Origin of the sequence: Massilia sp. DJPM01 (assembly GCF_030348125.1) — a bacterium.
Taxonomy (GTDB): Bacteria; Pseudomonadota; Gammaproteobacteria; order Burkholderiales; family Burkholderiaceae_D; genus Telluria_A; species Telluria_A frigida.
The window spans coordinates 1-56,141 of the sequence record NZ_JAQOZV010000041.1; the positions used below are offsets into that span (position 1 = coordinate 1).

Annotated in this window: 50 protein-coding genes and 2 tRNA genes; 29 read left to right on the forward strand and 23 right to left on the reverse strand. The window is 64.1% G+C overall.

Annotated elements, in window-relative coordinates; all coding sequences use genetic code 11:
- Positions 1-95: 95 nt before the first annotated feature.
- Positions 96-428 (forward strand): putative signal transducing protein, encoded by a 333-nt coding sequence (locus tag PO883_RS23010; protein WP_289311821.1) that lies wholly within the window; start codon positions 96-98, stop codon positions 426-428.
- A 147-nt stretch (positions 429-575) separates the two neighbouring features.
- Positions 576-788 carry a hypothetical protein gene (locus PO883_RS23015; protein ID WP_289311822.1) on the forward strand — a complete coding sequence of 71 codons (213 nt, stop codon included), beginning with the start codon at positions 576-578 and terminating at the stop codon, positions 786-788.
- 80 nt (positions 789-868) lie between these two features.
- Here the strand turns inward: PO883_RS23015 and PO883_RS23020 are convergent.
- The 5 genes from PO883_RS23020 to PO883_RS23040 form a co-directional block, all read right to left on the reverse strand.
- Positions 869-945 (reverse strand) — tRNA-Met (locus PO883_RS23020).
- A gap of 51 nt (positions 946-996) precedes the next feature.
- Positions 997-1,941: a tRNA (adenosine(37)-N6)-dimethylallyltransferase MiaA gene (miaA, locus tag PO883_RS23025; RefSeq protein ID WP_289311823.1), complete on the reverse strand. Its 945-nt coding sequence runs from the start codon at positions 1,939-1,941 to the stop codon at positions 997-999.
- Entirely contained in the window at positions 1,938-3,167 is a 1,230-nt protein-coding gene (locus PO883_RS23030) for a multidrug effflux MFS transporter (protein ID WP_289311824.1), read from the reverse strand. The genes miaA and PO883_RS23030 overlap by 4 nt, the downstream gene beginning before the upstream one ends.
- Complete coding sequence (gene mutL / locus PO883_RS23035) at positions 3,164-5,041, reverse strand: DNA mismatch repair endonuclease MutL (RefSeq protein ID WP_289311825.1); 1,878 nt, start codon at positions 5,039-5,041, stop codon at positions 3,164-3,166. The genes PO883_RS23030 and mutL overlap by 4 nt, the downstream gene beginning before the upstream one ends.
- 354 nt (positions 5,042-5,395) lie before the next feature.
- Positions 5,396-6,328 carry a peptidylprolyl isomerase gene (locus tag PO883_RS23040; RefSeq protein WP_289311826.1) on the reverse strand — a complete coding sequence of 311 codons (933 nt, stop codon included), beginning with the start codon at positions 6,326-6,328 and terminating at the stop codon, positions 5,396-5,398.
- A 182-nt stretch (positions 6,329-6,510) separates the two neighbouring features.
- Between PO883_RS23040 and PO883_RS23045 the strand changes: the two genes are divergently transcribed.
- Positions 6,511-7,155 carry a VTT domain-containing protein gene (locus PO883_RS23045; protein WP_167087057.1) on the forward strand — a complete coding sequence of 215 codons (645 nt, stop codon included), beginning with the start codon at positions 6,511-6,513 and terminating at the stop codon, positions 7,153-7,155.
- Positions 7,156-7,274: 119 nt separating this feature from the next.
- Positions 7,275-8,309 (forward strand): carbonic anhydrase, encoded by a 1,035-nt coding sequence (locus tag PO883_RS23050; RefSeq protein WP_289311827.1) that lies wholly within the window; start codon positions 7,275-7,277, stop codon positions 8,307-8,309.
- Positions 8,310-8,312: 3 nt separating this feature from the next.
- Here PO883_RS23050 and PO883_RS23055 read toward each other — a convergent pair whose 3' ends face one another.
- The 3 genes from PO883_RS23055 to tsaE are packed head-to-tail and all read right to left on the reverse strand — an operon-like array spanning position 8,313 to position 11,106.
- Positions 8,313-9,119, reverse strand: a complete 807-nt coding sequence (locus PO883_RS23055; RefSeq protein ID WP_289311828.1) for a D-hexose-6-phosphate mutarotase — start codon at positions 9,117-9,119, stop codon at positions 8,313-8,315.
- An 8-nt stretch (positions 9,120-9,127) separates the two neighbouring features.
- Positions 9,128-10,657 (reverse strand): N-acetylmuramoyl-L-alanine amidase, encoded by a 1,530-nt coding sequence (locus tag PO883_RS23060; protein WP_289311829.1) that lies wholly within the window; start codon positions 10,655-10,657, stop codon positions 9,128-9,130.
- Complete coding sequence (gene tsaE / locus PO883_RS23065) at positions 10,621-11,106, reverse strand: tRNA (adenosine(37)-N6)-threonylcarbamoyltransferase complex ATPase subunit type 1 TsaE (RefSeq protein WP_289311830.1); 486 nt, start codon at positions 11,104-11,106, stop codon at positions 10,621-10,623. The genes PO883_RS23060 and tsaE overlap by 37 nt, the downstream gene beginning before the upstream one ends.
- Positions 11,107-11,162: 56 nt before the next feature.
- Here tsaE and queG point away from each other — a divergent pair, with 56 nt between their 5' ends.
- Positions 11,163-12,257 carry a tRNA epoxyqueuosine(34) reductase QueG gene (gene queG / locus PO883_RS23070; protein WP_289311831.1) on the forward strand — a complete coding sequence of 365 codons (1,095 nt, stop codon included), beginning with the start codon at positions 11,163-11,165 and terminating at the stop codon, positions 12,255-12,257.
- Between the two features lie 14 nt (positions 12,258-12,271).
- On the opposite strand, the gene PO883_RS23075 is transcribed toward queG, so the two are convergent.
- The 4 genes from PO883_RS23075 to PO883_RS23090 all read right to left on the reverse strand — a co-directional run bounded on the left by PO883_RS23075 (position 12,272) and on the right by PO883_RS23090 (position 15,854).
- Entirely contained in the window at positions 12,272-12,646 is a 375-nt protein-coding gene (locus PO883_RS23075; protein ID WP_289311832.1) for a DUF3052 family protein, read from the reverse strand.
- A gap of 33 nt (positions 12,647-12,679) precedes the next feature.
- The gene (locus tag PO883_RS23080) at positions 12,680-13,147 is read right to left on the reverse strand and encodes a DUF2061 domain-containing protein (RefSeq protein WP_289311833.1); all 468 of its coding nucleotides are present in this window, start codon (positions 13,145-13,147) and stop codon (positions 12,680-12,682) included.
- 108 nt (positions 13,148-13,255) lie between these two features.
- Entirely contained in the window at positions 13,256-13,840 is a 585-nt protein-coding gene (locus tag PO883_RS23085) for a response regulator transcription factor (protein ID WP_167087065.1), read from the reverse strand.
- A gap of 25 nt (positions 13,841-13,865) precedes the next feature.
- Positions 13,866-15,854, reverse strand: coding sequence for a PAS domain S-box protein (locus PO883_RS23090; protein WP_289311834.1), 1,989 nt, complete (start codon positions 15,852-15,854; stop codon positions 13,866-13,868).
- A 125-nt stretch (positions 15,855-15,979) separates the two neighbouring features.
- Between PO883_RS23090 and PO883_RS23095 the strand changes: the two genes are divergently transcribed.
- The 6 genes from PO883_RS23095 to PO883_RS23120 all read left to right on the forward strand — a co-directional run bounded on the left by PO883_RS23095 (position 15,980) and on the right by PO883_RS23120 (position 20,862).
- Positions 15,980-16,972 carry a TRAP transporter substrate-binding protein gene (locus PO883_RS23095; RefSeq protein WP_167087067.1) on the forward strand — a complete coding sequence of 331 codons (993 nt, stop codon included), beginning with the start codon at positions 15,980-15,982 and terminating at the stop codon, positions 16,970-16,972.
- 87 nt (positions 16,973-17,059) lie between these two features.
- Complete coding sequence (locus PO883_RS23100; protein WP_289311835.1) at positions 17,060-17,629, forward strand: TRAP transporter small permease; 570 nt, start codon at positions 17,060-17,062, stop codon at positions 17,627-17,629.
- The gene (locus PO883_RS23105) at positions 17,626-18,906 is read left to right on the forward strand and encodes a TRAP transporter large permease (protein ID WP_167087069.1); all 1,281 of its coding nucleotides are present in this window, start codon (positions 17,626-17,628) and stop codon (positions 18,904-18,906) included. Before PO883_RS23100 ends, PO883_RS23105 begins: the two co-directional genes overlap by 4 nt.
- Positions 18,907-19,221: 315 nt before the next feature.
- Positions 19,222-19,743 carry a methylated-DNA--[protein]-cysteine S-methyltransferase gene (locus tag PO883_RS23110; RefSeq protein ID WP_289311836.1) on the forward strand — a complete coding sequence of 174 codons (522 nt, stop codon included), beginning with the start codon at positions 19,222-19,224 and terminating at the stop codon, positions 19,741-19,743.
- The gene (gene xerD / locus PO883_RS23115; RefSeq protein ID WP_167087071.1) at positions 19,716-20,621 is read left to right on the forward strand and encodes a site-specific tyrosine recombinase XerD; all 906 of its coding nucleotides are present in this window, start codon (positions 19,716-19,718) and stop codon (positions 20,619-20,621) included. Before PO883_RS23110 ends, xerD begins: the two co-directional genes overlap by 28 nt.
- Before the next feature lie 76 nt (positions 20,622-20,697).
- On the forward strand, positions 20,698-20,862 hold the full coding sequence (locus PO883_RS23120) for a hypothetical protein (RefSeq protein ID WP_167087072.1): 165 nt from the start codon (positions 20,698-20,700) through the stop codon (positions 20,860-20,862).
- 339 nt (positions 20,863-21,201) lie between these two features.
- Here the strand turns inward: PO883_RS23120 and PO883_RS23125 are convergent, their stop codons facing one another.
- Both PO883_RS23125 and PO883_RS23130 read right to left on the reverse strand, forming a co-directional pair.
- Positions 21,202-24,318, reverse strand: a complete 3,117-nt coding sequence (locus PO883_RS23125; protein WP_289311837.1) for an efflux RND transporter permease subunit — start codon at positions 24,316-24,318, stop codon at positions 21,202-21,204.
- A gap of 3 nt (positions 24,319-24,321) precedes the next feature.
- Positions 24,322-25,554, reverse strand: coding sequence for an efflux RND transporter periplasmic adaptor subunit (locus PO883_RS23130; RefSeq protein ID WP_289311838.1), 1,233 nt, complete (start codon positions 25,552-25,554; stop codon positions 24,322-24,324).
- Between the two features lie 335 nt (positions 25,555-25,889).
- Between PO883_RS23130 and PO883_RS23135 the strand changes: the two genes are divergently transcribed.
- Complete coding sequence (locus PO883_RS23135) at positions 25,890-28,379, forward strand: EAL domain-containing protein (protein ID WP_289311839.1); 2,490 nt, start codon at positions 25,890-25,892, stop codon at positions 28,377-28,379.
- Here the strand turns inward: PO883_RS23135 and PO883_RS23140 are convergent.
- Positions 28,360-29,334 carry an endonuclease/exonuclease/phosphatase family protein gene (locus PO883_RS23140; RefSeq protein ID WP_289311840.1) on the reverse strand — a complete coding sequence of 325 codons (975 nt, stop codon included), beginning with the start codon at positions 29,332-29,334 and terminating at the stop codon, positions 28,360-28,362. The genes PO883_RS23135 and PO883_RS23140 overlap by 20 nt on opposite strands.
- Before the next feature lie 38 nt (positions 29,335-29,372).
- Between PO883_RS23140 and PO883_RS23145 the strand changes: the two genes are divergently transcribed.
- From PO883_RS23145 to PO883_RS23180, 8 genes are all read left to right on the forward strand, one after another.
- Positions 29,373-29,864 carry an aminoacyl-tRNA deacylase gene (locus tag PO883_RS23145; RefSeq protein WP_289311841.1) on the forward strand — a complete coding sequence of 164 codons (492 nt, stop codon included), beginning with the start codon at positions 29,373-29,375 and terminating at the stop codon, positions 29,862-29,864.
- A 236-nt stretch (positions 29,865-30,100) separates the two neighbouring features.
- Entirely contained in the window at positions 30,101-32,530 is a 2,430-nt protein-coding gene (locus PO883_RS23150; RefSeq protein ID WP_289311842.1) for a M66 family metalloprotease, read from the forward strand.
- Between the two features lie 244 nt (positions 32,531-32,774).
- On the forward strand, positions 32,775-33,392 hold the full coding sequence (plsY, locus tag PO883_RS23155; RefSeq protein WP_167087079.1) for a glycerol-3-phosphate 1-O-acyltransferase PlsY: 618 nt from the start codon (positions 32,775-32,777) through the stop codon (positions 33,390-33,392).
- A 60-nt stretch (positions 33,393-33,452) separates the two neighbouring features.
- Entirely contained in the window at positions 33,453-34,115 is a 663-nt protein-coding gene (locus tag PO883_RS23160) for a DsbA family oxidoreductase (RefSeq protein WP_289311871.1), read from the forward strand.
- A 1-nt stretch (position 34,116) separates the two neighbouring features.
- Complete coding sequence (locus tag PO883_RS23165; RefSeq protein ID WP_289311843.1) at positions 34,117-34,407, forward strand: DUF427 domain-containing protein; 291 nt, start codon at positions 34,117-34,119, stop codon at positions 34,405-34,407.
- Between the two features lie 209 nt (positions 34,408-34,616).
- The gene (locus tag PO883_RS23170; RefSeq protein ID WP_289311844.1) at positions 34,617-35,852 is read left to right on the forward strand and encodes a CmpA/NrtA family ABC transporter substrate-binding protein; all 1,236 of its coding nucleotides are present in this window, start codon (positions 34,617-34,619) and stop codon (positions 35,850-35,852) included.
- 14 nt (positions 35,853-35,866) lie between these two features.
- On the forward strand, positions 35,867-36,775 hold the full coding sequence (gene ntrB, locus PO883_RS23175) for a nitrate ABC transporter permease (RefSeq protein ID WP_289311872.1): 909 nt from the start codon (positions 35,867-35,869) through the stop codon (positions 36,773-36,775).
- A 1-nt stretch (position 36,776) separates the two neighbouring features.
- Positions 36,777-37,574: an ABC transporter ATP-binding protein gene (locus PO883_RS23180; RefSeq protein ID WP_289311845.1), complete on the forward strand. Its 798-nt coding sequence runs from the start codon at positions 36,777-36,779 to the stop codon at positions 37,572-37,574.
- 17 nt (positions 37,575-37,591) lie between these two features.
- On the opposite strand, the gene PO883_RS23185 is transcribed toward PO883_RS23180, so the two are convergent.
- From PO883_RS23185 to PO883_RS23195, 3 genes are all read right to left on the reverse strand, one after another.
- Entirely contained in the window at positions 37,592-38,437 is an 846-nt protein-coding gene (locus tag PO883_RS23185) for an endonuclease/exonuclease/phosphatase family protein (protein ID WP_289311846.1), read from the reverse strand.
- A gap of 106 nt (positions 38,438-38,543) precedes the next feature.
- Entirely contained in the window at positions 38,544-39,584 is a 1,041-nt protein-coding gene (tsaD, locus tag PO883_RS23190) for a tRNA (adenosine(37)-N6)-threonylcarbamoyltransferase complex transferase subunit TsaD (protein ID WP_289311847.1), read from the reverse strand.
- A 174-nt stretch (positions 39,585-39,758) separates the two neighbouring features.
- Positions 39,759-40,817 carry a 3-deoxy-7-phosphoheptulonate synthase gene (locus PO883_RS23195; protein ID WP_167085901.1) on the reverse strand — a complete coding sequence of 353 codons (1,059 nt, stop codon included), beginning with the start codon at positions 40,815-40,817 and terminating at the stop codon, positions 39,759-39,761.
- A 186-nt stretch (positions 40,818-41,003) separates the two neighbouring features.
- Here PO883_RS23195 and PO883_RS23200 point away from each other — a divergent pair, with 186 nt between their 5' ends.
- On the forward strand, positions 41,004-42,692 hold the full coding sequence (locus tag PO883_RS23200; protein WP_289311848.1) for an alkaline phosphatase: 1,689 nt from the start codon (positions 41,004-41,006) through the stop codon (positions 42,690-42,692).
- A gap of 61 nt (positions 42,693-42,753) precedes the next feature.
- Here the strand turns inward: PO883_RS23200 and PO883_RS23205 are convergent, their stop codons facing one another.
- The 4 genes from PO883_RS23205 to PO883_RS23220 form a co-directional block, all read right to left on the reverse strand.
- Entirely contained in the window at positions 42,754-43,881 is a 1,128-nt protein-coding gene (locus PO883_RS23205; RefSeq protein ID WP_289311849.1) for a HupE/UreJ family protein, read from the reverse strand.
- Positions 43,878-45,071 carry a tetratricopeptide repeat protein gene (locus PO883_RS23210; protein ID WP_289311850.1) on the reverse strand — a complete coding sequence of 398 codons (1,194 nt, stop codon included), beginning with the start codon at positions 45,069-45,071 and terminating at the stop codon, positions 43,878-43,880. The genes PO883_RS23205 and PO883_RS23210 overlap by 4 nt, the downstream gene beginning before the upstream one ends.
- Positions 45,072-45,146: 75 nt before the next feature.
- Entirely contained in the window at positions 45,147-45,389 is a 243-nt protein-coding gene (locus PO883_RS23215; RefSeq protein WP_289311851.1) for a hypothetical protein, read from the reverse strand.
- A gap of 33 nt (positions 45,390-45,422) precedes the next feature.
- Complete coding sequence (locus PO883_RS23220) at positions 45,423-46,928, reverse strand: DUF4331 domain-containing protein (protein ID WP_289311852.1); 1,506 nt, start codon at positions 46,926-46,928, stop codon at positions 45,423-45,425.
- A gap of 120 nt (positions 46,929-47,048) precedes the next feature.
- On the opposite strand from PO883_RS23220, the gene ybiB reads away from it, so the two are divergent.
- Both ybiB and cobA read left to right on the forward strand, forming a co-directional pair.
- Entirely contained in the window at positions 47,049-48,038 is a 990-nt protein-coding gene (gene ybiB / locus PO883_RS23225) for a DNA-binding protein YbiB (RefSeq protein ID WP_289311853.1), read from the forward strand.
- A complete protein-coding gene (cobA, locus tag PO883_RS23230; RefSeq protein ID WP_289311873.1) occupies positions 48,022-48,798 on the forward strand; it encodes a uroporphyrinogen-III C-methyltransferase in 777 nt (258 codons plus the stop codon). Before ybiB ends, cobA begins: the two co-directional genes overlap by 17 nt.
- Before the next feature lie 103 nt (positions 48,799-48,901).
- Here the strand turns inward: cobA and PO883_RS23235 are convergent, their stop codons facing one another.
- Positions 48,902-49,120 (reverse strand): hypothetical protein, encoded by a 219-nt coding sequence (locus PO883_RS23235; RefSeq protein ID WP_289311874.1) that lies wholly within the window; start codon positions 49,118-49,120, stop codon positions 48,902-48,904.
- On the opposite strand from PO883_RS23235, the gene PO883_RS23240 reads away from it, so the two are divergent.
- The 6 genes from PO883_RS23240 to PO883_RS23265 all read left to right on the forward strand — a co-directional run bounded on the left by PO883_RS23240 (position 49,016) and on the right by PO883_RS23265 (position 55,961).
- The gene (locus PO883_RS23240; RefSeq protein WP_289311854.1) at positions 49,016-50,224 is read left to right on the forward strand and encodes an NAD(P)/FAD-dependent oxidoreductase; all 1,209 of its coding nucleotides are present in this window, start codon (positions 49,016-49,018) and stop codon (positions 50,222-50,224) included. The genes PO883_RS23235 and PO883_RS23240 overlap by 105 nt on opposite strands.
- Before the next feature lie 122 nt (positions 50,225-50,346).
- Entirely contained in the window at positions 50,347-50,559 is a 213-nt protein-coding gene (gene rpsU, locus PO883_RS23245; RefSeq protein ID WP_008451879.1) for a 30S ribosomal protein S21, read from the forward strand.
- 160 nt (positions 50,560-50,719) lie between these two features.
- A complete protein-coding gene (locus PO883_RS23250; protein ID WP_289311855.1) occupies positions 50,720-51,169 on the forward strand; it encodes a GatB/YqeY domain-containing protein in 450 nt (149 codons plus the stop codon).
- Positions 51,170-51,282: 113 nt separating this feature from the next.
- Positions 51,283-53,067 (forward strand): DNA primase, encoded by a 1,785-nt coding sequence (dnaG, locus tag PO883_RS23255; protein WP_289311856.1) that lies wholly within the window; start codon positions 51,283-51,285, stop codon positions 53,065-53,067.
- Positions 53,068-53,577: 510 nt separating this feature from the next.
- Positions 53,578-55,782: an RNA polymerase sigma factor RpoD gene (gene rpoD, locus PO883_RS23260; protein WP_289311857.1), complete on the forward strand. Its 2,205-nt coding sequence runs from the start codon at positions 53,578-53,580 to the stop codon at positions 55,780-55,782.
- A gap of 100 nt (positions 55,783-55,882) precedes the next feature.
- A tRNA-Ile gene (locus PO883_RS23265) sits at positions 55,883-55,961 on the forward strand.
- Positions 55,962-56,141 lie beyond the last annotated feature (180 nt).

Here is a 56,141-nt window from a genome sequence, read left to right on the forward strand (position 1 = left end):
GTTTAACCGGATGTTGCGCGTGTGTGGCCGGATTAACCGGCATCGGCGGCGATCAGGAGTAAGATCGTCATAGTCAAACACCATGCGGAGGCACCATGCAAGATACCCTGACCGGCCCCGATTCCTTCCCTGAGGACGGCACCGCCGAAGCAGAAGCGATTCCGGGACGCGACCTGTTCATCGTCGCGACCTTCTTCACGCCGACCGATGCGCACCTGGCGCGCGGCTTCCTGGTCGCCGAGGGCATTCCCGCCGTCGTGGCCGACGCCAACCTGGCCCAGGCCAACCAGTTCCTGCTGCCGGCCATGGGCGGCGTGCGCGTGCTGGCGCCGGCCGAATACCTGCAGCAGGCGCAGGACCTGCTGGCTGCGCGCGAGCATGGCGATTACACCCTGAGCGACGACGCCGATGTCGGCCCGTCCGTCTAGGCGAAAGCGCCAGCGGTCGAGCGTCGCCATCCATCCTGGCACACGCGCTCGATTCGAGCGCGCCGATGGGCAAAAGCGAGCGCCGCACTGAACCAGATGGCGCGGGCGGCGTCCAAGGAGGTGAGATCACCTGCCGAGGAGTTGCCCATGAACGATTTTTTTGAAGCGCGCAACAAAAAGCTGATGCGCGACCTGCAAACCGCCGCGCTTAACGTGCTCGACCATAACCGGACTGAAGCGCTGTGCATGCCGATCGACGGCACCGACCCGGTGCTGTACGTGTTCGTGGGCGACGCCGCCGCCCTGGCGCGCCTGAGCGCCATCATCGACAGCGAGGGCGGTCCCATGAAGTTTTCCTAGGGAGGCGAATCAACGTAAAAAAACCCCTGAGCGGTTGAGGTCTCAGGGGTTTTAAGGCAAATCGTTATTTGCCGTGTTCGTGGTGGTGATAGGTGGACTTGAACCACCGACCCCAGCATTATGAATGCTGTGCTCTAACCAACTGAGCTATATCACCCGACAGACCAAGATTATAGAGATCTGCTTTTTGCGTGTCAAGGCCGTCTGCTTATTTTTGCTGTCGGGCCACAATCAAGTCCAGCATCTGCCCGGCAGGGTTGTCACTCAGGCAATCAATCACGACCCGTTCCGGCATCGAGCGCAGCCAGGTCAGCTGGCGCTTGGCCAGCTGGCGGGTGGCAATGATACCGGTTTCGCGCAGGGCGGCGCGGTCGATCTTGCCATCGAGATAATCCCAGGCCTGGCGGTAGCCCACGCAGCGCATCGACGGCAAGCCCGGATGCAGGTCGCCGCGCGCGCGCAGGCCGGCCACTTCGGCCACGATGCCGGCGTCGTCGCGCGCGCCCAGCATCTGGTCGAAGCGGGTGGCGATGCGCGCGTGCAGCACGCTGCGGTCCGATGGCTCCAGCCCGAACGAGAGCAGATCGAAGGGCAATTCGGTTTTTTCGCGTTTGGCCAGCAGTTCCGACATTGGTTTGCCCGACAGCGCGATGATTTCGAGCGCACGGTTGATGCGCTGGGCGTCGTTGGGCGCCAGCCGCTCGGCCGTTTGCGGATCGAGCGCGCGCAGCTTGTCGTGCATGCCGGGCCAGCCGATGACGGCCGCTTCGGCATCGAGCCGCACGCGCAGGGCCGGATCGGCCACCGGCAAGTCATCCAGGCCATCGGCCAGGCCCTTGAAATACATCATGGTCCCGCCGACCAGCAGCGCCAGGTTGCCGCGCGCGCTGATCTCGGCCACCAGGCGCAGCGTATCGTCGCGGAACTGGGCCACCGAATACGACTCGGCCGGATCGATGATGTCGATCAGGTGATGCGGCGCGCTGGCCAGTTCCTCGGGCGTGGGCTTGGCGGTGCCGATATCCATGCCGCGGTACACCAGCGCCGAATCGACCGAGATGATCTCGGCGGGGATGGCGCGCGCGATGGCCAGCGCGGCCGCAGTCTTGCCCGACGCGGTCGGGCCCATGATGGCAACGGCGAATGGTTTCATGAAGTGGCCCTCGTCACTGGCGTGGCGGTCATGCGCACCGACGCAAACACGGCCAGACCGAGCCCGCACGACATCAGCGCCAGCGGATACAGGCTGCCGTCGAAGCTCGCGCCGACGACGGTGCCGACGCCGAACGCCACGCACATATATAAAGCGCCCATCAAGCCGGCGGCGGTGCCGGCCTGCTGGGGGAAGGGCGAGACCGAACCCGATTGCGACACCGGAAAATTGATCCCGTGCGCGCCCATCGTCATGAACATGGCCAGCACCACCACGCTCCAATGCGCCAGGCCCGCGCCGACGGCGGCCAGGAACACCGCGCCGGCGGCCAGCGACAGGGTGCTGCCGATGCGCAGCGTGACGGCCGCGCCGAACAGCGGCAGCAGGCGGCGGCACACGATGGTGCCGGCCAGGTAGCCGGACACGCCGAGCGCGAAGCAGTAGCCGAACCACTCGGTCGGTACCCCGAGCACGCGGATCAGCACCAGCGAGGAACCGGAAATGAAGGCGAAGATCGATCCGAACGACAGCGCGCCGGGCAGGGCGTGCGCCCAGAATTCGCGCGCACCGAGCACCAGGCGGTAATTCGCCACGAGGCCACCGAACTCGGTCGCCCTGGGGTTTTTATGCGCATTGGTCTCGGGCAGGCGCAGCGCGACCGCCGCCAGCAGCAGCGCCGACAGGATCGACAGCGCCACGAACGCGGCGCGCCAGCCGAAGGCCACCTGGAGATAGGAGCCGAGAATGGGGCCGGTGAGGGGCGCAAGCGAAAGCCACGAGCTGGCGCGCGCGATCACGCGCACGCTGTCGGCCGGCGCATAGGCATCGCGCACGATCGCGCGCGCCACGATCACGCCCGAGCAGCAGCCCAGCGCCTGCAGGAAGCGCGCCACGATCAGCAGGCCGATATTGGGCGAGGCCGCGCACAGCAGGCTGGCCACCACGTACAGCGACAAGCCCCATAGCAGCACGGGGCGGCGTCCGAAGCGGTCCGACAGCGGGCCGATAATCAGCTGCGCGCCGCCGAAGCCGATCACGAACATCGACAAGGTCAGTTGCACGGTGGCGGCGGGCACGCCGAAGCCGGTGGCCAGACTCGGGAGCGACGCCAGGTACAAATCGGTGGACAGCGGCTGCAGCATCAGGAAACCGATGATCAGCAGGAGGATCGGGGCGTGCGCGTACTGCGCCAGCGGAGCGATGGTGTCGGTCTGGCGCATCGTCATTGACCGCGCAGGAACAGCTTGTCGAGCGAGGAGATATCGAGCTGCACCCAGGTCGGACGCCCGTGGTTGCACTGGTCGGCACGCTCGGTGCTTTCCATCTGGCGCAGCAGGGAATTCATTTCGGGCTGGTTCAGGATGCGGTTGGCGCGCACCGCCGTGTGGCAGGCCAGGGTCCCGAGCAACTCGTTGCGGCGCTCGATCAGCACGCGCGAGCCGCCGAATTCGCGCACATCGCGCAGCACGTCGCGCGCCAGCGTCTGGGCATCGGCGTTCTTGAGCAGGGCCGGCACCGAGCGCACCGCCAACGTGGTGGGCGACAGCGCCGCGATGTCGAAGCCGAGCGCCTGCAAGGTCTCGCGGTTCTCCTGGGCGGTGCCCACTTCCACCGCATCGGCGAAGAAGGTCACCGGGATCAGGAGCGCCTGGACCTGCATCTCCTGGCCGCCGACCTGCGCGTCGAGCGCGTTTTTCAGCTGTTCGTACAAGATGCGTTCGTGCGCGGCGTGCATGTCGACCAGCACCAGGCCCTTGGTGTTCTGGGCCAGGATATAGATACCGTGCAGCTGGGCCAGGGCGAAGCCGAGCGGATATTCATCGTTCGACATGCTCTGCGCCGGCGCGGTGTAGGACGTGACGGGCGCGCAGGCCGCATCGGTGCTGCCGGAAGCGCCGGAAAAAAGCGCGCCGTAGCTGTCCATCGTTTGCGCCACGCCGGGGCCGTCGTAGCGGCTGCCGGGCGGGTAGGGCGAGGGCGAATAGGTGGCCGAGAGCTGCGTGCCGAAACTGGTCTGCTCATGCTCGCGGCGCCAGGTCGACGCGCCGCCCACTTCAGCGGCCATTTGCGGCGCTGGCACGCTGCCGTGGTCCGTGGCCGAGGTCTTGGCCAGCGCGCGCTGGACCGCGTGGAACACAAACTGGTGCACCGCGCGGCTGTCGCGAAAGCGTACTTCGATTTTGGACGGGTGCACGTTGACGTCGACCAGCGAAGGGTCGAGGTCCAGCGCCAGCACGTAGGAAGGAAAACGGTCGCCGTGCAGCACATCCTGGTAGGCCGCGCGCACCGCGTGCACCAGCAGCTTGTCGCGCACGTAGCGCCCGTTCACGTAAAAGAACTGGCCATCGGCGCGCGCCTTGGACGCGGTGGGCAGCCCGGCATAGCCGTGCACGCGCAGGGGGCCGGCCGCTTCATCGATGGCCAGGCGCGCCTCGGCGAAATCGCTGCCGAGGATATGGGCGCTGCGGCGCGCCATCTCGCTCACGTTCCAGTGATCGATGGTGCGGCCGTTGTGCGACAGCGAAAAGGCCACGTCCGGGCGCGCCAGGGCGATGCGGCGCACCACTTCCGCGCAATGGCCGTATTCGGTCTGCTCCGATTTGAGGAACTTGCGCCGTGCCGGGGTGTTGAAGTACAGGTCCTGGACATCGATGGTGGTGCCGTGCGCGCCGGAGGACGGAGCGACGGTGCCGTGATGCGAGCCGACGATTTCCCAGGCGTGCGGGGCATCGGCGGTGCGCGAGGTGACCGAGACGGCGGCCACGGCTGCGATGGACGCGAGTGCCTCGCCGCGAAAGCCGAGTGTCGCCACGTTTTCGAGGTCGGTCAGGGAAGCGATCTTGGACGTGGCGTGGCGCGCCAGGGCGAGCGGCAGCTGGTCGGGCGCGATGCCGCGGCCGTTATCGGTGATCGCGATGCGTTTCACGCCGCCTTCTTCGAGGCGCACGGTGATCTGGGTGGCGCCGGCGTCGAGCGCGTTTTCCAGCAACTCCTTGACCACGGCCGACGGCCGTTCGACCACCTCGCCGGCGGCAATTTGCGAAATCAGCTGGTCGGGGAGGGCCTGGATCGGGCGGTGCGCGGAAATAGGAGCGTTCATGCGCGAATTATATCCCCTGCTCCCGCGATTGCCGCAGCGCTCTCCCGAGTTCCCATAACCTGAATCAAATTCCTACAACCGGGGTCTGACCTCTGACTTGCAATATTGTAAAACCGTGGCCGGTAAACTGTGAACAAACCGATTTTCCGCGATGTTGGCGCGATGAGCCTGCGAAGTATGGCGCAAATGCTACAGATTGTTGCCCAATCGGGGGAAGACCTCGTTTGGGCAATGAAAAAGTTTCAAGTCAGAGGTCAGACCCCGGTTGGGGAGGGGCTGTTGTGAAACGAAAAAGTTTCGAGTCAGAGCTCTGACCCCGGTTGGGAAATTAGAGCTCTGACCCCGGTTGGGGAGTTATTGCTGTTCGCGCACGGGGATGGGGGCGTTGCACAGGTCGAGGTGGCCGGCGGCGACCTTGGTCCAGGGGCCGCCACGGTTGCGCTGGGCTTCGAGCGCCGCTTTGTAGGCGGCGCTGTCGGTGCGCATCACTTCAAATTTGCTGCGCTCGGCTTGCGGCACGTCGGCCGCTACCTTGAACGAGGCGATCGGGACGTGCTGTTCGGGCTTGTCGTAAAACCCCATCGGCGCGGCGCCGCGCGGCAGGGTCGATAGCAGCGGCATGCCGGAAATGACGCGCCCCACCACCGTGATGTTGCGGTCCAGATGACGCGGGGCGTGCCCGATCACCACGTACAGCGAGGAGCCGCCGCCGCTGTCGGCGCCGTTGTCGCGCCCCACCCCGACCATGCCGTAGCAGTGGGTCAGCCAGGCCTGCCCCGATTTCGGGTCGCGCGCCGATGGAAAACCGTTCGAGTGCCCCACCCGCGGCGCATAGCCGTCGCGGTCGGGCAGGCGCGTGAAGTGGACGTCGTTTTTCATCGCTACCGTGAATTCGGCGGGCAGGGTAGCCTTGGCCGTTTTCATCGGGCGCGGATTCTTTTCGTCCGGGTCGCCCCATTGCACCACCCAGTTGTCCTGCGAGCGGATGATCGCCAGGCCGTCGAAGTAGTTTTCGCGCGCCAGCGTCTTGATGTTGGCCGCATGCCTGGGCGCGAACACCGGCGCCAGTTCGATGACCACCCGCCCGCCGGGGATATCCATATAGAGGGTGTTCTCGGGGTCGAGCGCGCGCCAGTCCGCTGGCGTCGATGCCTTGACCACGTCAGCCACCGTCGGCTTGGTCGCCAGTTCCCTGGCCGGCCGCGCAGCCTGCGCCGGCAGCACCAGGCTGCCCGCCGCCATGGCCGCCAGCAGGCTGGCCTTGTTTATTCCATGTAATACATCCATCTGTTGTCTCCAGGTCGGTTGCTGGCATGGCGTCCGCTGCGCCGCTCGCGACAATTGTAAACCGCAAGATGGCCAGTGAGGAAACTTCCGGGGCGCCTCGATTTCTTGCTGTCCCCCCGCCAGCGGATACAATTTTTGACACCGAGTGATGTTATGATGCGGCGCTACCTTTTAGGATATTTATGGATCTGATGCAATTCTTCGACATGATTCTGCATGTCGATAAGACGCTTGGGGTGTTGCTGGCCAAGTATGGTGTCTATGTTTACGCCGTCCTGTTTGCCATCGTGTTTTGCGAAACCGGCCTGGTAGTGCTGTTCTTTTTTCCCGGCGATACACTCTTGTTCATCGCGGGCGCGGCCTGCGTCAGCGGCCAGCTCGATTATTGGGTCCTGATCACCTTGCTGATCACCGCCGCCGTCACCGGCAATACCCTCAATTACTGGATCGGCGAAGCCATCGGGCAGCGGGTGTTTACCCATAATTACCGCTGGATCAACAAGGATGCCATGCGCCGCACCCACGATTTCTTCGAGAAGCACGGCGGCAAGACCATCATCCTGGCGCGCTTCGTGCCGGTGGTGCGCACCTTCGCGCCGTTCGTGGCCGGGGTATCGGACATGACGCATGCGCGTTTCCAGTTGTATAACTTCGCCGGCGCGGCCATCTGGGTGATCAGCCTGGTGACGGCGGGATTCTTCTTTGGCAATTTGCCTATCGTGCGCGACAACCTGACCCTCATCGTCCTGCTCGGCGTGAGCGCGGCCATCGTGCCGCTGGCGCTCGGCGGTTTGTGGAAAGTCAGCCGCAAGATGCTCAGCCGTTAAGCGACGGCCATCGCCATCCCCCATCGGCGAGAGATTTTCGCGCCGATGTTGCTTTATGGACTCAAGTTTCCGCGCGCACCCGCCGATAACCAGACTGTATTTCTACTTTCTGGAACATCATGCGCAACCTGATCGCCCTCTTTGCTTGCAGTTTGGCCATCTCGACGGCAAGCGCCAACGATCCTCCCGCCGCCGCCCACGCTGCCGCGTCCAAACCGGCGGCGTCCAAGCCGGCAGCCGCCGAGCCCGCCAAGGAGCCGGCCGCCGCCAAGCCCTCGGCCAAGGCGGCCGCCGCCCAGGCGCTGAGCGAGGCCGATGCCGAAGCCGAACTGTCGGCCAAGATCGCCGCCCGCCTGGCCGTCATGCGCGCCAACCAGGCGGCCCGTGTGGCCGCCGCCGCCAAGGCCAAAAAGGCGGCCGTCACGCGCCGCGAAGCCGTCGCCGCGATCACCCAGCCGCCGCCGGCGCGCCCCTTCCACAGCGACCACTGGTCGTATGAAGGCGAAACCGGGCCGGCCAACTGGGGCAAGATCAATTCGGCCTGGGCCAAGTGCGATACCGGCACCCGCCAGTCGCCGATCGACCTGCGCGATGGCATGAAGGTCGACCTGGAGCAGATCAGCTTCGATTACAAGCCGTCGGGCTTCAGCGTGGTCGATAACGGCCATACCGTGCAGGTGACGGTCGGCGGCGGTAATTTCATCACGGTGCAGAACCGCTCCTACGAGCTGCTGCAGTTCCACTTCCATCGCCCGTCCGAGGAGCGCGTCAACGGCAAGGGTTTCGAGATGGTGGTGCACATGGTGCACAAGGACCCGGAGGGCAAGCTGGCGGTGCTGGCGGTGCTGCTCGAACGCGGCAAGGGGAACAATCTGATCCAGACGGTGTGGAACAATCTGCCGCTGGAAAAGCTCGATGTCGTCAATCCGAACGTGGTGCTCGATGTGGCCGACATGCTGCCGCAGCGCCGCGATTACTTCACGTTCATGGGCTCGCTCACCACGCCGCCTTGCAATGAAGGCGTGCTGTGGCTGGTGATGAAGCAGCCGATGCAGGCGTCGCCGGCCCAGATGGCGCTGTTTTCCCGCATGTATCCGCTCAACGCCCGGCCGCTTCAATCGAGCGCCGGACGCATGATCAAGGAATCGAACTAAGGCTTATTGCGTCTCGATGCGGACCTGGTGCGCACCGCGCCAGGCCGCGCCCGGGGCCAGCGTCAAGGGCGCGATCAGGGCCGGTTCGATGCACACGAAGCGCTGGTACTCGGCATCATCCATGTCGTTCAGCGCGGCCGCGTCGAGCGCGCCCGGGTTCCACACCACCGCGTCGCCAAAGCCGCTTTGCGCAAGGTGCAGGGTGGTGCCGCCATCGGCGAGCGTCATGGCGCCGTCGATGCCCTGGAAGATATGATCGAATTTGTCATCGATGCGCAGCAAGCCTTCCTGCACCCCGCCGATGCGCACCCGCGCCAGCTGGCCGACCGAAAAATAGGTGTGCAGGGCGGCCGAAAACGCAAAGGCGTCAAGGCCCGTATTGCGCACCTCGAACGCCAGCGCCAGCACGGCGCCATGTACTTCCACCCGCAGCGTCAGCGCGAAGCCGTGCGGCCAGGCTTGCGCCAGCGCCGGCGCCAGGTCGCCATGTTCCAGCGCGAAGACGGCAAACGCGGCGCCATCGTGCGCACCGCTGTCCTGCAAGCGCCAGGTGGCCACGCGCGCGAAGCCATGCCGCATGCCGGTACCACGTTCGGCGAACTGGGGGAAGATCAGCGGCACGCCGCCGCGAATCGCCCGGCTGCCGTCGAGTGCCGACTTCGCGCTGCAAAACAGGCGCTCGGCGCCATCGGCACCCTGCCACGACACCAGGTGCGCGCCGTACAGCGTGACGATGGCCTGGGCGCCGTCGGCGCTGCGCATGCGTACGGCCGGCAGTTGGCCGTACTCGGCCATCTCGATTGTGTTCATGGATTGGTTCACGTCTGGCGGCCCTTGGCCAGCGGCGGATTGGCCGCGAAATAGCGCTTGATGCCCTTGGTGATGGCGGCTGCGATCTGGTCCTGGTAGCCGTTGTCGCGCAGCTTGGCTTCTTCTTCGGGGTTCGAAATGAAGGCCGTCTCGATCAGGATCGAGGGGATGTCGGGCGCTTTCAGCACCGCGAAGCCGGCTTGTTCGACCGAGCCTTTGTGCAGGCGCGCGATGCCGCTGATTTCGCCCAGCACCGCTTTGCCGAGTTTCATGGAGTCGTTGATCTGGGCCGTCGTCGACAGGTCCAGCAGCACGCTGGCGATCTGCTTGTCGTGGCTCTGCATGTTTACGCCGCCGATGGCGTCGGCCAGGTTTTCCTTGTTGGCGAGCCAGCGCGCGGCGGTCGAGGTGGCGCCTTTTTCGGACAGCACGAACACCGACGAGCCGCGCGCGGTCGGCAGCATGAAGGCGTCGGCGTGGAGCGACACGAACAGGTCGGCCTGCACCTTGCGCGCTTTTTCGACGCGCACGCCGAGCGGCACGAAGTAGTCGCCGTCGCGCGTGAGCATGACGCGCATGTTGGGCTGCTCTTCGAGCTTGAATTTGAGCCGTTTGGCGATCGCCAGCACGATGTCTTTTTCGCGCGTGCCGGACGCGCCGATCGCGCCCGGGTCTTCGCCGCCGTGGCCGGGGTCGAGCGCGATGGTCATCATGCGCACCACCTTGCCGCCCTTGCCGCCCTTGTCGGCCTTCGAGGCGGCCACGCGCGGCGGGTCGGGACGCACCGGGGCCGGCTCGGGCAGTTCTGTTTTCGGCACGGGGGCAGGCGGCGGCGCGGCTGGCTGGGCCAGCACCGGTCCGGCCGGCGGTACGATCACCGGAGCTGGCGGCGTTACGATGGGCGCGGGCGGCACGGTAGCCGGCGCGGTAGCCGGCGCGGTAGCCGGCGCGGTAGCCGCTGGCGTTGCCGCAAGCGGCGGCCTGGGCGCGGGCGCCGGCATTTCCGGGCTGCCCGGCGGCGCGTCGGCGCGCGACCACTCGCCTTTTTCGATCATCGCCGCGATCGGGTCGACCGCCTTGACCGGATACAGATCGAAAATCAGGCGGTGCTTGTAGCTGCCGACCGGCGCCAGCGTAAACACTTGCGGCTTGATTTCTTCTTTCAGGTCGAACACCAGGCGCACCACGTTGGGCCGGTTCTGGCCCACCCGCACCTGCTTGATGTACGGGTCGCCCGACTGGATCTTGGCCACCAGGCTTTTCAGGGTCGGATTGAGTTCCAGCCCTTCGATGTCGACCACCAGGCGCTGCGGGTCGGGCACGGTGAAGTGGGTGACTTTGAGGTCGCTGTCGTTTTCCAGCGTGACGCGGGTGTAGTCGGCGGCCGGCCAGACCCGCACCGCGAGAATTTGCGCGGCGGCGGCGGGCAGGACGGGAAACACGGAAAGCAGCAGGGTGCCGCCAGCTTTCAGGATGGTGCGCCGGGTTACTGGTCCCGGAATCAAAGGTTTGGTGCGAAAGTAAGGCGGTTGAGGCATAGCAAACCCAGGTCGGACAACGCTTGCAATTCTACATCACGGCCGAGTCCGGCAACGTGAAGGAATACACTCAGGTCGGGCGGCGGCAGTACCGGATCGGCTTTTTCCGGCCATTCGACGATGCAGATGTTGTCCCCATTGAATTCTTCGCGAAAACCGGCGTCCAGGAATTCTTCGGCACTGCCCATGCGGTACAGGTCGAAATGGATGACATTCACCGCGCGCCCGTCGAGCTTGATGCTGTAGGGCTCGGACAAGGTGTAGGTCGGGCTCTTGACGGTGCCCGCGTGGCCGGCCGCGTGCAGCAGGGCGCGGGTGAGGGCGGTCTTGCCGGCGCCAAGGTCGCCGTGCAGGTGGATGGCCAGGCCCGGCAGCAGGGCGCGCGCCAGTGCGGCGCCCAGGGCGGCGGTGCCGGCTTCGTCGTGGAGATGGGCTTTGAAGTGCTGCATGGAATAGAATGTGGTCTGTAATGTTTGTCAGTCCCCCGATTGTACTCCCGCCTACCATGCTTTCTTCTCACGCCGAACCCGATTTGTCCGCATTGGCGCACTCCATCAAGCGCTGGGGGGCGGAACTGGGCTTTGCCGACGTGCGCATCAGCGACGCCGACCTGTCGCATGCGGAAGCGGGCTTGCAAGCCTGGCTGGACGCGGGCCGCCATGGCGAGATGGAGTACATGGCCAGCCACGGCATGAAGCGGGCCCGTCCCGCCGAACTGGTGCCGGGCACGGTGCGGGTCATCAGTGCGCGCATGGATTACCTGCCCACGGCCACCCCGGACGATTGGCGCGAGCGCGAAGCGGCGCGCCTGCGCGACCCGGGCGCGGCCGTCATTTCGATCTATGCGCGTGGACGCGACTATCACAAGGTGCTGCGCAGCCGCCTGCAGCAGCTGGCCGAGCGCATCGAGCGCGAGACCGGGCAGCTGGGCTTCCGGGTGTTTACCGACTCGGCGCCGGTCATGGAATTGCCGCTGGCCGAAAAGGCCGGCATCGGCTGGCGCGGCAAGCACACCCTGATTCTCAATCGCGATGCCGGCTCGATGTTTTTCATCGGCGAGATCCTGGTCGACGTGGCGCTGCCGGTCGATGCGCCGGCCAGCGCCCACTGCGGCCAGTGCAGCGCGTGCATCACGGCCTGCCCGACCCAGGCGATCCTGGCGCCCGGACGGCTCGATGCGCGCCGCTGCATTTCCTACCTGACCATTGAATTGAAAAACAGCATTCCGGAAGAGCTGCGCCCCCTGATTGGCAACCGCGTGTACGGCTGCGATGATTGTCAGACAGCGTGCCCGTGGAATAAGTTCGCGCAGCGCGCCGTGGTGCCCGATTTCGATGAACGCAATGAACTCGGCAGTGCGGATATGGCGAGTTTGTTCGGCTGGAGCGAGGAGGAGTTCGGGCGCCGCCTGGAGGGCAGTCCGATCCGGCGCATCGGGCACGAGCGCTGGCTGCGCAATCTGGCGGTGGGGCTGGGCAATGCGGCCGCGGGCAGCCGTGGCGATGCGCGCATCGTGGCGGCCTTGCAGGCGCGCGCGGACCATGCCTCGCCGATGGTGCGCGAGCACGTGGCGTGGGCGTTGAAGCGGCATGCTCAATAGCCACCGCCGTTCCCCTACAAGCGCTTCAACCTCGCCGCCGACCAGTCGCTATCCATCGACACCATTGCCACGCCGGTCACCCCTTGCTCCTTGGCCCATGCGAAAATGCTATCGCGGGTGATGTCGGTGGCTTTCGGCGCGCTCGGCTTGAGGTAGGCAACCCACAGCGACCCCTTTTCGCCCAGCCGCTCCAGTGCGGCCGGAAACCATTTTTCAAGCTCAGCCTGGTTCAGCGCGAACACCAGCACCACATCCGCCGGTCCTTCGTCATCGTTGATCAAGCTCTTCGGCAACTGTTCCATCATGGCGGCATGCACCGCGCCATTGAAGACCGCCAGTGACTTGGCAGTCTTCAGGTACATCTTGTCGGCTATCGTCTTTTCGCTCATCGGATGGTACCCAGATTGAATTAGGAAGCGAAATTATGCTACCAGTGTTTGACCCGGGTACGCACCATTGCGTTCAATGTCATTTTGAGTAAATTGTTCAATTTCTTCCCGGCCAGCCTTGCCGAAGCGGTCCCACAGGCGGTCATGGAAGGGCAGGACGATGACGTTGAGCACCGGTTCGATCAGCGCCGCCAGCCCGCCGAAGGCCAGCGAGCCGCTGGCCCAGGCCATCACCCCGAAGGCAAGCGCGATGTGCAGGCCGGTCTGGCTGAGCTTTTCCAGGGCCAGCGCCAGCATGCGGGCGCGCGCCGTGCGTGCCAGTCCGGCCAGCGCATGCCAGGCTTTTTCGTGCAGCGGCAGCAGCGCCACGTTGAGCACCGGCTCGATGACGGCGGCCAGACCGCCCAGCGCGATCGAGCCCGTCATCAGCCAGGTCAGGGCGAAGGCGATCGCCATGTGGGTGGCGACCCTGCTCGTCGTTTTTGCCGCTGCCCTGACCATGATGCCATCCTTCCTGTTGCGTGACCGATTATTGAATGATAATCGTTCGCATTTGGAAAAGACAGTTGATTCTACATGTCGGCGCGATAGTGCGCGGCGATGAGCCGGCTATTTGAGCAGGCCGGCCAGTTCCACCGCCGTCTTGACCTGCATTTTGTCGAAGATGTGGGCGCGGTGCACTTCCACCGTGCGCATGCTGATGCCGAGCTGGTCGGCGACGACCTTGTTCATCTTGCCGGCCAGGATCAGGTCCAGCACTTCGCGTTCGCGCGCCGACAGGCTGGCCAGGCGCGCCTGCACCAGCGCGCTGGCGCCCGCCTGGCGCGACAGGGCCAGCGCTTCCTCGACCCGGTCCATCAGGCGGTTGCCGTCGAACGGCTTTTCAAAGAAGTCGAAGGCGCCGCGTTTCAGGCTGTCGACCGCCATCGGCACGTCGCCGTGGCCGGTGAGGAAGATGACGGGCAGGCGCGCGGTCAGGCCGCGCGCGACCAATTGGTCGAACACGGCCACCCCGTTCAGGTCGGGCATGCGCACGTCGAGCAGCAGGCAGTCGCCGTGCGCGTCGAAGCGGCCCGCGGCCTGCTCCAGGAAAAGGTGGGCGCTGGCGTGCCCGCAGGCGTCAATCCCGCGGGAGCGCGCCAGCCAGACGAGGGAGTCGCGCAGGACGTCCTCGTCATCGACGATATGCAACATGGGAGTCTCCGGTTTTTCGCGTAGTCTACCCCAGCGGCGCCGCTTGCGCCGGCAAGCTGAAGCTGAAGATGGTGCCGCCGTCCGGATTGGCGGCGTGTTTCAGGCTGCCGCCGTGAAATTCGACGGCGCTGCGGCAGACCGACAAACCCATCCCCATGCCGTCGGGCTTGGTCGAGAAAAAGCGCGAAAACAAGCGCTCGGCCACCTCGGGCGCGATGCCGTGGCCCTGGTCGCTCACGGCCACGCACACCTGGCCCTGCTCGTGGGTGGCGCTGATGCGCAGCAGGCGCCGCCCGGGGGGAGTGTCTTGCATCGCTTCGATGCCGTTGCGCGTCAGGTTCAGCAAGACTTGTTCGAGCATCATGCGGTCCGCGCTGACGCAGGGCAGGTCGGGCGCGATTTGGGTGTCGATGAGCACGTAAAACTGGCGCGCCTGGAGTTCGATCAGGGCGTAAATGCCGTCGACCAGGGCCTGGATGCCGATCTGCTGGCGCTGCGGTTCGCGCTTTTTGACGAATTCGTGCACGCTGCGGATGATTTGCCCGGCGCGCTGGGCTTGCAGGCTGGCTTGTTCCAGCGCCGGTTGCAGCAGGCCGGCGTCGACCGCCTGGCCGCAGGCCTGGGCACGCCCCAGCACGTTCAGGGCCCCGGTGGTGTAGCTGGCAATGGCGGCCAGCGGCTGGTTCAGCTCGTGCGCCAGCATCGATGAAATCTCGCCCATGGTGGCCAGGCGCGCGCTCGCTTGCAGCTTTTCCTGCTGTTGGCGGTTGAGTTCTTCGACGCGCTTCAAGTCCGAAATGTCGAGAATCGAACTCATCCAGCCGGTCTGGCGCCCATCGCTGTCGACCAGCGGGGCTTCGAAAATGAGCACCGGCACGCGCACGCCATCGCTGCGCTGGAAAATGGTTTCGAACTGCTGGGTCGCTTCGCCGGCCAGCACGGCGGCGAAGCGCTGCTGGTAGACCGCCATCGCTTCCGGCGCCCAGTAGGGCATGGGCGGGGTCTTGCCGAGCAACTCCTCGGGCGGCAGGCCGACCATCTGGCAAAAGGCCGGGTTGACGTAGGTGACGCGCCCTTCCAGGTCGCGCGCGCGCAAGCCGGTGACCAGGGAATTTTCCATGGCCGTGCGAAACGCCATCTGCTGGCGCAGCGCGCCTTCGGCCGCCAGCCGGCGCGCGATGTGGCGCCACAGCGCCGCCAGGCTGGCCACCAGCCCGAGCGCCAGCAGCACCACCGAACCGACCAGCAGGTTGGGCAGCAGGCGCGGTTCGCTCTTGACGCTGTCGGTGGCCAGCATGACCGAGGCGCCCGTCAGGTCGAGCGCGCGCTTGTGGGTGTACACCCCGCGCCCGGGACCGGCGGCGGCGCGCTTGGCCAGCAGCGCATCGTCGCGGTCGAGCAGGGAGATGGCGTTATCCTGGGCGAACCACCAGGGCACGGTTTCGTCGAGCAAGATCTTGAGGTCGACCGTGGCCACCAGGCTGCCCAGGTAGCGGCCGTCGCGAAACAGCGGCAGGTGGTAGTCGAGCAGGCGCTGGGCCGGCACGGCGCCGGCATACGGTTCGGCGTAGCGCCCCTGGCGGCCGGCGCGCGCCATCTCGGCGGCGTCGCGCGCGGGCGCGCGCAGCAGCTGGGCGCCGGGCGCCGCGCTCGATGCCAGCAGGCGCGCATCGGCGTCGAACCAGCGCACCTGCTCCAGTTCGTGGCCGAGCTTGAGCATGGTGGCCAGGCGCGCCTGCAAGGCCGCCGCGCCGAGCTTGCCCTCGACCAGCTCGGCGCCCAGCGCCGCCAGCGCTTCCTCGTTGCGGGTCAGCTCGAAGCGGATGGTTTGCTCGACCCACAAGGTGTCGGCGATCAATTGTTCCTGGCGCTCGGTGGATTCCATCTGGCGCGCCTGCCATGGCAGCCAGAACAGCACCGCCAGAAACAACAGTACCAGCAGCACCGGCAGCAGCCAGCGCCAGGGGCCGCCGAGCATGAAAAGCGGACGCGTGGGCTTGGAAGTGGAATTCATGGCACAAAGTGTCCGTATTTGTGTCTCTTGCCTATTGTGGTTATCCACAATTGCAGTGCAGAATGGCGGTTGGCAGACTACCTTGCAGTCAAGAAATGTTGGTTACCATTAACAGGGAGACAAGTATGCAGATTAAATCGCTCGTCGTCGCGCTCGCCGCCGCGGCCAGTTTCAATGCATGGGCGCAAGCGCCTATCGTGATCAAGTTCAGCCATGTTGTGGCAACCGACACTCCCAAAGGCCAGGCTGCCGAACGCTTCAAGGCGCTGGCTGAAAAAGCCACCAATGGCCGGGTGAAAGTCGAAGTCTACCCGAACAGCCAGCTGTACAAGGACAAGGAAGAGCTGGAAGCGTTGCAGCTGGGCGCGGTGCAGATGCTGGCCCCCTCGCTGGCCAAGTTCGGCCCGCTGGGCGTGAAGGAATTCGAAGCCTTCGACCTGCCGTACATTTTCCCGAGCAAGGCGGCGCTGTACAGCGTGACCGAAGGACCGATCGGCAAGGGCTTGCTGCAAAAACTCGAACCGAAGGGCATTACCGGCCTGGCGTATTGGGATAACGGCTTCAAGGTGATGTCGGCCAACAAGCAGCTGCGCGTGCCGGCCGACTTCCGCGGCCAGAAGCTGCGCATCCAGTCGTCCAAGGTGCTCGACGCCCAGATGCGCGCGCTCGGCGCCAATCCGCAGGTGCTGGCCTTCTCCGAGGTGTACCAGGCGCTCCAGACCGGCGTGGTCGACGGCACCGAAAACCCGCCATCGAACATGTTCACGCAAAAGATGCACGAAGTGCAGAAGCACGTGACCCTGTCCAACCACGGCTACCTGGGCTATGCCGTCATCGTCAACAAGAAGTTCTGGGATGGCTTGCCGGCCGATCTACGCGCCAGCCTGGTCAAGGCGATGGCCGAGGCCACCACGTTCGAGAAAGCCATCGCCCAGCGCGATAACGACCTGGCGCTCGAAGCGATCAAGAAAACCGGCAAGACCGCCATCTACACGCCAACTGCGGCCGAACAGGCCGAATGGCGCAAGGTACTGCTGCCGGTGCACAAGCAGATGGAAAGCCGCATCGGCGCTGAGCTGATCGGTTCGATCAACAAGACGGCCGCAGCAGCGAAGTAAACACACAGGTCCCCGGCGCCCGCTGTGTGCAGCGTGCTCCGGCGTGCGCCGCACCCATTTCCCTTTCCTTTTTTTGAAGGATTCGACATGAAATTTCTCGACCATCTGGAAGAGTGGATCATTGCGAGCCTGATGGGCGCAGCCACGCTCGTTGTGTTCGTCGCGGTGGTCCACCGCTACCTGTCCGGCCTGCCGATTCCCGGCCTGCAAGACTGGCTGATTCAAATTAACACGAGCTGGGCACAGGAGCTGTGCATCTACATGTTCGTCTGGATGGCGAAATTCGGGGCGGCATATGGCGTGCGCACCGGCATCCACGTCGGCATCGACGTGCTGATCAACCGCCTGAGCGACAAGTGGCGCGACAAGTTCATCGTGTTCGGCCTGCTGGCCGGCGCCACGTTCACCGCCATCGTCGGCACCCTGGGCGCGAATTTTGTGTGGCACATGGCGCAGACCGACCAGACCTCGTCCGACCTCGAACTGCCGATGTGGCTGGTGTACATGGCGGTACCGCTCGGCTCCTACCTGATGTGCTTCCGCTTCATCCAGGTGGCCGTGCATTTCATCCGCACCGGCGCCCTGCCCAAGCATGACCACGGCCATGTCGAAGGCCTCGAAGACGAGATCGCCGCGGCGAAAGGCGGTGCCGCATGAGCGCCGCCATCATCTTCACCCTGCTGATCTTGCTGATGCTCACGGGTATGCCGATTTCGATTTCGCTCGGCCTGACCGTACTGACCTTCCTGTTTACCATGACCGACGTGCCGATCCAGTCGGTCGCGCTGAAACTGTTTACCGGCATCGAGAAGTTCGAGATCATGGCGATCCCGTTCTTCATTTTGGCGGGCAATTTCCTGACCCACGGCGGGGTGGCGCGGCGCATGATCAACTTCGCCACTTCGATGGTGGGCCACTGGCACGGCGGCCTGGCGCTGGCCGGCGTGGTGGCGTGCGCGCTGTTCGCGGCGGTGTCCGGTTCCAGCCCGGCCACGGTGGTGGCGATCGGCTCGATCATCCTGCCGGCCATGGTGCGCCAGGGTTATCCGCGCGGCTTCGGCGCCGGCGTGATCACCACCTCGGGCGCGCTCGGGATCCTGATTCCGCCGTCGATCGTGATGGTGATGTATTCGGTCACCACCAATACCTCGGTCGGCCAGCTGTTCATGGCCGGCGTGGTGCCGGGCATCATGCTGGCCAGCCTGCTGGGCCTGACCACCTGGTTCCTGGCGCGCAAGCATAACTATCCGCGCATGCCAAAGGCGAGCTGGGGCGAGCGCTGGCTGGCGTTCCGCAAGAGCGCCTGGGGCTTGCTGCTGATCGTCATCGTGATGGGCGGGATTTATTCCGGCAAGTTCACCCCGACCGAAGCGGCCGCGATGGCGGCGGTGTACGCCTTCATCATCGCCGTGTTCGTCTACAAGGACTTGAAACTCAAGCAAGTCGCCAAGGTGCTGCTCGATTCGGCGTCGATGTCGGCCATGCTGCTGTACATCATCACCAACGCGATGCTGTTCTCTTTCCTGATGACCAGCGAAGGCATTCCGCAAGCGATGGCGGCCTGGATTACCGGCCAGGGTTTGGGCGTGGTGAGCTTCCTGCTGGTGGTAAACATCTTGCTGCTGTTGGCCGGCAACGTGATGGAGCCATCCTCGATCGTGCTGATCATGGCGCCCATCCTGTTCCCGGTGGCGATGAAACTGGGCATCGATCCTGTGCACTTCGGCATCCTGATCATCGTCAACATGGAAGTGGGCATGTGCCATCCGCCGGTCGGCCTGAACCTGTACGTGGCCTCGGGCATCACCAAGATGGGCATCTCGGAATTGACGGTGGCGGTGATGCCGTGGCTGCTGACGATGCTGGGCTTCCTGGTGATCGTGACCTACGTACCACAGATTTCCCTGTGGCTGCCAAATTTAATTTATAAGTAAAATATATTTTCCCCCACCGTGAAAAAAAAGCCACATTTTCTGAAATTAAATAAGTTATGATGAGCACCGATTCAGCACCATACTGGTGCGAATGGGGCGAACGGATTGCAGGTTGGGGGAGTGGGAAGATAGAAGAAACGGTAGTCCATACCGGAGAAATATCGAGGAGACACGCGTTTTACAGAATGCTGTTGGCATGACCAAACGGCCGGGAACGTGAATAAAATTTGGAACGCACCGCAAGGTGCGTTTTTTTTCGTCTGCCGGAAAGCGCGCCGGATTGGTTTGGCGCCGTCGCTGCGCTACACTGCGTACATGAACAATCCAGCAGAGACCATCTTCTCGGCCATCGTGGCTGCGCCCTTCGGCGCCATCGGCATCCGCACCGAGGCCGCGCGCGTGCGCGAGCTGGTGTACCTGCCTCCCCATTTCGGTGAAAAAGACGCGCTCGATGCGGTCGCCGAACTGGCCGCGCAGCAGGTCGGAGACTACCTGCTCGACCCCGATTTCCGCTTCGACTTGCCGCTCGTCGATGCCGGCAGCACCTTCCAGCGCAAGGTGTGGGACGCGATCGCCGCGATCCCGCGCGGCACGGTGCGCACCTACGGACAGGTCGCCAAGCACATCGGCTCGGCGCCGCGCGCGGTGGGGCAGGCCTGCGGCGCCAACTGGTTCCCGATCATCATTCCCTGCCACCGGGTCACCGCCGCCGGCGGGCTGGGCGGCTTTTCACACCATGACGATGAAAATGGTTTCCACCTGGGCGTCAAGCGCTGGCTGCTGGCGCATGAAGGGGCTGGCAAGGGACCATGGCAACAGCAATCAATCTTCAACTGATCGACGCCTTCTGCGACCAGCTGTGGCTGGAGCAGGGGCTGGCGAAAAACTCGATCGACGCTTACCGGCGCGACTTGCGCCTGTTCGCGCGCTGGCTGGAAGTCACGCGTCCGGCGCTGGCCAGCCTGCACGCGGTGGCCGCAAGCGACCTGGAAGCGTATTTTTCCGACCGCCATGCCGAGTCCAAGCCGAGTACGGCCAACCGGCGCCTGTCGGTGCTCAAGCGCTTTTACCAGCTGGCGCTGCGCAACAAGGAGCTCACGGCCGATCCCTGCCTGCAACTGGCCTCGGCCAAGCAGCCGCAGCGGTTCGTGCATACCCTGACCGAAGCGCAGGTGGAAGCCTTGCTGGCCGCGCCCGACGTGAGCACGCCGCTGGGGCTGCGCGAGCGCACCATGCTCGAACTGATGTATGCGAGCGGCTTGCGGGTGTCGGAGCTGGTGACGCTCAAGGTCATGGAGCTGAGCCTGAACGATGGCGTGCTGCGCATCACCGGCAAGGGCAGTAAAACGCGCCTGGTGCCCTTCGGGCAGGTGGCGCGCCAGTGGATCGAACGCTACCTGGGCGAGGCGCGTGGGATCATCCTGAATGGCCAGATGGACGATGCCTTGTTCGTGACCGGGCGCGGGGGACCGATGACGCGCCAGATGTTCTGGATCCTGATCAAGAAGCATGCGGGCCATGCCGGGATCACGGCGCCGCTGTCGCCGCATACCTTGCGCCACGCGTTTGCCACGCATTTGCTCAATCACGGCGCCGACTTGCGGGTTGTGCAACTGTTGCTGGGGCATGCGGATATTTCGACTACACAAATTTACACGCATGTTGCGCGCGAGCGCATGAAGCGCCTGCATGCCGAGCATCATCCACGTGGTTAATTCAAATGCCGATGGCATAACTGCGTCATAATGCTGTCTTACTACCCCCTTTCTTTTATAACCCAAGAGGTGATCCATGGCTAAAACTAATTTCCAGTACGAAAAGCGGCAGAGGGAATTAGAAAAGAAGAAAAAGGCGGATGAGAAGGCCAGGCGCAAGCTGGAAGCCAAGACCACGCCTGGCGGTGAAGAGAATGAGACACCGGATGAAGATGACGCTGAGGAAGCGAAGCCGGAATAAATTGCGCTGGCCGGGATCTCGGCCACCAGCCTGACAACCGTCGTTCCCACGCAGGTGGGAACCCAAGTTATCTGTGTAGCCAGTAGCTGCGGCACGAACTTGGGTTCCCGCCTTCGCGGGAACGACGGTTTTGCGTTTAGGGTATCAAGGATGCGCTGTCGGTCGATTGCGAACTCAGCGGGAACGCATGCGTTTCGCTGAGTATCGCCTTGGCGATGGCGACGGTGAATCGAAGGCCGTCGTTCCCGCCGAGCGCCGCCTGGGCGCGGGAAGTCGTTTCTGGCAGTGCCAGGAACGACGGTTTTGCGTTTAGGGAATCAAGGATGCGCAGGCCGCCGTTCAGGCGCTCACGACAACCTTCTCCTCCTCATGCTCCTCCGCCTTCTGATTGCCCCTGAACCAGCGCGCCACGCGCTTGCCCAGGCTGTCCAGATAGGTGTACGCCACCGGCACCACCACCAGCGTCAGCAAGGTTGAGGTAATCACCCCGCCGATCACCGCGCGTCCCATCGGCGCCTGCGTTTCGCCGCCGTCGCCCATGCCGATCGCCATCGGCAGCATGCCGAAGATCATCGCCAGGGTCGTCATCAGGATCGGCCGCAAGCGCACCTGGCCCGCCTCCAGGATCGCATCGTGCTGGCTCTTGCCTTCGCGCTGGCCGTGATTGGTAAAGTCCACCAGCAGAATCGCGTTCTTGGTCACCAGCCCCATCAGCATCACAATCCCGATCACCGAAAAGATATTCAGGGTGCTGCCCGTCACCAGCAAGGCAATCAGCACCCCGATCATCGACAGCGGCAAGGACACCATGATCGCGATCGGCTGCAGGAAGCTGCCGAACTGCGACGCCAGCACCAGGTAAATGAAGATCACCGCAATGCCCAGCGCGGTGCCGGCCGCGCCCATGGTCTCGGCCATCTGCTCGGCGTCGCCGCCGACGTCGAAGCGCACGCCATCGGGCAGTTCGATGCTCTTCATGGCCAGCTTGACGTCGCCATCCACGTCGCCCGTCGGACGCCCTTCGGCGCCGGCGTAGATCGCCACGCGGCGTTCCAGCGCCTGGCGCTTGAGCACCTGCGGGCTGGTCGAGGGCACGAATTGCACCACCTGGCGCAGCGGCACCATCACCGGATTGCCTTGCGCATCGCGCTTGCCCGACGCCAGCGACAGGTCGGCCAGGTCGGCCACCTTCTGGCGCCCCGACTTGGGCAACTGCACGTTGACGTCGTAGTTCTGCCCATCCGGCGCCAGCCAGCGGCTGATCTGGTCGCCCGCCACGAACGGCCGCAGCGCCAGCCCGATCTGCTGGGTCGACAGCCCCAGGTCGCTCGCCAGTTCATTGTTGATCTTGATGATGGTGGCCGGACTGGCGCCTTCCTGGCTGTATTCCAGGTCGGCGATGCCCTTGATCTTGCGCATCTTGTCCATCAACTGGTGCGCCACGGCGTCCAGCTTGGCCTCGTCCTGGCCCAGGATGGCGATGAAGATCGGCTTCCAGCCCACCGACATGGTGATCCCGGCGATCGACTGCAGGCGCTCGCGGATCAGGGCCTCGACTTCCTTCTGCGAGCGGCGCCCGGTCTTGTGGGCGTCGGTCAGTTTCAGGTTCATCTGGGCCGTGTGGCGCCCGTTGTCGGTGCCGACGGTGGTGATCGCGCTATCGATTTCCTTGAACGGTTTCAAGGCCGCTTCGACCTGCTGCATCTTCTGGTCGGTGTATTCCAGGCTCGATCCGACCGGTGCCTTGAATTCCATGTGGATGTAGCCGTCGTCCGTTTCCGGGAACATCTCGCCGCCGATCATCGGCATCAGGGCCAGGCTGCCGACGAACAGCGCCAGCGCCAGTGCCAGGGTCGATTTGCGCCAGCGCAGCGCCAGTTCCAGCACCTTGCCGTACCAGACGTGCAGGCGTTCGATGCCATGCTCGATGCGCTCCATGCCGCGTCCCAGCCACGGCACATACTTGAAGCGGTCCTTGACCGGGTCGCGCCACACCGACGAGAGCATCGGGTCGAGCGTGAAGCTGACGAACAGCGACACCATCACCGCCACCGCCACCGTGATCCCGAATTGCAGGAAGAAGCGCCCGATGATGCCTTCCATGAAAGCGACCGGCACGAACACGGCGACGATGGCGAAGGTGGTGGCCATCACCGCCAGCCCGATTTCGTTGGTGCCGTCGTTGGCGGCCTGGATGTGGCTCTTGCCCATGCCGAGGTGGCGCACGATGTTTTCGCGCACCACGATGGCGTCGTCGATCAACAGGCCAATGCACAGCGACAGCGCCATCAGGGTCAGGAAGTTGAGCGTGAAGCCGAAGAACTGCATGGCGATGAAACTGGCCATCACTGAAATCGGTAACGTCAACCCGGTGATGATGGTGCTGCGCCACGAGTGCAGGAACAGGAACACGATCAGCATCGTCAGCAGCGCGCCTTCCATGATGGTGCTCTTGACGTTGTCGAGCTGCTTTTGCACGCGGTCGGACTGGTCTTCCAGGATGCTGATGCGGATGTCGGCCGGCAGGGTGGTGCCCAGCGCCGTCACCGCTTTCTTGATCGCGGTGCCCACTTCGACCACGTTGGCGTCCTGGATCTTGGTCACTTCGAGCGTGATGGCGCGCTTGCCGTTGATGCGCGAGATCGAGCTTTCTTCCTGCTCGCCGTCGACCACGTCGGCCACCTGGTCAAGGTAGACCGGACCGCTGGCGCGGCGCGCCACGATGATCTTGTTGAAGCCGCGCGCATCCTTGATCTTGCCTTCGATGCGCACCAGGCGTTCGGCCGCGCCGTAGGCGATATTCCCGGCCGGCAGATTGGTGTTGGTGCTCTGGATCGCGCGCAGCACTTCATCGACGCCGATATTCTGGCTGGTCAGGCCGTCGGGCCGGATGTGGACCAGGATCTGGCGGTTGGTCATGCCGTGCACGCGCACCTGGCCGACCCCGGCCACGCCTTGCAGGCGCTTGATGATGACTTGCTCGGTCAGGGTCGACAGCTCGCGCAGGCTGCGCGTGTCGGACATGAGCGACAGTTCCACGATGGCGCGGCTGTTGTCGCCCTCTTCACGGGCGATGAACGGCTCCTTGGCTTCCTTCGGAAAACCGGGGCGCGCCAGGCCGATCTTGTCGCGCATGTCGGTCATGGCCTTGTCCATATTGGTCGACAAGTGGAATTCGACCTGCACGCCGGCCCGGCCTTCCCAGGAATTGCTGCGGATTTTCTTCACGCCGCTGACGGTGTTGATGGCGTCTTCGAGCGGGCGGGTGATGTCGTTTTCAACCTGCTCGGGCGAGGCCCCGGGGTAGTTGACCTGCACGTAGGCGACCGGGATGGCGACGTTGGGCATGCTCTCGACGCCCAGGCGGCGGTAGGAGAACAGGCCGAGCACCACCAGCGCGACCATCACCATCGTGGCGAACACCGGATTCTTGATACTGGTTGTCGTGATCCACATGGCTCAGCCTTTCGGTGCGGCGGGGGCGGCCGGCGCGCTGGTGACGCTGGCGGGCGGTTCGCTCAGTTTGACCTGGCTGCCGGGCTTGACGGCGTCGAGGCGGGCGGTGATCACGCGCGCGCCGTGTTCCAGGCCGTTGGTCACTTCGACCATGCCTTCATCCTCGTTGCGCAAGCCCAGGGTGACCGGACGCACCACCACCTTGCCCGATTCGACGACGTAGACCACGTCGAGGTCCTGGTCCTTGCGCAGGGCGGCCAGCGGCAGCAGCGGGCGCAGCGCCGATTTTTGGGTGGTGATCGATCCCTTGGCGAACATGCCGCCGCGCAGGGCGCTGTCGGCATTGTCGACACTGATATAGACCAGCATGCCGCGCGAACCGGTTTCGGCGGTCGGGTTGATGCGCGCCACCTTGCCGAGGAAGGTGCGGCCCGGGTAGCCGTCGACCTTGAACTGCACTTCCTGGCCGATCTTCACGCGCGGGATGTCCGAGGCCGGCACCTGCGCTTCGAGCGTCAGCCGTTGCAGGTTGACGATGGAGAACGCCGGCATGTCGGGCGAGAGCTTGTCGCCGGCCTGCGCATGGCGCTTGCTGACCACGCCCGCCAGCGGCGCGCGGATCACCGTGTCGTTGACGGCGATGCGGGCCAGCTCGACCTGGGCCTGGGCGGCGCGCACGCTGGCGCGCGCCAGCGCCACGCTGTTGTCGGTGGTGTCGTAGGCGTTTTGCGAAATGTACTTTTGCGCCAGCAAAGCGGCGCTGTTGGCATTGTTCTTGGTCGCCATCGACAAGCGCGCATTGGCTTCATCGAGCGCGGCCTGCTGCTGCGCCAGGCGGGCTTTCTGGTCGGCCTGGTCGAGCCGCGCCAGTACCTGGCCGGCGGCCACGTTCATGCCTTCCTGCACCGTGGTTTCCAGCACCTGGCCCGAGACCTTGGACTTGACGGTGGCCTGGGTCAGCGGCGCCAGCGAACCGGACAGCGGCATGTTGACGCTCAGCTCGCCGGCGGCAATGGCCGCCACGTCGGCGCGCGCCAGTTCGTACACCGGCGCCGCTTTCTTGGCGTCGCCCCCTTTGGCGCTGGAGGCGGATGCGGCGGCCGGCTGGCGCGCCTGCAGGACGAACCAGCCGCCGGCGCCGAGCGCGACGATCAGCACGCCGAGCGCGGGAGCGCGCCAGCGTGGCTTGCGGAGGATGGGTTGGGCCGGCGCGCTGGGCAAGGTCTCGAGTTTCATGGTGGCTTGGTCTTCTTCTGGTCGGGCGGGTGGCTGGGATGCGATCCGGGAGCACCGGTGCGCCGTCCCGGGGGCGGGATGGCGTCACGGGCGCATGTTGCCACTATAGAAAAGCGGCGGCCCGTCTGCACGCCGAATGCGACAGACCGCCGTTCCGGCACGACGAACTGCAAAAAGACCCGACAAAGCGCAAATTTTTCCCATAAGAAATAGTTTCCCGGCCCGCCGCTTTGCGTGTGCGCAAACGGAAGCGAACCCGCGTGGTCAGAATGGGTCTAAGGAGTCATGGCCGGCTTGCCGGCAAGCTCAGTCCACAACGAGATGGAGGGATCACCGTGAGTGCTGATAAACCTGCCCCAACGGGCAGTGTCGAGCCGGAAGGACCGGGGCGCGAGGCGCTCGACGTCCTGTACCGCTTCGTCGCTGCCCTTGAACTGGCGCCGACCGTCGCCGTGCACAGCACCGACCGCAACGGCATCGTGCGCTACTGGAACCATACCTGCGCCGAGGTGTTCGGCATCAGCTCGGCCGACGCGGTCGGGCGTCCCCTGACCAGCCTGTCCTCGCACCTGGACCGCGAGGAAGACTTCCGCAACACGCTGGAAACGGTGTGGAAGACCGGGCGCACGGCGCCGCCGCGCGACTGGCACATCCGGCGCCAGGATGGTAGCGAGCGCTGGCTGTATTCGACCCATTTCCCGGTGCTGCGCGACGGCGTGACCCAGCAACTGTTTTGCATGGAAGTCGACATCAGCAAGCGCAAGGTCGACGAAGCCGAACTGATCGAGGCGGGCGCCAACTTCCGCCAGCTGTTCGAGCGCTCCACCGACGCCATCGTGCTGATCAAGGGCAACGGCATCCTCGATGCCAACCCGGCCGCCGTGGCACTGTTCCGCTGCGCCGGCAAGCAAGATATCGTCGGCAAGACCCTGCTCGATTTTTCGCCCGAGGTGCAGGCCACCGGCGAAACCTCGGTGGTGGCCGACGCCGCCCTTGCCTCGCGCGCCTTCATCGACGGCAACCACCGCTACGAATGGGAATTCTGCCTGCCCGACGGCGCCCATATCTGGGCCGAGGTGCTGCTCACCTCGGTGACCCTGGACCACGAGTTCCTGTCCTACGCGGTGCTGCGCGACATTTCTCCGCGCAAGGCGGCCGAGCATGCGCTGGCCATGGCCGCGCGGGTGTTCGAGAATTCGCGCGACGCCATCCTGATCACCGACCGCCACTACCGGGTGATCGCGGTCAACCAGGCGTTTACCACCCTGAGCGGGAGGGCGGCGGGGGACGTGATGGGCGGCGACGTGCCGGGCCTGCTCTCCGGCATGCACGACGCCTCCTTCTACCAGCAGATCTGGGACTTCGTGGCGGTGCACGATCATTGGGAGGGCGAAGTGTGCTGCGTGCGGCGCGACGACGATATCCCGGTGTGGGTGGCGGTCACGGCGATTCGCGACAGCGCCGAGCAAGTCTCGAACTACATGGCGATCATGACCAACATCACCGAGCGCAAGCGCGCCGAGGAACAGACCCGCTACCTGGCCGAGCACGACTTCCTGACCGACCTGCCGAACCGCGTGCTGTTTCTCGACCGCCTGCACCAGGCGCTGGTGTCGGCGCGGCGCCAGCACACCAAGGTGGGCGTCATGTTCCTCGACCTGGACCGCTTCAAGGGCATCAACGACAGCTTCGGCCACCACGTGGGCGACGCCGTGCTCAAGGAAGTGGCCATCCGCCTGACCGGCTGCGTGCGCGGGGTCGATACGGTCAGCCGCCAGGGCGGCGACGAGTTCGTCGTCATCCTGGCCGATATCGGCGGGGTCGACCAGGCCGCCCACGTCGCCACCAGCGTCATGCACGCGGTGGCGCAGCCGGTGCGCAGCGATGGCCACACGATCAGCCTGTCGGTATCGATCGGCATCGCCATCTGCCCGGACGACGGCCTGGAGGTCGACACCCTGCTGAAAAACGCCGACGTGGCCATGTACCACGCCAAGCAGAACGGGCGCAACGCCTTCAGCTTCTTCAATGCCGACATGAACGCCCACGTCATCGAACGGGTGCAGATCGAGAACGAATTGCGGCACGCGCTGTCGAACCAGGAGTTCGTGCTCGAATACCTGCCCGAAATTAACATCGCCAGCGGCCAGGCCACGGCGGTCGAGGCGCTGCTGCGCTGGCGCCATCCGCAGCGCGGCCTGCTCATGCCGCACCAGTTCATCCCCGTGGCCGAGGAATGCGGGCTGATGGTGCCGATCGGCGAGTGGGTACTGCAACAGGCGTGCGCGCGCGCGCGCGCATGGCGCGACGAGGGTTGTCCGGTAATGGTGGCGGTCAATCTGTCGGGCGCGCAGTTCATTGACGGCGGCCTGGTGCACAGCGTCGACGAAGCGCTGCGGCTATCCGGGCTGGCGCCCGAATGGCTCAACCTCGAAATCACCGAAAGCGTCATCATGCGCGGCGACGACACCACCATGGCCACCATCGCCACCCTGCGCACGCGCGGGGTGCAACTGACCATCGACGACTTCGGCACCGGTTATTCGAGCCTGAGCTTCCTGCGCCGCTATCCGCTGACCAGGCTGAAAATCGACCGCTCGTTCGTGGAAGAAATCCCGCAGCCCGACGCGGGCGCGAACACGCCGGCCAATCTGATTCCGGCCATCATCGCGGTGGCGCGCAGCCTCAAGCTGCGCGTGATCGCCGAGGGCGTCGAGACGGCCGAGCAACTGCAGTTCTTGAAGCGGCACGGCTGCGACGATTACCAGGGGTATTACGCCAGCATGGCGTCGAGCGACCCGGACCTCAAGCCGCGCCCTCGCTGAGCCCGCCCGGGCCGTCGAACAGGCGGATGCGCGCCAGCACCTGGCCGTGGTCGGAGGCCTCGGGCAGTTCCAGCACCACATGGTCGTTCAGGTAGACCACGTCGACCACCTCGCCGACCGCGTCGGGCAGCGACGCATTGAATTGTTCCGACACCAGGATGTGGTCGATAGTCGTGTACTGGCTGTCGTGCACGATGGAAAACCCGACGTGGCGCAAGTGGTCCTGGCGCTGCTGCAACTGGTAGGCATCGAACATGCGCTCGCCCAGGGTATTGCCATTGCCCAGCACGATCATGGTGGTGACCGCGTCGGCCACATCGTTGAAGTCGCCCAGCACCACGCGCGGGCGCTGGTGTTCCCTGGCCAGTTGGCTCAGGAACACACGCAGGGCCACCGCCTCGGTGCCGCGCCGGACCAGCGAGCGCAGGCAGGCCAGCGCGTACAGTTGCGGGTCTTCGCTGCTGTCGCCGTTGCGGTAGTCGGGGCGCTTGGATTTCAGATGCACCACCACCACGTCGACCGTGCAGTCGGGCGAGACGATCACCGGCGCATGGATCACGGCGCGCGAAAAGCGGTCGGCTTCGCGGCTGCCGGGCGGCAACGCCACGCCCTCGGGAAATGCCAGGTGCGCCACGCCGGGCGCGGCCAGCGGCAGGCGCGAGACCAGCGCCACGCTGGGCGTGAGGCGTTCGGCGCCCGGATCGGGGTCGAAACCGACGTGGAAGGCATCGCGGTAGCGGCGCGTGCGCGCCAGCGCGTCAAGCAGGGCGGCTTGCGAAAAAATCTCCTGGAAGCCGATCACGTCGGCGTCGAGCAGGTCGATCTGGCGCGCGGTCCAGTTTAGCTTGGCCTCGTATTCTTCCGGCGTGGTCGGCAGGAGATTGTCGTACAGCTTCACGCCGGGCGGGGCGAGGTTGTACACATTGAAGGTGGCAAAGCGAATTTCTTGCTGCATAATAAGAAACTCCTCATTGAACGTTTAGCGTATCACGCATGGCCAAGAAAGAGCACATTTCCGAAACACCGGCGACGCAGTTCCTGCGCAAGCACGGTGTGATGTTCAGCGAACATCCTTATCCGTACGAAGAACATGGCGGCACATCGGTGTCGGCGCGCGAGCTGGGCGTACCCGAGCACGACGTTGTCAAGACGCTGGTGATGCAGGATGAAGCGGCCAAGCCGCTGATCGTGCTGATGCATGGCGACTGCAAGGTGTCGACCAAGAACCTGGCGCGCGCCATTCCCTGCAAGTCGGTTGAGCCGTGCAAGCCCGAGGTGGCGCAGCGCCATTCCGGTTTCCAGATCGGCGGCACCTCGCCGTTCGGCACGCGCAAGGCGCTGCCGGTGTATGTGGAAGAGAGCATCCTGGCGCTGGAAACGATTTATATCAACGGCGGGCGGCGCGGCTACCTGGTCGGCATTGCCCCGCGCGTGCTGGTCGACCTGCTCGCTGCGCGCCCGGTCAGCTGCGCGCTGGAAGAGTAGCGCCGGTCGCGCGCAAGCCTGCCAGGCTTGCGATGCGAATAAATGCATGCGTGTAAGTATTTGGGGGGGAATTGGCCTCAAATCCTTCCCGTGCAGCATGGTGCGTAGTATTGTTGTAAATATTCCATGGGATTTTGACTAATAATCTTAACAAAAGTTTACTTTGCCCAGTCCGTCAGGTTAATGTGCAGCCTATTTGCATGAATAAATCCCTGAAACACTGATCCGGAGTAGACATGAGACGTTTGTTGAAATGCCTGGCAATAATTGCCTTCACCAGCGGGGTGTTGACCGCATGCGGCGATAACACCGGCGCATCGGGCGAGCGCCACGCACCCGCTGCGGCCACCGCGCCGCCTGTCGCCAGCAGCGCCGATGCGGCCACCGCGCCGCCTGAGGCGAGCAGCGCCGATACGGCCGGGGTCGGCGTGATCAGCGGCGGCGGCGCCAGCCTGGGCAGCGCTGCCGCCCCGATCGCCAACGCCACCACCATGGGCATGGCCGCCGCCGCCTCGACCACCCAATGGACATTCTGCGCGAACGAAAATAGCCGTTGCGTTTTCAACGGCAACCAGACCGTGCGCTATGGCGCGGGCAACCGCTTCGTCAGCAAGACGCTGGGCTGGGGCGCCTCGTGCAACACCGCCACCTTTGGCGATCCGGCGCCGGGCGTGGCCAAGCATTGCGAAGTGACCAGCACCTGGGAAGCCTGCGGCGTCGAGGGCGGCCAGTGCGCTTTTGGCGATACGCGCACCGTGCGCTATGGTTCCGGCACCAGCTTCATGAGCAAGACGGCGACCGGCGGCGTGGCTTGCAACAGCAATGTGTTTGGCGATCCAACGCCGGGCATCGCCAAACGTTGCGACAAGGCCCAGGTCACGTGGACCTTGTGCGCCACCGAAGGCGGCCGCTGCAATTTCAGCGGCACCAATGCGGTGCTGTTCGGGGCGGAAGGCAAGTATTACACCTACACCAAGACCGATGGTGTCGATTGCAGCGTGGGCGCGATGGCCAACCCGGCCCCCGGCCTGGTGAAAAGCTGCTATATCCCTGGCGCGCCGATTGCCGACGCCACCCCACCGGCGTCTGGCGATCCACGCATCGGCAGCATCCAGCTGGCGCAATCGCAACTGTTCGACAGTAGCGACAGCGCCCTGATCTTGATCAATGCCAAGGCGGTGATGGTCAAGGTCAATGCCCTGAGCAACACGCCAGGCGTAGCCAAGCCGGACGGCAAAGTCCAGGTCAAGGATGCGAATGGCAATGTCCTGCGCGAAATCGCCTTGAACAAGCCCGCCGGTGCGCTTCCCTCCAGCGTGCCGCTCGTGCCCGATGCGAACACCTCGTACATCGCGGTGGTGCCGTCCGACCTGGTGCGCCCCGGCCTGCGCCTGAACGTGGTCCTGGCGAATGGCCAGAGCAAGACCATCAATCCGCGCGTTGGCGGCGGCATCCCGATGGAGCTGGTCACGATTCCGGTCCAGATCGGCACTTCGGTCGGCCGTGTGGTCAGCAATCTGCGCGACTTCGTGCAGGATCGCATTCCAGTCTCGACCGTGAACCAGCGCGCCCGCGCCACGTACGTGTCGTCGCGCGTGACGCGCATGCCCGTCAATGAAACCGAATGGAGAGATGCGTTCGGTAAAATCCTGGGCGAAATCGCCGACTTGCACCGCCTGGAAAACGGCAACGATCGCCAGCATTACTTCGGCATCATTCCGAAAGCGACCTACGGCCTGGCCGGCCTGGCCTATGTGCCGGGCACCAGTGGCGTTGCTGCCGATATTCCGTCGATGAATGAAGACGGCTTGCGCGGTATCGTGGTCCATGAACTGGGCCACAACTACCGTCTGAACCACGCCGCCTGCGGCGGTGCCGGCTCGCCGGATCCGAAGTATCCCTACCCGAACGCGCAGCTGGGCACGGGCACCCACTACACCTGGGGCTATCTGTTCAGCAGGGCTGCCTTCTTTGATCCGCGCAGCACGAATATCCATGACATCATGAGTTATTGCGGCGGCAGCACCTTCTCGGATTACAACACCCACCTGATGCAGGCCTTCCTGACCCCGGCCGATGCGATCATGGCGTCGACGGCGAGCGCTGCGGCGCAGGATCTGATCCTGGTCAGCGGCCAGATCAGCGGCGACAAGGCAACGCTCTCGCCACTGAAATCGTTCACCGGCCGCGCCAAGCTGCAGGCCAAGGGCGAGTACACCTTGCATATCGTGACGGCCAAAGGCGCGCTCGACTATCCGTTCAGCACGCTGGCGGTCGACCATCCAGAGGACATGAAGTCGCTCAACTTTAGCTTGTCGATTCCGCACCCGGGCCCGATCGTCAGTATTTCCGTGGTCAAGGGCAAGGCGAACCTGATGCAGTCGACCGCCCGTGCGATCCCCGAGGGCAGCGTCCAGCGCGCGGCCGCGGTGCAGGTGCGCGAGCAAGCCGGCAAGGTGCAACTGAGCTGGGATCACGCCAGCTATCCTTACCTGACGGTGACGCTGGTCACCGATGGCAAGCGCACCACCCTGGCGCAGGATCTGCAACATGGCAGCGCGGTCTTGTCGCTGGACGCGCTGCCGGCCGGTGGCGCGTTTGAATTGAGCCTGTCCGATGGCGTCAATACGACGCTGGTCAGGCAGGAGCGCAACAACGCACTGTAACAAGGTGGGGGCCAGCCGGCCCCTGGTAATGGAAAGCGGCCCGCAAGGGCCGTTTTTTTTATGGCGGCGACAAGATCGTCGACTGGCGCGCGCGCACCGGCTTTTGACGGGGCCGCTGTTGCGCTGTTGATGAAACAGCGTCCCGGGCGGCCCCGGCATCAGGATGAGAGGGGTGATCCGGCTGCGAGGATGGTGTATATTCACGCCCGGCGCACAGCGCCTCTTCCCAACAAGAGAGACCACCATGACTACAGCCATTTTCACCATCGTCGCCTATCTGATCGGCTCGATTTCGTTCGCCGTGGTGATGAGCCGCCTGTTCAGCCTGTCGGACCCGCGCACCTACGGTTCCAAGAATCCGGGCGCGACCAACGTGCTGCGCAGCGGCAACAAGGGCGCGGCGATCGCCACCCTGATCGGCGACGGCGCCAAGGGCTGGTTCGCGGTCTGGCTGGCCATCCGCCTGGCGGGCGAGTATGGGGTGGGCACGGCCGGCATCGCGCTGGTGGCCGTTGCCGTGTTCCTGGGGCACCTGTGGCCCGTATTCTTCCGCTTTGTGGGCGGCAAGGGCGTGGCGACCATCCTGGGCGTGCTGCTCGGTATCAATGTCTGGCTGGGCCTGGCGGTGCTCGCGACCTGGCTGGTGGTCGCCTTCACGACGCGCTACTCGTCGCTGGCGGCGCTGGTGGCCGCGATCCTGGCCCCGATTTACTACGGGATGGCATTCGGCATCGATGAACTGTTTTTCGCCGTGGTGGCCATGAGTTCGCTGCTGCTGTTCCGCCACAACCAGAACATTGCCAAGCTGATGGCCGGCAAGGAAAGCAAGATCGGCAGCAAATCGGCGGGCGCCAAAAAATAGGGTGTGCAGGTGCGATCCGCGGCTTGGCGCTAGAATGAAAGGCCCGACCGACAGGAGCACCTGGTGACCAAGCTGAAAATTGATTTTGTATCCGATATCTCCTGCCCCTGGTGCGTGATTGGACTCAAGTCGCTGGAACAGGCGCTGGGCCGCCTGGACGGCGTGGCGAGCGCCGAACTGCACTTCCAGCCCTTCGAGCTCAATCCGAACATGGTTGCCGAAGGCCAGGATATCGGCGAACACCTCACTGAAAAATACGGCGCCACGCCGGAGCAGGGCGCGCAGACACGCGACATGATCCGCGCGCGCGGCGCCGACCTGGGCTTTCGCTTCGACATGGATGCGCGCAGCCGCATCTACAACACCTTCGACGCGCACCGCCTGCTGCACTGGGCCGAGCTGCAAGGGCGCCAGCGCGAACTGAAGATGGCGCTGTTCGAGACTTACTTCACCAAGGGCGAGAGTCCGGGCGACCACGCCGTGCTGGCGCGGGTGGCGGGCGAAGTGGGCCTGGATGCCGCGCAGGCGGCCGAGGTGCTTGCCAGCGGCGCGTATGCCGGCGATGTGCGCGAGCGCGAGCAGTTCTACCAGCAGCAAGGCATCAGTTCGGTGCCGGCCATCATCATCAACGACCGGCACTTGATTTCGGGCGGGCAGCCGCCAGAAGTGTTCGAACAGGCGCTGCGCCAGATTGCGGCCGAATCCACGTCGCAGGAGCATTGAGATGCCGACAGCCAGCTGGAACGGGGCCGTGATCGCCGACGCGCCGATTGACCAGGTGCAGATCGTCGAAAACAATGTGTATTTCCCGATGTCGGCGGTCAGGCAGGATTATTTACAGCCGAGCGCGACCGAGACCAAGTGCCCATGGAAGGGCACGGCGAACTATGTCAGTTTGCTGGTCGATGGCGAAACCAACCGCGACGCGGTGTGGACCTACCGCGCGCCGTTCGATGCTGCCAGGCAGATTGCCGGGTACGTGGCGTTCTGGAAGGGCGTCACCGTTCAGCGTTAAGCGAAAGACTGTCGAAAAGTCGTTTCTGCCACGGCAGGAACGACGATCATTTTTGGTGCGCCGCACAATATCAGTGCCGAAAACCCCCCATCACGGCGCCTCCCGCCCTTAACTTCCCTCTTCCTCACTCTCGTTTCCCGCTGGCACGCCATTTGCTGATGTCCTGGTAACGGCGCACGTCCGCGCCCAGCTTGCCAAACGAGGGAACCATGACGACCGACCGCACCATCCCGACCCGCCGCACCCTGCTCAAGGCCGGCGCCGCCGTCTCGCTGACCGGCCTTGTCAGCGGCGGCGTGTTCGCCGCCGGCTCCGACCAGCCCGAAAAGGAAGAAATCAAGATCGGCTTCATCCCTCTGACCGACTGCGCTTCGGTGGTGATGGCCTCGGTGCTCGGCTTCGACAAGAAATACGGCATCAAGATTGTCCTGAGCAAGGAATCGTCCTGGGCCAGCGTGCGCGACAAGCTGGTCAACGGTGAGCTGGACGCCGCCCACGTGCTCTACGGCCTGCTGTACGGCGTCCAGATGGGCGTGGGCGGCGCCAGGAAGGACATGGCGGTGCTGATGAACCTGAACCACAACGGCCAGGCCATCACCCTCTCCAAAAAAGTGGCCGACAAGGGCGGCGTGGATGGCGCCTCCCTCGCCAAGCTGATGCAGACCGACAAGCGCGAATATTCCTTCGCCCAGACCTTCCCGACCGGCACCCACGCGATGTGGCTGTACTACTGGCTGGCCACCTACGGCATCAACCCGCTCAAGGATGCCAAGGTGATCACCGTGCCGCCGCCGCAGATGGTGGCCAATATGCGCGTCGGCAACATGGATGGTTTTTGCGTGGGCGAGCCGTGGAACCACCGCGCCATCGTCGACGGGGTCGGGGTCACCGCCGCCACCACCCAGGATATCTGGAAAGACCACCCGGAAAAAACCCTGGGCACCACGCTCGACTGGGCCAGGAAATACCCGAACAGCGCGCGCGCCCTGATCGCCGCCGTGCTCGAAGCGAGCAAGTGGATCGACGCCGGCCTGGTCAACAAGACGAAGATGGCAGCCACCATCGCCGACAAGTCCTACGTGAACACCTCGGTCGACGTGATCAACCAGCGCATCCTGGGCCGCTACCAGAACGGCATGGGCAAGACCTGGGACGACCCCAACTACATGAAGTTCTACAACGATGGCACGGTCAACTATCCCTACCTGTCGGACGGCATGTGGTTCCTGACCCAGCACAAGCGCTGGGGCTTGCTCAAGACCGAGCCCGACTACCTGGCCAGCGCCACCAGCGTCAACCAGATCGGGCTGTACACCGAGGCCGCCGCCATGGCCAAGGTGAGCGTGCCGAAGTCGCCGCTGCGCACGGTGAAAATGCTCGACGGAACGGTCTGGGATGGCAAGAATCCCAAGGCCTACGCCGACGCCTTCAAGATCAAAGCCTGAACCGGGAGCCCATGATGAGTGCCGTGCTGGAATCGATGTCGAACACCCCGAGTGGCGCCGCGCTGGCCGCGCCGGTGCCTGAAAAACGCCCGCGCAGCCAGCGCCTGGCCAGCCAGGGCGTGACCTTGAGCAATGGCAAGTCACGCCTGCGCGGCGTGCTCCTGGCAGTGCTGCCGCCGCTGATGGGACTGGGCCTGCTGGTGCTGCTGTGGCAGATTCTATCGGTCAACAACAGCAGCTTTCCCTCGCCCGCCGTGACCTTCGCCGAAGCGCTGCGCATGTTCGCCGATCCCTTCTACCGCAACGGCCCCAACGACCAGGGCATCGGCTGGAACATCCTGGCCTCGCTCAAGCGCGTGGCGCTCGGCTTCGGCCTGGCGGCCGCGGTCGGGATTCCGCTCGGCTTCATGATCGGACGCTTCAATTTTCTGGCGGGCATGTTCAATCCCATCATCAGCCTGCTCAAGCCCGTCTCGCCGCTGGCCTGGCTGCCGATTGGCTTGCTGGTGTTCAAGTCGGCCGATCCAGCCGCGATCTGGTCGATCTTCATCTGCTCGATCTGGCCGATGATCGTCAACACCGCCGCCGGCGTGCGGCGCGTGCCGCAGGACTACATGAACGTGGCGCGCGTGCTGCAACTGTCGGAATGGAAAATTTTCACCAAAATCCTGCTGCCTTCGGTACTGCCCTACATGCTGACCGGCGTGCGCCTGGCCATCGGCACCGCCTGGCTGGTGATCGTCGCCGCTGAAATGCTGACCGGCGGCGTCGGCATCGGCTTCTGGGTGTGGGATGAGTGGAATAACCTGAACGTGCCGCACATCCTGATCGCCATCGTCGTCATCGGCGTGGTCGGGCTGGCGCTCGAACTTGCCCTGATGGCGCTGGCCAAGGCCTTTACCTATGAAGAAGCGGGGAACTGACATGAACAAGAAATTCATTGAAGTGCAGCACGCCGAGATGGTGTTCGAGACGCGCAAGGGACGCTTCCACGCGCTCCACGACATCAACCTGACGGTGGCGCAGGGCGAATTCGTGACCCTGATCGGCCACTCGGGCTGCGGCAAGTCGACCCTGCTCAACCTGCTGGCGGGATTGACCACGGCCACCGATGGCGCCCTGATCTGCGCCGGCCGCGAGATTGCCGGACCGTCGCCCGAGCGCGCGGTCGTGTTCCAGAACCACTCGCTGCTGCCGTGGCTGAGCTGCTTCGAGAATGTGTACCTGGCGGTCGAACGTGTGTTCTCGCACAAGGAATCGGCCAGCCAGCTGCGCGAGCGCGCCAATGCGGCGCTGGCGCTGGTGGGGCTGGGCGCGGCGGCGAGCAAGCGCCCCAACGAGATTTCGGGCGGCATGAAGCAGCGCGTCGGCATTGCGCGCGCGCTGTCGATGGAGCCGAAAGTGTTGCTGATGGACGAACCCTTCGGCGCGCTCGACGCCCTCACGCGCGCGCACTTGCAGGACGAATTGCTGCGCATCGTGGCCCAGACCGGATCGACCGTGGTGATGGTGACCCACGACGTGGACGAGGCGGTGCTGCTGTCCGACCGCATCGTGATGATGAGCAACGGGCCGGCGGCGACCATCGGCGACATCGTGCAAGTGCGGCTGGCGCGCCCGCGCGAGCGGGTGGCGCTGGCGCACGACGCGCTGTACATGGAGTACCGCACGCGGGTGCTGGAGTTCCTGTATCACCGCCAGTCCAGGCCGCAGGCGGCCTGAGCAAGCTGCGCCAGGGCTCAGGCAATATCAAGCACGATCGGCTGATGGTCGGAGGCTGCCGTTTCCGACTGCACTTCCACCTCGGTCACGCGCGCGGCCAGATCGTCGGTGACGAAAAAATAGTCGAAGCAATCAGCCCGCTCCGGCCACTTGAAGCCGTGCAAACCGGCGCTCGGCGCGCGCGCGATTTCCGGATGGCGCAAGCGCCAGGCGTCGACCAGCGGCAGCGCGATGCTGTCGTCCGGCGCGATCAATTCCTGGTAATCGGGCGAGTCGGGCGTGAAATTGAAGTCGCCGCAATAGATCGCCGAGCCGGGCCGGTATCCGAGCTGGTATGGCGGGTCCATGGTCGGGTCCGGTTGAAAGATGCGCGCCCGTTCGCAGGCTTCCCAATGCAAATACTTGATATGCCGGACCTGCGCCATGCGCTGCACCGGCGAGTAGTATTCCAGGTGCGTGGTCAGCACGCGCACCCGGCCGCCGGGCGCATCGACGACCGCCTCGATCAGGCCGCGCGGCATGCCGGCCGGACTGCCCGGATCGGGCGGCCACGGCAGCAGGTAGCGGTGCACCTGGTTGATTCTATATTTGGAGAGCAACATATTGCCGAACTGGCGCGGCAGATTGTTTTGGTAGATTTCGCTGGTCGGTTCGATCACCGGCTGGTAGCCGCCAAAGGCTCCCGCCAGCTGGCGGAACTGGTTGGCGTTGGCATTGCCTTCAAGCTCGGCATGATTTGACGCAACTTCCTGCAGGCAAATCACATCGGGATTTAATTTGCGCAACACATCGATGATGGCATGGATGCGGATCCTGCCATCCTTGCCGCAACCCCAGTGAATATTCCAGCTAACAACACGCATACAGCACCTCCGGAAAAACAGAACCGGGCGAGTTTGCCATTCTTTGGAAAAATACGGTACACGGTAGGATCGTGACCGGCGCCGCAAGTTCAGTGCATGGGTTTTTTCAGACCACCTTGATCTCGTCGAGCGGCCAGCGCGGGCGCACGTTGAAGCTGTAGTCGCGCGTCGCCGCAGCGGGATTGATTTGCAGGCGCATGGCGCCGGCAAAAGCGATCATGGCGCCGTTATCGGTGCAGAATTCCAGCTCCGGATAAAACACGCGGAATTTTTTGGCGGAAGCGGCCGCGTTGAGCGAGGCGCGCAGCTGGGCGTTGGCGCCCACGCCGCCGGCGATCACCAGGCGCTTCAAGCCGGTGTGGCGCAGCGCGCTGATGCACTTGGCGGTCAGCACATCGACGATGGCATCGACAAAGCCGCGCGCGATGTTGGCCTTGTCCTGTTCGCAGATATTGGCGATGATTTTTTCCTCGTGGTTCTTCACCACCGTCAGCACGGCCGTTTTCAGGCCCGAGAAGCTGAAGTTGAAGTCCTTCGAGTGCAGCATGGGACGCGGCAGCTTGTAGGCCAGCGGATCGCCGAATTCGGCCAGGCGCGAAATCGCCGGGCCGCCGGGGTAGCCCAGGCCGAGCAGCTTGGCCGATTTGTCGAAGGCTTCGCCGGCCGCGTCGTCCAGTGTTTCGCCGAGCAGGGTGTACTGGCCGACGCCATCGACCCGCATCAGCTGCGTGTGGCCGCCCGAGACCAGCAGCGCGATGAACGGGAACTGCGGCGGATCGCTCGCCAGCAGGGGCGAGAGCAGATGGCCTTCGAGGTGGTGCACGCCGAGCACCGGCTTGTCGAGCGCCAGCGCGAGGCTGCAAGCGATCGAGGAGCCGACCAGCAGCGCCCCGGCCAGGCCCGGACCCTGGGTGTAGGCGATGGCGTCGATATCGGCCATGGCCACGCTGGCGCGGGACAGGGTTTCTTCGAGCAGGGGGATGGCGCGCCGGATATGGTCGCGCGAAGCCAGTTCGGGCACCACGCCGCCGTACTCCTCGTGCATGGCGACCTGCGAATGCAGGGCGTGGGAGAGCAAGCCGCGTTGCGTGTCGTACAACGCAAGGCCGGTTTCATCGCAGGAGGATTCGACGCCGAGAACAATCATGGGAGGTGCGCAAGATAAGAAGGAATGCGCCATTGTAAAGCACCACTGCGTCGTTCCCGCGCCAAGGCGGCACTCGGCGGGAACCCAAGTTTGTCGATAAGCCGTTAGCTGCGCTACGAACTTGGGTTGCCGTGGGGGCGCCTAGCCCTGCGCGGGAACGACGTCGGGTGAGGCTTACGGACGCTGCAACAGCTCCGCGTGCGCGGCACGCAGCATGGTCTCGGTCGCATCCCAATCGATGCAGCCATCGGTCACCGAGCAGCCATACTTCAGCTGCGACAGATCGGCCGGAATCTTCTGGTTGCCGCCGACGATATTCGACTCGATCATCACACCGACCAGCGACTTGTTCCCGTGACGGATCTGCTGCACCACGTCCGACATTACCAGCGGCTGCAACTCAGGCTTCTTGTAGCTGTTCGCATGCGAGCAGTCGACCACCAGGTTGGCCGGCAGCTTGGCCTTTTCCAGCGCCTGCTCCGCGATCGCGATCGACACCGAATCGTAATTCGGACGTCCGTCGCCGCCGCGCAGCACCACGTGGCCGTACGCGTTGCCGCTGGTGCGCACGATCGATACCGTGCCCTGGCCGTTGATGCCCAAAAACGAGTGCGGATGCGCCGACGACAAAATGGCGTTGATCGCGATGCTGATATCGCCATCGGTACCGTTCTTGAAGCCGACCGGCGTCGACAAGCCCGACGACATCTCGCGGTGCGTCTGCGATTCGGTGGTGCGCGCGCCGATCGCGGTCCAGGCGATCAAATCGCCCAGGTACTGCGGCGAGATCGGGTCGAGCGCTTCGGTGGCGGTGGGCAGGCCCAGTTCGCACACGTCGAGCAGGAAGCGGCGCGCTTTTTCCATGCCTTCGTCGACGCGGAAGGAATCGTCCATGTGCGGATCGTTGATATAGCCCTTCCAGCCGGTCGTGGTGCGCGGTTTTTCGAAATACACGCGCATCACCAGCAGCATGGTGTCGGCCACGTCGGCTTGCAGCGCCTTGAGGCGGCGCGCATAGTCGATGCCGGCCACCGGATCGTGGATCGAGCACGGACCGACGACGACGAACAGGCGCTTGTCCTTGCGGTCGATGATGTCGCGCAGCGCGGCGCGGCCCTGCATGACCGTGGCAAACGCGCTGTCGCTCAGGGGAAGGCGCTTGTGCAGCTCTTCCGGGGTCGGCATGGTCGCGAACGACGTGACGTTGGTATTTTCGATGTCTGGGGTAGTAATCATGAAGGCTGCTTTTTCTCGTGTTTTTCGGCGTGGATAGGGGAGTTTAGCCCGAATCGGCCCTTCTTGCACCGCTTGCATCAAAAACCCCGCCGCCTGGGCGCCGGCCGCCATTGACCGTGTCATCACCTGGTCATGCCGTTCCTTTAAGCTTGCCGGCTTCTCAACTCCCTACAACGAGCTGTCATGACCCAACCGAATTCACGCCGCAAGTTCCTTCGCAAGCTCTCGCTCGGGACCGTCGCGGCGTCCGGCGCCGCACTGGCCGGCTGCGGCGGCAGCGATGGCGGCGACATCGATGTCCGCTTCGCGCACGGCGTGGCCAGTGGCGATCCGATGAGCGACCGCGTGATCCTGTGGACCCGCATCAGCACCGCTGCCAGCGGCGACATCGAGGTCAAATGGGAACTCTCCGAAGACAGCAACTTCGCCGTCATCGCCGCCACCGGCACCACCCCCACCGGCCCGGCGCGCGACTACACCGTCAAGGTCGATGCGACCGGCCTGGCCGCCAACCGCGCCTATTACTACCGCTTCGTCGCGTACGGCGCCGCCTCGCCGGTCGGCCGCACCAAGACCCTCGGCACGGGCAACCTGGCGCAGGTCAGGCTGGCGGTGTTCAGCTGCACCAACTACCCGGCCGGCTACTTCCATGTCTACGCCGAAGCGGCAAAGCTGAACGATATCGACGCCGCCATCCACCTGGGCGACTACATCTACGAATACGCCAAGGACGGTTACGCCGCCAAGGACGCCGAGGCGATGGGCCGCGTGTCGGTGCCGGCCAACGAGATCATCACCCTGAGCGACTACCGGCGCCGCTACGCCCAGTACCGCGCCGACAAGGACTTGCAGGCGATCCACGCGCGCATGCCCTTCATCACCGTGTGGGACGATCACGAACTGGCCAACGACACCTGGCGCGAAGGCGCGGAGAATCACGACCCGGCCACCGAAGGCCTGTTCCTGGCGCGCCGCCAGATGGCGATCCAGGCCTACAACGAATGGATGCCGATCCGCCTGCCGGACGCCGGCAAGCCTGAGCGCATCTACCGCTCCTTCGACTTCGGCAACCTGCTGTCGCTGCACATGCTCGACACGCGCATTATCGGCCGCGACAAGCAGCTTGGCTACGCCAGCTATGTCGGCGCCGGCGGCGCTTTTAATGGCGCCAGCTTCGCTGCCGCCGTGGGCGATCCGGCGCGCCAGCTGATGGGTGCCGATCAAACCACCTGGCTCAAAGGCCAGATGGGAAAATCGAGCGCCACCTGGCAGATGCTGGGCCAGCAGGTGCTGATGGCGCGCATGAACCTGCCGGCGCCGCTGGTGCTGGGCGCGATCGGCTTCGGCGCCTACGTCGCCCTGCTGGCAAAGGCAAAGAGCGCGCCAGCGACGTTGACGGCAGCCGAGCAGCAGATCCTGGCCCAGCCATCGGTGCCATACAACCTCGATGCGTGGGATGGCTACCAGGCCGCGCGTGAAACCGTACTGGCCACGGCCAGGGCACTGAACAAGAACCTGGTGGTGCTGGCCGGCGACACGCACAACGCCTGGGCCAGCGACCTGGCCGACATGAACGGGCAGGCGGTCGGGGTGGAGTTCGGGGTGTCGTCGGTGACCTCGCCGGGCTTTGAAGATATCTTCAAGAATGAAGATCCGGCGCTGGTGGCGGCCGGCCTGGAACAGATCATCGGGCCGCTGGTGTATGCGGAAACGAAGTCGCGCGGCTTCATGGTGGTGACGGTAACGCCAACCGAAACGCGCGCCGAGTACCGCTATGTGAGCACGGTCAAGTCGACCAGCTACGCGGCCGTTGCCGGCAAGGTCCTCAAGACGCTGCCTGGCGCCGCCAACCGCAAGCTGATCGCGGTGTAAAAAAAGGGGACGGGGCGCACGGTGGAATGCGGCGCCGTCCCCAAAACCACGCACTTACCCCTTACACGGGCAGCACTTTCATATCGAAAGCGCGCTCGAACAGCCAGACGGCGGCGACCAGGGCGATGACCACCGAGCCGGTGCTCATCAACTGACCGTAAAACCAGGTGCGGCGCGTCAGGAACGCCAGCGGCAGGAATACCGCCACGATGGCCAGCTGCCCCAGTTCCACGCCCACGTTAAAGCCCGCGAGGCTCAACGCCAGCGCGCTTTGCGGCAGGCCCAGGTCGGCCAGTACGCCGGCAAAGCCGAAACCGTGAATCAGCCCGAACACGAAGGCCGCCAGCGGCCGGCGTCCGCGAAACAGCGGGATGACGTTATTCACCGCCGCCAGCAGCACCGAGGCCGCAATTGCCGATTCCACCCAGCGCGACGGCAGCGACAGCACCTGCAGGCTGGCCAGGGTCAAGGTCAGCGAGTGCGCCAGCGTGAACGCGGTCACCACCTTGAGTACATCGGTAAAGGCCGCCCTGAGCGGCTGCTCCTGTTGCATTGCGATTGGCGCCAGCACCGCCGGCAGCAGCAGCGAGAGCAGGAACAGAATGTGGTCGAAGCCGATCCAGATATGCCACACGCCGTGTTGGACGTAGCCGGCGAACTGGACGAACTTGCCGGGCGCGCGCAGCAGCAGATCCTGGCGCGCCGCGTCGGGGCTGAAAATGGCGGTCGAGGTCACGCCTTCGTGCTCCAGCTTGACCAGTCCCTTGTGCTGCGGATCGAGGTCGGCGAACAGGCGGTAGCCGACGCCGAGCGCAGTCGCGGCGGCGCGGCAGGTGGCGCGAAAGCGCAGCACCGTGTAGGCGCCGTCGGTGTGCTGGTCGATCAGCTGCTCGCCGGCGACGATGGGGCAGGCGGCGCCGCCGCTGGTGAGCGCCAGGCGCGCCAGCGCGTAGTTGGCGATGGCGGCGTGCTGGCTGCGGATTTCATCCCAGGTCAGGTCGCCGTCACCGTCCTGGTCGAGGTCCAGGGCAAAATCGAGGTCGCGCAGGGCGATGTCCCACTGGCCGTCGACCTGCTGGCCGGCCACCCTGATGGTCAGGTAGCTGTCGCTCGGCTTGTGTGCGCGCGCCGGAGCGGCGACCAGGGCCAGCGCCAGCATCAGCAGGCCAATGAAGTAGCGGCCCATCATGCGCCCGCCTTGATTTGCCTGACCAGGCGCGCCACGGCCACGTCTTCCACCGCGTGTTTGGCCACCCAGTCGATGACCGGTGCGGCGGCGGCCTTGTCGCCGGCTTTGGCGGCCGCTTCCAGCAGCACCCGCATGTCGGCCGATTCCTTCTGCACCGCCCAGTTTTGCTGCGCCAGCGCGAGCGCTGTTTTGGCGTCGCCGCGGATGTGCAGCTCGTAGCGTGCCTGTTCGCGCTGGTGGACGGTGTCGCCGCGCTGCATGGCGGCGTCGAAGCGGGCCTTGAGTTCGGCGTCGGCATTGCGCAGCGCATCGGTGGCCACGCCGCCCTGGCGCAGGGCCAGCGCATGGCGCAGCAGCAGGCCGTCGATGCGGGTGTAGTCCTTGACCAGGACAAGCACCTCCGCTGCGCGCTGCTGCTCCAGCAGGAAGTCGGCGTAGGCGCCGAGCAGGTAGCTGTCGCGCGGCTCCAGGGCCAGCGCGCGCCTGAAACGTGCTTCGGCGGCCTTGGCGTCGCCGCGCCGCTGCGCCATTTCACCGAGCAGTGTCAAGACCCAGACCTGCATCCCGGCGTCGGCTTCCTGGTTGCGGCGCAGGGTGAGGTCGAGCAGGGCTTCGCTCCTGGCCGAGCGTCCGGTCATGGTGCCGACGTTGGCCACGCAGGTAATCGTCGCCAGTTCGGTCGACAGCGACGACAGGCGGGCGCAGCTCGCGGTGGCCGCCTGGTACTCGCCGCGCACGGTCTGCACGATGGCGCGCGTGAGCCAGGCTTGCGGATTGCTTGAATCGGCGCTGACGATGGCGTCCAGGTCGCGCAAGGCTTCGGCGAAGTGGTGGGTACTTTGCAGCAGCGTGGCACGCAGCAGGCGCACCTGCGGCGGGGGCGCCGGCATGGCCCACCATGGCGCCAGCGCGGCCTGTGCGTAGCCGAAATAGCGCGGATCGGTTTCCTGGCGCGCTACCGTGATGTAGCGCTGCGCGGTGCGCGTGGCCAGGGCCATGTCGCCGGGACGGGCGGCCAGTTGCGCGCGCAGTGCGGCCAGTTCGCGTTGAAGAGGGTCGGCGCGGCGCGGCAGGCGCTCGACGACGGTGCCGCCGCTGGCGGGAATATAGGGTGCTGCCTGACTGGCCGGCACAGCGAGCGCGTACAGCAGCAGCGCGGGAACGGCAATGCGAGCGAATCGTTTCGGCATGATGTGTTCCCGGTGCGTGAGAAGAGTTTGGGTACGACAGCGGCCGGGACGCAAGCCTCCCGGCCGGATTGGTGCTTACAGCGCCGACGGTTCCGTGTCTTCCGGCGCGGTGCTGGCGATGGCGTCGATGCTGGCCGCGTCGCTATCGTCAGGCATGGCCGCCACGGTGGTCTTCACCGAGTTGTAGAAGGCATCGGCGAGCGGGCCCGCTGGTGGCGGCGGCGGTGGCGTCGGTACTTCCGGCGGGGACGAGGTGCGGGTATCGCTGCCGCATGCCGTCAGCAGCAGCAAGGCACAGATCAAGCTCAGTTTTTTCATGGTGCTCTCCGGTTCATGTGATTGCGGTGGCCATTACTTCTGGGGCGAACCCGGGATCGGCGATTTCAGGTATGGGAAGCTGGCGTTGACCATGGTCTCGTCCAGATACGCGCCGTCGGTGAAGCGCAGGGCACCGGCCGGTGCATCAGCCGGTGCGCAGCCGATGTTGAGGGTGCACAGCTTGCCCATGACGACGCGCAGCGCGACGTCGACCACGTCGTCGCCCGGACGGCGGCCGTTCGGAAAGCCCGCGTTGTCGCCTTCGATCACGCCGAGGCGCTTTTGCATGCCCGGTGCGGTCGGGGCGATCGAGGTGTTCAGGCGCAGCATTTCCGAGGCGGTGACGGTCTTCGGCTGGTTCACGCCCTTGATCCCGGTCAGGAAGGCGGCCACCAGGTCGTTGCGCGGGAAGTTGGTCGGGGCCTTGGCGCCGGCGCTGCCGTACAGGATTTCGACCAGCGCGGGCAGGGTCGGATTGGTCACGTAGTCGGCGAACTGGCCGTCGGCCGATGGCTTGCTGTGGTTGAAGCGGTCCTTGTCTTTCAGGCCGATGACGACTTCGTTCACCAGCGGCATGCCCAGGCGCGAGACCTGGACCCAGGCGCCGCCTTCTTTCGAGACGTCGGCGTCGGACTTCGGCGTCGGGTTGATCAGGCGGCCCTGGCGCAGGCTGGCCGTGGTCCAGCCGCCGATGACCGGGTCGCCCGCAGTGGCGCTGAGCAGGCAGGAGGTCGGCACTTCCATGCTCAGGGTGGTCACGTTCTTGTCGGCCAGGTCGTCCTTCGCGCCTTTTTCGGCGTTGGCGCTGAACTCGACGGCCGGCGCCTTGATGTTAATCAGGTCGAAGGTTTCGCCGAGGTTGACGACGAAGGGATCCTTGCGCTGGCCGACGAACAGTCTGGCCGGGGCTGCGCAGCCGGGAATGGTGACCTTGTACAGGTGGCGGGCGGCGTAGGCGTCGTAGTTCGGGATCGACTTGTTGCCGATGTTGTCCAAGGGCTTGTCGAAGGCGGTGTGGCCGGTGTCGGCATTGGCGACGATGGCGCGGGTGCCGCTGCGGCGGTCGCCGCGGACCACGGTGACGGTGAAGGTTTCGCGCACATTGGCGCCGGCGGCGTTGGTGTCGGCGATCGGGCCGCCGTTGATCACGAGGGGAATCGAGACTTTTTTACCGCCCACGGTCAGCTGCGTATCCTTATTGGTATTCTTGAAGCGGAACTGGAAGGTGATGTCTTCCTTGGCGTCGCCATTGTTATCGACATGGATTTCGTAGAGTGCGTCCGGGTCCATCATGAAGTAGTTCGGGCCGCCGTAGGCATCCTGCAGCGGCACATAGTTGGCGATCAGCGTTGTAAAATCGCTGCGGCCGGCCTGGTAACTGCGGAACATGTAGAAGTCGGTGGCATCGATCTTCGGATTGCGCGTGATGAACGGCGCTTCGCGGTGGCTCGATGCGAATGCCGACGGCACGAATGCGCAGGCCAGCAGCTTGCCTGCCAATACCGCGCCGATGGTTGCCCGTAGTCTCGTCTGGTTCATGTTGCTCTCCTCGTTATAGGGTTTCACACTGATGTGTATGCAGATATACGCGGCGCTGCCATCGCCGGATTCACTTTATGCCAAATAAATTTTTATCAATGCAGTGTTAAGCTGAACCCCATGAACAAAACAACCGAACCATTCCTGGCCGCCACTTTTATAAAAGAAATCGGGCGCGGTAAAAAAGGAGCGCGCAGCATGACGCGCGAACATGCGCATGCGCTGTATGAAGCGATGCTCGACGGCAGGGTGTCCGACCTGGAGCTGGGCGGCATTTTGCTGGCGATGCGCATCAAGGGCGAGTCGGTGGACGAGATCGCCGGTTTCCTCGATGCGGGCCAAGCCTCGTTTGCGCCGCTGGTGGCGCCGGCGGGAGCGTACGCGCCGGTACTTATTCCCAGCTACAACGGCGCGCGCAAGATGGCCAACCTGACGCCGCTGCTGGCGCTGCTGCTGGCGCGCGAAGGCGTGCCGGTGCTGGTGCATGGCGTGAGCAGCGATCCGGGGCGGGTGACGACGGCCGAGATTTTCGCCGCGATGGGGATCGGGCCGGCGGGGTCACATGCCGATGTGCAGGCCGCATTTGCCGCCGGCAAGCCCGCCTTCATGCCGATCGAGACGCTGGCGCCGAAGATGGCGCACTTGCTGTCGCTGCGCCGCATTTTGGGTGTGCGCAACTCGACCCATACCCTGGTCAAGATTTTGCAACCGTTCGCGGGGCCGGCGCTGCGGCTGGTGTCGTACACGCATCCGGAGTACCTGGACATGCTCGGCGAATACTTCACGACCATCGCGCGCGAAGGGCGGGGCGACGCCTTCCTGATGCGCGGCACCGAAGGCGAAACGGTGGCCAATGCCAACCGGGCGCAGCAGATCGACTGGTTCCACGGCGTCGAGCGCACCGTGCTGGTGCAGCGTGATGCACCAACAGATGACGTGGCGGAGGGACCTGCCGAGCGTGACGCCGCCACCACGGCGGCCTGGATTACCCGCGCGCTGGAGGGCGGCGTGGCCGTGCCGGCCTCGATTACCGAACAAGTGGCACAGTGCTTGCTAGTTTCAAAGTCAATACAGGCAAACACGGGTGCGCATGATGGAGAGCAAAGGTAAGGTTTATCTGGTCGGGGCCGGTCCGGGCGATCCGGAGCTGCTGACCTTGAAAGCGGTGAAGGCGATTGCGGCGGCCGATGTGCTGCTGGTGGACGACCTGGTCAACCTGGCGATCCTGGAGCACGCCTCGCCGTCGGCGCGTATTGTGCCGGTGGGTAAGCGCGGCGGTTGCCGGTCGACTTCGCAAGAATTCATTGAACGCTTGATGGTGGCCGAGGCGCGGGCCGGGCGCACCGTGGTGCGGCTCAAGGGAGGCGATCCTTTCATTTTCGGGCGTGGCGGCGAAGAGCGCGCGCACTTGATGGCCGAAGGCATCGCGGTCGAGGTCATCAACGGCATCAGCAGCGGGTTGGCGGCAGCGTCGTCGATTGGGGTGCCGCTGACGCACCGCGACTGGAGTTCGGGTGCCATCTTCGTGACCGGGCATGAGCGCGGCGACGAGCCCGGCAGCGCCCGCACGCCGGACTGGGCATTGTTGGCGCAGACCGGGCTGACCCTGGTGATCTACATGGGCGTGGCGCGCTGCCGGCAGATCCAGGCGGAGCTGCTGGCGGGCGGCAAGGCGGGCAGCACGCCGGTGGCCGTGATCCATTCGGCGACCGGGGCGGGGCAGACGCAGCTGCTGACGACCCTGGCCGACCTGGCCGACGATCTTGCGGTTTCCGGGCTGGGCAGTCCCAGCATCATCGTGATTGGCGACGTGGTGCGCTGCGCCGACAGCGCGGTCGAGCATATCCAGGCACTCGCACGACCAGCCTGAATTTCCTACCCTGTGCAGAGTATCACTGAGCCCGACCACCTTCAAACACCTACAACCGGGGTCTGACCTCTGATTAGCAATTATTTGTGTTGCTAATCAGAGGTCAGACCCCGGTGGTAGGGATTTCTACCGCTGGTTCGGACACGTTCGGGCACTTGGCGGCCCCGGCGCGGTTTACAATCACTGTTTTAGTGATTAGCGGAAACCGGCATACGCCATGGCAAAACAATTTGATGTAGCAGTGATCGGCGCGGGCGCGGCCGGGATGATGTGCGCGGCTGTCGCCGCCCAGCGCGGCAAACGCGTGGTGTTGATCGATCATGCGGAGAAGCTTGCAGAAAAGATCAGGATTTCGGGCGGAGGACGTTGTAACTTCACTAATATCAATGCCGCGCCGCAGAATTTTTTGTCGGATAATCCCCATTTCTGCAAGAGCGCATTATCGCGTTATACCCCTCAGGATTTTCTGACCCTCGTGAAGAAACACCGCATCGGCTATCACGAGAAGCATCGCGGCCAGCTGTTTTGTAATGAGTCGGCCGAACAGATCATCCAGATGCTCAAAGCCGAGTGCGCCAGCGGCGATGTGACTTGGCGCATGCCGTCCAAGGTCGAGTCGCTCGAAAAAACCGCCGAGGGTTTCTTCATCCTCACCGACAGCGGCGAGATCCTGGCCGACAGCGTCGTCATCGCCACCGGCGGCTTGTCGATCCCTAAGATCGGCGCGACCGATTTCGGCTACCGCATCGCAGCCCAGTTCGACCTGAAGATGGTCGAGCCACGCCCAGGCCTGGTACCGCTGACCTTTGATGGCCCCGGCTGGGAAGCCTTCGCGCCACTGGCCGGCATCGCCCTCGAAGTCGAGGTGGAAACCGGCAGCAACAAGGGCAAGGGCAGCAAGCGCGGCCATTTCCGCGAGGATTTGCTGTTCACCCACCGCGGCCTGTCGGGCCCGGCCATCCTGCAAATTTCCAGCTACTGGCAGCCGGGCACGCCGATCATCGTCAACCTGTTGCCGGAGATGGATGTGGCGCAGGAGTTGATCGAGGGCAAGAGCACGCTCAAGAAGCAACTCGGCAACGTGGTGTCGCAATGGCTGCCGGTGCGCCTGGCCGAGGTGGTGATCGCCATCGCCGGCCTGACCCCCGATGCGCGCCTGGCCGACCTGCCGGACGCGAAACTGCGCAAGCTGGGCGACGCCATCAACCGCTGGGCCATCGTGCCGACCGGCTCGGAAGGCTACCGCAAGGCCGAGGTGACCCTGGGCGGCATCGATACGCGCGAGCTGTCGCAGCAATCGATGATGGCCAACAAGGTACCGGGCCTGTATTTCATCGGCGAGGCGGTCGACGTGACTGGCTGGCTGGGCGGCTATAACTTCCAGTGGGCATGGGCCTCGGGCGTGGCGGCCGGGCAGGCGGTGTAAACGGCGGCGCCGTGGCTGTTGCGAAACAGCAAAAACGGACGAGGAAAAGCGAAATACTTCCAAAGCTGTGTGATCGGTGCTATTATCTCGTTCTTCCCTAAATCTAACGGTTTGATTTTTACATGACCACTATTCGCCTTAAAGAAAACGAGCCGTTCGAAGTCGCAATGCGTCGCTTCAAACGCACCATCGAAAAAACGGGTCTGCTGACCGAACTGCGCGCACGCGAGTTCTACGAAAAGCCAACGGCTGAGCGCAAGCGCAAGCTGGCAGCTGCCGTGAAGCGCCACTACAAGCGTATCCGCAGCCAGCAACTGCCTAAGAAATTATTCTAAGACTGTCTAGTCGAAACTGATCCGGTGACGGCGTACAGCCTGTCCGGGTCTTTGTTTTTACTGTAGTCGCAGACCCGCTCCGGTTTACCGCAGCGGGTTTTGCTATTTGGTTTTTGCCGCTTGTTACCTGTTTATATTACTTATCGATACGAGGATTGCCATGGGCTTGAAAGAACAAATTACCGACGACATGAAAGCGGCGATGCGCGCGAAAGAAGCGGCCAAGCTGGGTACGATCCGCCTGATCCTGGCCGAAATCAAGCGCCGCGAAGTCGATGAGCGCATCGAACTCGACGATGAGCAAACCCTGGCGATCATCGAAAAAATGATCAAGCAGCGCAAGGATTCGATCACCCAGTTCGAGGCGGGCAACCGCGCCGACCTGGCCGATATCGAAAAAGCCGAACTGGCCATCCTGGTCGCCTACATGCCGGCCGGCCTGTCGGAAGAAGAAATCGCCGCCGAAGTGGCCGCCGCCGTGAGCGCCTCGGGTGCCGCCGGTCCGCAAGACATGGGCAAGGTCATGGGCTTGCTCAAGGCGAAATTGCCAAAAGGCACCGACATGAGCGCCGTTTCGGGCTTGATCAAAAAGGCGCTCGCGCCCGCCTGATCGTCCTACGCAACGTTGTCGCGGAAGCCGCCGGGGCCGCGTCTTGTCGCAGATCAAATCTGCGGCGGGCGCGGCGGTATAGTCTGACCTGACACAAAGACTGTTCATCGCACGTGATTCCACAATCCTTCCTGACCGATTTACTCAACCGTATCGACATCGTCGATGTGGTCGGCCGCTACGTCCAGCTGAAGAAGGGCGGAGCCAATTTTATGGGCTTGTGCCCGTTTCACAGCGAAAAATCCCCCAGTTTCACGGTCAGCCCGACCAAGCAGTTCTACCATTGCTTCGGTTGCAGCGCGCATGGCAACGCGGTCGGCTTCCTGATCGAGTATTCCGGCATGGGTTTCATCGATGCAGTCAAGGACCTGGCCCAGGGCGTCGGCATGGTCGTGCCCGATGCGGACGACAAGATTCCGCCGCTGCAGCGCGCCGCCAACCAGGCCCAGGCGTTGGCCCTGACCGAAGCCATGACCCAGGCCTGCGATTACTACCGTGGCCAGTTGCGCGGCGCCACGAATGCCATCGCCTACCTGAAAAACCGCGGCCTGACCGGCGAAGTGGCGGCCCGCTTCGGCATGGGCTACGCCCCGTCCGGCTGGGATAACCTGCGCACCATATTCCCCGATTACGAGGTGCTGGCGCTGGTCGAGTCCGGCCTGGTGATCGACAAGGTCGACGAAGACGGCGGCAACAAGAAACGCTATGACCGCTTCCGCGAGCGCATCATGTTCCCGATCCGCAATACCAAAGGCCAGGTGATCGGCTTCGGCGGACGCGTACTGGACCAGGGCGAGCCGAAATACCTGAATTCCCCGGAAACCCCGCTATTCCAGAAGGGCCTGGAGCTGTACGGCCTGTTCGAGGCGCGCCAGGCCATCCGCGACGCCGGCTATGTGCTGGTCACCGAAGGCTATATGGATGTGGTCGCGCTGGCCCAGCTCGGCTTTCCGCAAGCGGTGGCCACGCTCGGCACCGCCTGCACCAGTACCCACGTGCAAAAGTTGCTGCGCCAGACCGATAGCGTGATTTTCAGTTTCGACGGCGACAAGGCCGGCCGCCGCGCCGCCCGCCGCGCGCTCGAAGCCTGCCTGCCGCAGGTGAGCGACAACAAGATCATCAAGTTCCTGTTTTTGCCGGCCGAGCATGATCCGGACAGTTTCGTGCGCGAGTTCGGCGCCGATGTGTTCGAGCAAGAGATTCATGAAGCGATGCCCTTGTCGCAATTTTTGCTGCGCGAAGTGTCGGGCGAGCACGATCTTTCCACGTCGGAAGGGCGCGCCCACGTCCAGTTCGACGCCAAGCCGCTGCTGCAATCGATGTCGCCCAGTTCGCTGCGCCTGCAGATCGTGCGCGGCCTGGCCAGCATGACCGAGTCCACGCCGGCCGAAATCGAGGCGCTGTTCGAGCTGTCCAAGCCGGTCTCGGTGGCGCGCCGGGCGCCGCCGCGCCAGGGCCGGCCCGAGCCGGTCGGGCTGGAATTGCAGATCTTGCGCCATCTGGTGGCCCATCCGCCGCTCAGCCTGGAGCTGGACGAGGCGGCCCTGGCCGCGTTCAACCATTTCGGCCCGGACGCGGCCGAGCGCTTGCTGTACCTGGTCGCCTGCGGCCAGGCGCTGGGGGCGAACGGCAGCTTTGCCGCCTTGTCCCAGCACTTGAAGGATACCAGCAACGAATACGATGGCTTGATCGCCGAGATTGCGTCCGAACCGGAATCGGATTTCGATAGCGTGAAATTGTGGCTCGTCGGGGCTGTGAGGCAGATCAAACTTGCGGCACTAAAACAGGAGTTGACCCAGTTGTTTTCCGCCGGGCTGACCTCAGATCAGGTGGGTGTGCGCTACCGCGAAATCATGGCGGAGCAAAAGCGGCTGGAGGATGACGGCGCACCTGCATAGACCCCTCGCACAGGGTGAAATCGGGGTCCGTTACAGGGGGCGTTTGGCACTGGAAAAAGACGGACTGCGTGCTATAATAAAACGATAAGTGTTGTGTTCGCAGAAATTTTTTCGTTGTCCGTAAGTTGTATTTCTTTCAGTGAGTTAGGCTCTTGATCGGCGCAAAGATGGTGGGCGTCGGCGGCCAGGGCCAGCTTGGTTGCGACGGCGCGCTGCGCGGTCGATGGCAAACATCGGTTTGCTTTTCAACCACACGCGGCTCGCGCCTCCAACCGCCGTTGTTTGCAGTAGACTACTGCCGAAATCGCGCGGGTCGTGCCCGTAAGGTGATGTAAAGGTGTTATGAGTGCAGCAATGCCGGAGCGGTCTGCGGGCCGGTTCGGGACGTAGGGCCCAAAAGGCCGGCAACAAACTTTATCTTAATCCACCATAAAGCTAGTCGTTGTGACATCGAAAGCGCCTGTGCCAATCAAGAAACCTGAAACCCAAGCGGCTGATAAGCCAACGAGAATGTCCGCCAAGGCGGATAAAGCGCAAGACAAGGCCGAAACGCGCAGCACCAGTACGAGCGCGAGCGCCACGCCTGTCGTCAGCCAGACCACCGATGCCGCCGCGCTGGCCGCGATCGACACGTCCGGTTACGTGCTGCCCTCAGTCAAGGTACCGGGCCGGCGCGGGCGCAAGCCAAAAGAATTCCAGCCCGAGAACGATGAAGTGGCCGCCCTCAATGCGGTCGAGCGGGCCGAGCTGAAAGCGGTCGACAAGGCCAAGGCCAAGGACCGCAAGGCCAAGGAAAAAGCCCTGCTGAAAGATGCGTTTTCGTCGGATACGGAAGCGACCGAGGAAGAGCTCGAACGCCGCCGCCAGAAACTGAAAACCCTGATCAAGTTCGGCAAGGAGCGCGGTTTCCTGACCTACGCCGAAATCAACGATCACTTGCCCGAAAATATCGTCGATCCCGAAGCGATCGAAGGCATCATCGGCACCTTCAACGACATGGGGATCGCGGTCTACGAACACGCGCCCGATGCCGAGACCCTGCTGCTGTCCGACAATGTCGCTACCGTCACCAGCGATGACGAAGCCGAGGCTGCGGCCGAAGCGGCGCTGTCGACGGTCGACTCCGACTTCGGCCGCACCACCGATCCCGTGCGCATGTATATGCGCGAAATGGGTTCGGTCGAGCTGCTCACGCGCGAAGGCGAGATCGAGATTGCCAAGCGCATCGAAGATGGCCTCAAGGACATGATCCAGGCCATTTCCGCCTGCCCGGTGACGATCGCCGAAATCATTTCCGCCGCGATCCGCATCCAGAACGACGAAATCAAGATCGACGAAATCGTCGACGGCATGGTCGACCCGGACGAGCCGCTTGAGCCTGTCGTGGCGCCGGTCGCCACCGACGAAGATGAAGACGAGGAAGAGGCCGACGAGGAAGAAGAGGAAGAGGAAGAAGAGAACAATGCTTCCGGCGCAGCGGGCTTCTCGGCCGAACAGCTCGAAGCGCTGAAAAACCAGGCGCTGGAAAAGTTCGACATCATCTCCGTGCAGTTCGACAAGATGCGCAAGGCCTTCGAGAAAGATGGCTACAACTCGAAAGCCTACGTCAAGGCGCAGGAATCGATTTCCAACGAGCTGCTCGGCATCCGCTTCACCGCCAAGGTGGTCGAGAAGCTGTGCGACACCCTGCGCGGGCAAGTCGATGAAGTGCGCCATATCGAGAAGCAAATCCTCGACGTGGCGGTGAACAAGTGCGGCATGCCGCGCGCCCACTTCATCAAAGTTTTCCCGGGCAATGAAACGAATCTGGAATGGGTCGATGGCGAAGTCAACGCCGGCCATGCTTACTCCGCCATCCTCGGCCGCAATATTCCGACGATCAAGGAACTGCAGCAGCGTCTGATCGACCTGCAAGCGCGCGTGGTACTGCCGCTGCCGGACTTGCGCAACATCAACCGCCAGATGGCGGCCGGTGAAATGAAGGCGCGCAAGGCCAAGCGCGAAATGACCGAGGCCAACTTGCGCCTGGTAATTTCGATCGCCAAGAAGTACACCAACCGCGGCCTGCAATTCCTCGACCTGATCCAGGAAGGCAATATCGGCTTGATGAAGGCCGTGGACAAGTTCGAGTACCGCCGCGGCTACAAGTTCTCGACCTATGCGACCTGGTGGATTCGCCAAGCCATCACGCGTTCGATCGCCGACCAGGCGCGCACGATCCGCATTCCGGTGCACATGATCGAAACGATCAACAAGATGAACCGCATCTCGCGCCAGATCTTGCAGGAAACCGGCGCGGAACCCGATCCGGCGACCCTGGCGATCAAGATGGAAATGCCGGAAGATAAGATTCGCAAGATCATGAAGATCGCGAAAGAGCCGATCTCGATGGAAACGCCGATTGGCGACGATGACGATTCCCACCTGGGCGACTTCATCGAAGACAATAACACCCTGGCGCCGTCGGACGCGGCGCTGCACGCTTCGATGCGTGGCGTGGTCAAGGATGTGCTCGATTCGCTGACGCCGCGCGAAGCGAAAGTGCTGCGCATGCGTTTCGGCATCGAGATGTCGACCGACCACACGCTGGAAGAAGTGGGCAAGCAATTCGACGTCACGCGCGAGCGGATCCGCCAGATCGAAGCGAAGGCGCTGCGCAAGCTGCGTCACCCATCGCGCTCCGACAAGCTCAAGAGCTTCCTGGAAGGTAATTAAGCCTTGACGGGCTGATGTGAAAAGCCATATCCTCTCGCCACTTTGTGACGGGAGGCTATCTTGGTGGTGGCCGTGCCAGCATTCCTGTCGCACCGATTTCGGGCCTCTAGCTCATGCTTGGTTAGAGCAGCGGACTCATAATCCGTTGGTGCCGTGTTCGACTCACGGGAGGCCCACCAATATTCAGTATAGAAAAAAGGGAGACATGAAACTGTCTCCCTTTTTTCATTCTGGAACCTCCGCGGACCGGCTTGGTGCGCGATCGTGCCAGCGCCTTCGTTACGACGGGCATATGCATTCTATAAAGCACACCACGACCTTTTCCTGCATTAAACTTCAGTTCGCATGAGCGCAATTCT

What these genes read in the sequence shown, in the direction of transcription:
- PO883_RS23045 (WP_167087057.1), top strand. Translation starts at nt 6,511, where the DNA reads ATGGATCTGATGCAATTCTTCGACATGATTCTGCATGTCGATAAGACG.
- PO883_RS23235 (WP_289311874.1), bottom strand. Translation starts at nt 49,120, where the DNA reads ATGATCGATCAACACCACGCGTTTGCCGCGCTGGGCGGCGACAGCCGC.
- PO883_RS23100 (WP_289311835.1), top strand. Translation starts at nt 17,060, where the DNA reads ATGAAATTTCTCGACCATCTGGAAGAGTGGATCATTGCGAGCCTGATG.
- PO883_RS23165 (WP_289311843.1), top strand. Translation starts at nt 34,117, where the DNA reads ATGCCGACAGCCAGCTGGAACGGGGCCGTGATCGCCGACGCGCCGATT.
- PO883_RS23185 (WP_289311846.1), bottom strand. Translation starts at nt 38,437, where the DNA reads ATGCGTGTTGTTAGCTGGAATATTCACTGGGGTTGCGGCAAGGATGGC.
- cobA (WP_289311873.1), top strand. Translation starts at nt 48,022, where the DNA reads ATGGAGAGCAAAGGTAAGGTTTATCTGGTCGGGGCCGGTCCGGGCGAT.
- PO883_RS23200 (WP_289311848.1), top strand. Translation starts at nt 41,004, where the DNA reads ATGACCCAACCGAATTCACGCCGCAAGTTCCTTCGCAAGCTCTCGCTC.
- tsaE (WP_289311830.1), bottom strand. Translation starts at nt 11,106, where the DNA reads ATGCAGCACTTCAAAGCCCATCTCCACGACGAAGCCGGCACCGCCGCC.
- PO883_RS23040 (WP_289311826.1), bottom strand. Translation starts at nt 6,328, where the DNA reads ATGGATGTATTACATGGAATAAACAAGGCCAGCCTGCTGGCGGCCATG.
- PO883_RS23110 (WP_289311836.1), top strand. Translation starts at nt 19,222, where the DNA reads ATGAACAATCCAGCAGAGACCATCTTCTCGGCCATCGTGGCTGCGCCC.
- PO883_RS23140 (WP_289311840.1), bottom strand. Translation starts at nt 29,334, where the DNA reads ATGCAGCAAGAAATTCGCTTTGCCACCTTCAATGTGTACAACCTCGCC.
- xerD (WP_167087071.1), top strand. Translation starts at nt 19,716, where the DNA reads ATGGCAACAGCAATCAATCTTCAACTGATCGACGCCTTCTGCGACCAG.
- PO883_RS23055 (WP_289311828.1), bottom strand. Translation starts at nt 9,119, where the DNA reads ATGAACACAATCGAGATGGCCGAGTACGGCCAACTGCCGGCCGTACGC.
- PO883_RS23080 (WP_289311833.1), bottom strand. Translation starts at nt 13,147, where the DNA reads ATGGTCAGGGCAGCGGCAAAAACGACGAGCAGGGTCGCCACCCACATG.
- tsaD (WP_289311847.1), bottom strand. Translation starts at nt 39,584, where the DNA reads ATGATTGTTCTCGGCGTCGAATCCTCCTGCGATGAAACCGGCCTTGCG.
- PO883_RS23090 (WP_289311834.1), bottom strand. Translation starts at nt 15,854, where the DNA reads ATGAATTCCACTTCCAAGCCCACGCGTCCGCTTTTCATGCTCGGCGGC.
- PO883_RS23120 (WP_167087072.1), top strand. Translation starts at nt 20,698, where the DNA reads ATGGCTAAAACTAATTTCCAGTACGAAAAGCGGCAGAGGGAATTAGAA.
- ybiB (WP_289311853.1), top strand. Translation starts at nt 47,049, where the DNA reads ATGAACAAAACAACCGAACCATTCCTGGCCGCCACTTTTATAAAAGAA.
- PO883_RS23085 (WP_167087065.1), bottom strand. Translation starts at nt 13,840, where the DNA reads ATGTTGCATATCGTCGATGACGAGGACGTCCTGCGCGACTCCCTCGTC.
- PO883_RS23015 (WP_289311822.1), top strand. Translation starts at nt 576, where the DNA reads ATGAACGATTTTTTTGAAGCGCGCAACAAAAAGCTGATGCGCGACCTG.
- PO883_RS23170 (WP_289311844.1), top strand. Translation starts at nt 34,617, where the DNA reads ATGACGACCGACCGCACCATCCCGACCCGCCGCACCCTGCTCAAGGCC.
- queG (WP_289311831.1), top strand. Translation starts at nt 11,163, where the DNA reads ATGCTTTCTTCTCACGCCGAACCCGATTTGTCCGCATTGGCGCACTCC.
- PO883_RS23010 (WP_289311821.1), top strand. Translation starts at nt 96, where the DNA reads ATGCAAGATACCCTGACCGGCCCCGATTCCTTCCCTGAGGACGGCACC.
- PO883_RS23250 (WP_289311855.1), top strand. Translation starts at nt 50,720, where the DNA reads ATGGGCTTGAAAGAACAAATTACCGACGACATGAAAGCGGCGATGCGC.
- PO883_RS23180 (WP_289311845.1), top strand. Translation starts at nt 36,777, where the DNA reads ATGAACAAGAAATTCATTGAAGTGCAGCACGCCGAGATGGTGTTCGAG.
- PO883_RS23205 (WP_289311849.1), bottom strand. Translation starts at nt 43,881, where the DNA reads ATGATGGGCCGCTACTTCATTGGCCTGCTGATGCTGGCGCTGGCCCTG.
- PO883_RS23130 (WP_289311838.1), bottom strand. Translation starts at nt 25,554, where the DNA reads ATGAAACTCGAGACCTTGCCCAGCGCGCCGGCCCAACCCATCCTCCGC.
- PO883_RS23150 (WP_289311842.1), top strand. Translation starts at nt 30,101, where the DNA reads ATGAGACGTTTGTTGAAATGCCTGGCAATAATTGCCTTCACCAGCGGG.
- PO883_RS23030 (WP_289311824.1), bottom strand. Translation starts at nt 3,167, where the DNA reads ATGACGATGCGCCAGACCGACACCATCGCTCCGCTGGCGCAGTACGCG.
- PO883_RS23125 (WP_289311837.1), bottom strand. Translation starts at nt 24,318, where the DNA reads ATGTGGATCACGACAACCAGTATCAAGAATCCGGTGTTCGCCACGATG.
- PO883_RS23215 (WP_289311851.1), bottom strand. Translation starts at nt 45,389, where the DNA reads ATGAAAAAACTGAGCTTGATCTGTGCCTTGCTGCTGCTGACGGCATGC.
- PO883_RS23240 (WP_289311854.1), top strand. Translation starts at nt 49,016, where the DNA reads ATGGCAAAACAATTTGATGTAGCAGTGATCGGCGCGGGCGCGGCCGGG.
- mutL (WP_289311825.1), bottom strand. Translation starts at nt 5,041, where the DNA reads ATGAACGCTCCTATTTCCGCGCACCGCCCGATCCAGGCCCTCCCCGAC.
- miaA (WP_289311823.1), bottom strand. Translation starts at nt 1,941, where the DNA reads ATGAAACCATTCGCCGTTGCCATCATGGGCCCGACCGCGTCGGGCAAG.
- PO883_RS23210 (WP_289311850.1), bottom strand. Translation starts at nt 45,071, where the DNA reads ATGCCGAAACGATTCGCTCGCATTGCCGTTCCCGCGCTGCTGCTGTAC.
- PO883_RS23050 (WP_289311827.1), top strand. Translation starts at nt 7,275, where the DNA reads ATGCGCAACCTGATCGCCCTCTTTGCTTGCAGTTTGGCCATCTCGACG.
- rpoD (WP_289311857.1), top strand. Translation starts at nt 53,578, where the DNA reads ATGTCCGCCAAGGCGGATAAAGCGCAAGACAAGGCCGAAACGCGCAGC.
- PO883_RS23145 (WP_289311841.1), top strand. Translation starts at nt 29,373, where the DNA reads ATGGCCAAGAAAGAGCACATTTCCGAAACACCGGCGACGCAGTTCCTG.
- plsY (WP_167087079.1), top strand. Translation starts at nt 32,775, where the DNA reads ATGACTACAGCCATTTTCACCATCGTCGCCTATCTGATCGGCTCGATT.
- PO883_RS23075 (WP_289311832.1), bottom strand. Translation starts at nt 12,646, where the DNA reads ATGAGCGAAAAGACGATAGCCGACAAGATGTACCTGAAGACTGCCAAG.
- PO883_RS23220 (WP_289311852.1), bottom strand. Translation starts at nt 46,928, where the DNA reads ATGAACCAGACGAGACTACGGGCAACCATCGGCGCGGTATTGGCAGGC.
- PO883_RS23105 (WP_167087069.1), top strand. Translation starts at nt 17,626, where the DNA reads ATGAGCGCCGCCATCATCTTCACCCTGCTGATCTTGCTGATGCTCACG.
- rpsU (WP_008451879.1), top strand. Translation starts at nt 50,347, where the DNA reads ATGACCACTATTCGCCTTAAAGAAAACGAGCCGTTCGAAGTCGCAATG.
- PO883_RS23095 (WP_167087067.1), top strand. Translation starts at nt 15,980, where the DNA reads ATGCAGATTAAATCGCTCGTCGTCGCGCTCGCCGCCGCGGCCAGTTTC.
- ntrB (WP_289311872.1), top strand. Translation starts at nt 35,867, where the DNA reads ATGAGTGCCGTGCTGGAATCGATGTCGAACACCCCGAGTGGCGCCGCG.
- PO883_RS23060 (WP_289311829.1), bottom strand. Translation starts at nt 10,657, where the DNA reads ATGCCTCAACCGCCTTACTTTCGCACCAAACCTTTGATTCCGGGACCA.